This window comes from Desulforhopalus singaporensis (genome assembly GCF_900104445.1).
GTDB classification, from domain to species: Bacteria; Desulfobacterota; Desulfobulbia; order Desulfobulbales; family Desulfocapsaceae; genus Desulforhopalus_A; species Desulforhopalus_A singaporensis.
The window spans coordinates 1-57,671 of sequence record NZ_FNJI01000023.1; the positions used below are offsets into that span (position 1 = coordinate 1).

Consider the following 57,671-nt stretch of genomic DNA (forward strand, 5'->3'; position numbering starts at 1 on the left):
CATGTCGTCGGTTGGCGGATGGGATCAAGCCATTACCCGGCTCGCGACCTTTGAGTTAAAACCGGATATTATCGCCTGGCACGGCATGACCGGCGCAAACGCCTTCTGGTCCACCAAGACCGCGGCCCTGGTCTGGGCGGTAGTGCTGGGGTTCGTCTGGTCGGCCGTGGTCGCGGTGAGCCCGTGGCAGGCGAGCCGGTACCTGATGGCGAAAAATGAACACGTGACCCTGCGGGCCGCCCTGATAGCACCGACCTGTGTTCTGCTGCTCTATGTTGTACTCCATTTTTCCGCCGCGGCCATCAACCTGATCAAACCCGATATCGCTCCTTCCGAGAAAGCCTACATCTGGGCAGCGTTCAACGTACTGCCGACCTGGATGGGGGTCATCATGCTGGGCGGCATCATGGCGGCAGCCCTCTCTTCGTGTTCCACCTTCCTCTCCCTCGTCGGCTTTTCCGTGTCCCGGGACCTGATTCATGAGAGCGGAGACAGTGAGAAGGTGCTGCGGGTCAGCCGAATCACCATGGCTTTTGTCGGGTTGGCTACCTTGGGCATAACCTATTTCCAGCCGCCGGCGGTTATGTGGATCGGCTATTTTGCGGCAACCCTGTTCGCAGCGTCCTGGGGACCGGTAGCATTTGCCAGTGTCTGGTCCAAGCGAATTACCGCCACAGGGGCCCTGTGGGGCATAATAGGCGGCTTTATTGCCGTGGCACTCGGCGAAACGTTGAAGAAATATGGCGGCGTTGATTTCCCCGTCTATCTGCGTCCGCCAATCATCGGCGCGGGCTTCAGCGTCCTCTGTATCATAGTCGGATCAGCCCTTACCCAGGTGAGCGATGCCGAACGGCAGTTCCGGGAAAAGCTCCATATCCGGCCGGCAGGTGAGAGCAGCGCGGTTGAGGTCAGCCGTACCATGACCCTTGCCAAAGTCATCGCGGGACTCGGCATACTGACCATTATCGGGGTCTACTATCTCTATTCGGTGCCTTACAACGCCGCATTGCAATAAGCTGTTTCCCATGTTGTGGTCCCATGTTGCGCATGGTCGCATCGAGATGACGTCGATTGCACCCTTGCGGAACATGGGATAGTCCACCCCTTCCCCATAACCAAGCGCTTTTTCCCGGTAAAATAGCCATACACCTGGGCATCATACTGTGCCGGACCACCACCAGATTCCGCCGACGCCGGGGAAAACTACCCGCTGAAGATTTGCGCACAGTGCAAATCTTCAGCAACGCAACGCGCCTGATTCTATCTTAGCCCGGCTACAGTCAGTTCCTTTCGCAATATCACTGCAGCTCCATCTGCGTTTTTCATGGTCGAGAGAGACCCCGATGTGTACCGGTCGGGAAATCGTGTCATGGCAACTTGGCATGACTGATTTTTTTATAAAAAACTTCTGCTGATAGTAAACGAGGCATAATATACAAAAAATTAATTCTCAGTAATCTAAACAGATACACTGCGACAAGAGGTGCAATGACGCCGGCCAAGGTACCCACGACAACATGTACCGAAAAGTTTCTTATCTTAAACAAATTGCAGAGTACGATCCTGGCCCCGGAATACGAGAGAACGTGCATAAGATAAATAGTCATTGAGTTTGACCCAATCAGCAAAATTATTTTCGATGGTTTCCGGCAGATCAGTGACGAAAAGCTTATTATAAAGAGGATAGATATAACCGATAGCACCAGCAGTGGGATTCCGATATCAGTGTATGTCAGATGCAGAATATTATGATAAATATATTGATAGGAAAGAAAAAACACAAAAGACAAAATCGTCCACCTGTACAGGTGGGCCTCGATAATATTTCTGAACTCCTTACAAAATACACCTAACGCAAAGAAAACAAAATAGCTGAAAATGTATTTCAGAAAAATTGTCTTCGGCAGATAATCCTGATGAACAAAAACGACGCAGGCTATAGACAATACAATAAAACAATAGGGCTTACTTCTTTTTCGATAGAGCAATATCGCAAGAAAAAAAATAAAAAACAGTGCATATAAAAACCAGAGATGAGTCTTGGTCCCCCATAACATGGATGAAAAAACGTCAGAAAATGTCACAGGGTGATGTGTGAGCTTAGAAAAAACAACTTCCACGCTTCCCTGCAGAATCGACCAGACCAGATAGGGATAAATAATGGCGTCAATCTTATTGACCAACAGTCCTACAGAACCATATTTTTCTAGAGACCTAAAAAAATACAGACCTGACAAAAAGAAGAACAGAGGAATATGAAAAGCATAAATGACACTGTCGATCAGCAGATAGCTCTTCATGTCTACCGGCAAACCTGCCTTGCAGATCCCATGCGCCACATGTCCATAAACGACTAAAACTATGCCAATCGCTTTACTGTAATCGACCCACAAGTCTCTATTGTTCATGAGAAAATCCTTTGTTGTTACAGCCCGGTACTGTGCAAATGAGCGATCGAGTAACCGGGGTTGTTCCTAAGCCCCTCGCAGAGTCCGTAAATGAGACTGCCGCCCCCTCATACCGCTCTTTGTGCCAAACACATAAAAACACCACTGCCTCAATGCGGCAATAACAAAGCCGCTTTGGCAAATCGAGTGAACCGGGGACCCTGGCTCACTTCAATCTCCCTTTGAATCCTCTGTACTGCAGGCACGTCCAAAAAACAATTCCGGAGTCAATATATACCAGAACTATTTTGAAATCTCTGGCTTAATATTTCTCGTAAATACTTCACATCTACCAACGAACTACCCACCCTTTTTTATCAGGGCTTTTAGACTGTACCTCAATGCTCTTCGGAGGTTACTGACCGGAGGTTGACGCTGTCATCGATTGAGCTATTATTGTGCGTATCCTGTCCCTGTCTTTAGTATCTGCTTACATAGGTTCCATATTTTCAACACGTTATGGAACAATACAAAAAAGTCTGGCAAATTTTACGCCTGAACAATCCATCTGTGCCATGATCCTGATATGACCTCCGCAGAACATCAAGCCGCGTATATAGAGTTAAAAGTGACAATGAATTCAGGGGAAAATATCGGTCACGAGATATAAACGGAACAAGACCTATCGAAAAAAGCCGCCGGACATACGCGTAAACAAGAAAAGCCGGGGTTATTTCACACTCAATTTAAGAATGGTTTTGTCTGTCATTCTCGTTTTGCCAATATCTCTGACGTCAACCGTGCACCACGGTCTGTGACAATTGTTGCTGTTCCGAGGGTTCTTGCTTTTCATGAATCCTTGGAAATCTTCACCAGCTTCACTGGCTGGGGGAACAAACTCTTTCTGATGAGCTTTTTCTCCGGAACCTGTAGAGATTTCTCTTCAGGCTCCTGATAAAGTCGTCCGTATCTTGACCTTCAACACCCTGGATTTTCCCGCCTCTACTCACAGCAACAATCATAGATTCCGGTATTTTTTATTATTAAACATTGAAAAATCAACCTGATGCATTATCAATAGAGGCAGGGCTTTGCAACAATCACAAGATCGTCACCTGGCCATCGCCCTGTCGACCGCAATAGTCTTCTAAATAATTCAAAATAAGTAAATGCAGTGATAGTTGTTACCAAAACCATAAAGCTTACCGACTCAGAATATACCTTTACCCCCATCCGCGCCCAGGGAGCAGGAGGACAGAATGTAAATAAGGTTTCCTCGGCCGTTCAGCTACGCTTTGATATCGGCAACTCCAGTCTTCCCCAACGCTATAAAACCAGCCTGCTTCACCTCTCCGATCAAAGAATTACCAATGACGGGGTAATCGTCATCAAGGCCCAGAAATACCGCACACTCGAAAAAAACAAGGAAGATGCAATCCAACGACTCAAAGATATCATCAACAAGGCAGGGTATACCAGAAAATCTCGCAAACCAACCAAGCCAACCTTTGGTTCCCGCCAACGCAGAGTGGACAGTAAAGTGAAGCGTGGAAAAATAAAGTCACTCCGGGGGAAAATAAAATCGGAGATCTGATGCGGCCACAAGTCGTTTGATGACCTGGTGCAGTTATACATTGCATTATGTCATAAACGCTGGTAAGGATGCGGCTCCAGCGCCGTGTTGTCTGGCCAGAACATGAAAATTCCTTGAATTTGCAGCAAAAAACCAGGCTGACACGCTGTTGATCTACCACAATGGTGCCGACACATCCTGACAAAACAGGCTCTGTGTACAGATCTTCTCTTGAAGCAAACAACCCTCAACGGATACTTTTATGTCTTTTGTTACTGCTCTTCCAGACAACTCGTTCATCCATTCGGGGCGGCCAACCACCTCCCTTTGTACTCCTGAAAGCAACCGTTTGAGATAAGGACCAATGCTGCGCCACACCTTTTGCCATATACCAGGGATCGGCTTTGCCACCGAAAAAAAATTATGGAACTGCGGGGTCACCGATTGGCACAAATGGAAGGATCCTGTGCCGGTAAAAGTCCCCGCCAGTACCAGGCACGATGCCGCCATAATCCTCGACCAGTCGTTGACAGCCCTTGACCGCAACAACCCGTCATTCTTCACTTCCCGGCTTGCAAGCTCGGAAAGCTGGCGGATCTTCTCTTTATTTCGCAACAGCACCGCCTACCTCGATATAGAGACAACCGGACTCGACGAAGCTGCAGAGATAACGACTATCGCCCTCTATGACGGTAACACGGTCTTCACCTACGTAAACGGCATCAACCTTGACCGGTTCGTCGACGATATCTATAACTATTCAGTTATCGTCAGCTATAACGGGAAAAGTTTCGACATTCCATTTATTGAAAATTATTTCCGAATCAGCCTGGATCATGCCCAGATCGACCTGCGGTATGTTCTGGCCAAGCTGGGGTTTAAAGGCGGCCTTAAGGGATGTGAAAAAATGGTCGGGATGAACAGGGGCAATCTTGCCGGGGTTGACGGCTATTTTGCGGTACTGCTGTGGCGCGAATATCTGAGGAATAATGACCGGAGGGTGCTCGACACGCTTTTGGCCTACAACATCGAGGACACCGTGAACCTTGAGCGGCTTGCGGTTGAAGCGTACAACAGAAACGTTCAGATGACGCCGTTTGGTGCAGATCTTGCCCTTACCTGTCCGCCATCCCCGCCAAATCCATACGTTGCCGACAATGACATTATCGCCCTGCTCAAACGTACCTCGGCGCAAAACCGTGGGTGGTAACTCCGCTGCAGGATATTCTTTCCAGTCCCGGTTATTGTTCAGCAGATTATCCGGTCAACAGTTGCGCCGGCGTGATGATAATGGCATTTTCCGGGCAAAATTTTTCACAGAGAAAACAACTGGTACAGAGGTAGGGATCTACCATCAGTTTCTTTTTGTGTTCATCTTTCACCAGCCTTACCGCCCCGGTGGGGCACATGCCGGTGCAGCGCGGGCAAAGTGTACACCACTTCTCTACTGTTATGGTCGGTAAACATTTTGCCGTCAGCTCCTTCTTCTTTTCGACGGCTGCCGACAAAAGAGCGTCCCGCAGTAACCTGGTTTTAGCCGGCAGCCGCCTTCCTTCGTCATGGTTCCGGCAGGTGGTATGGCGCTCTTTTTTCATCAAACGGACCACATCACGACCAAGACTTCGTAGAAAGGACCTCCTGCCTCTTGCTATCTCATCAGACAGCTGTTTTTCATCTGTTATCACCGTAAATCGGGCACCTATGTGCGGGCCGAGAAGTTTTGCGGTATTTTCCAGGGCCCGGAAAAAACGTGTAACCGGTCGCTGATTTATGCAGCAGGAACATCCGGTAAAATCATAAGAGATGAGAGCTCCTTTTTTCAGGAAAAGGAACACAACCGCTTCCGGTGAAAGTGCACCAAGACACGGGAGACCGGTTTCGTCCACGCCGTACCTTCCGCCAGGTCTATTGCCGCAGTAACAGGAAACAAGCGGATTTTCATCCACGCTCCAGTCAAGCAGTTGCTGCTCGATATCACACCCGGCAAAGGTAAAAACTCCTGCTGGACAAATTGCTGCACATCTGCCGCAAAGCGTGCACTCGCCACAGTCTAACTCAACCCCGCCCGTCACCACCGACAGCGCCCGAAAAAGACACCCATCTACGCACAGGCGGCAGTCACAGCTGTTCAGACGTCTCCTGAGACAATGCGCAAGGTTGGGTACGATTTTTCGCCACTGGCCGTCCACCAGATTTTCGTCAGATTCCATGCGCCGTGTCAGTTGCATAGAATTTGCAACAGCCATCGTAGAAGTTGCTCGTGCATTTCGCCAGCTCCCGGTAATAGTCGGTGGCAGCTCCTGCCTGGAGCCTGGCGGTAAACTCAGGAATCCACGGCATGGCGCTGTTGAAAAAGTTTGACTGCAGCTGACGAAGACAGGTGGTTTTCCCGGTCAAGTCTTCAGCGCGGGCGGTGATCTCTTTGGCTAAGAGAAAGTACATAAACTCAAATTCAATTGCGATATGGTCAGGCGGCTCCTTCATTTCAACCGTAAGTCCCGCGTCCTGGTAATAGCGCTTCACCATCTGGGTCGAGTCTCCCATCACCCTGCGATTTTGTTCAAGATAGACCGAACCGTAGGGGGGGGCGATGAGCGCAAACGGACCGACAAACAGTGCCGCATAATCGACCCTGAGCCGCTGTTGCGTTTCACGCTCCAGCTCAGCTTCCATCTTCTCTGCGCAGGCCGCCGCTTCCGGACAGACGTCTCGAAGCTGAGATGCCAGGTTGGCGCATACCCGTTCTTCAATAAAGATCTCTTTATCCGGTTCATAAAAACATGCACCCAACAGTTTGAAACTGTTGCTGCGGCAGACCACTTCTCTTGAGGATTCCATATGACCAGGTTGGTTGGCGTCAACAGGGAAACATGCGGCACACCAGGGAGACCGGGCGCGCCGCACCATGATACTGCTTCTTATCTTGCCGAGTAATTCCTTATATAGTGTACGTTAGGCTTGGTTCCCTTCTCTTTTTTCAGGACAAAGCCACCATGTTTTTGCAAAAGCATGGCCGCTTCACTTTTACCATCGTCAAGATCTCCAAAGATACGGGCGCCGGAGGGGCATGCCTCGACACAGGCCGGCAGCTCGCCGACTTTGAGCCGGTGGTCGCAAAGAATGCATTTTTCGACAATATTGTCCCGCCGTACATTTTTATAATCTGGATGCTGATAGTCGGTTCTGTGGGGAGGAACGGCTCCGGCCAAAGAACAAAGCTCGGCTGGCGATCCGGAACATCTTTTTATCAGCTCGGTCTTGTCACTGAAAAACGGATGTGCGGGCTCCCCCTCGTCGTTGTAACTGATAACACTATATTCCCGCGATGCGCCGTCTGTTGATACGTCATCCATACTGTACGGGCAAGCATCCTGACATGCTCGGCACCCTATACACCGGTCATCGTTATGCATGGTTATACCGTCGGCGGTTTTGTACATCGCCTTGGGCTCCACGGGACATGCGGCCACACACGGCGCGTTGCTGCAATGATTACACAGCACCGGAAGAGTGCGGAACTTGGTATCGGGAAAGGTTCCAGTGGTTTCATGAATGAAATCCGCCCAGTTGTGGGTCTGGCCGTTTCTCCTCAAGGCAGTATTGTTTTCGGTTTTGCATGCGAGCGCACAGGCGCCGCAGCCAACACACTTACGCAGATCGATTATCATTCCATATTGCGTCATTTTTCCTCCTCCTCATCGCTAGATCTTCTCGATACGTACCGCTGCATGGCCGCCGTTTCGAGCATTTGAGCCGGAAAGTCTTTCCAGTTCCCATGGAATGATTGTATTGTTGTTTACGCCCCGGGTAGCACTGCGGCCAAAATCTGCAGTTGCCGTGCGCCCATAGGCCCAGTGTCCCTGTCCGTAGGCTTTGCTCACCGTACCGGGCCGGACTCCTTCCCACACCCTGGCAATACATTCCCCGCTTGCCGCCACCGATGTCACCCACACTCTGTCTCCGTCTTTGATGCCGATTTTGTTTGCGTCCACCGGATTGATGCGCAGGGTGTCCTGCCCACCCACATCTCCCGGATCGACATGCTTGAACTCGTAATACCAGGGACAATTCTGGCTGCGCCCCTCGCGATTGAGGCGAGATTTGTAGTCAATGAAGACAAACGGGAATTCGCTTTCAGCGCCATGGCGCATGGGCGGTTCATGGTGGGGGACGAAGGCGAGTTCACCCCGGGCGGTATAGTTGACCGCTGTCATCACCTCATCCACCGACACGTGGTGACGCTTGGCATGCTTGTGCAGCGCTTTTTTCAGCGTTTCACTGTAGAACTCAAATTTAGCGGTTTCAGTCTTGAACTTTCCCCAGTGAGATTTGTATTCATAGGGAGCAGAGTTCCACATGCCCCGTGCGACCATCTCCGCCCAGCCGTTGATCTTGTCCCCATGGGTATCCTTTTTGCCGTCCCAGAGCGGTTTTGTGTAATACTTCAGGGCATAGAGCGAAAGTTCCTTGGAGTTTTTCGCTTTTGCCCCGGTTTCCGGATCACAGAACATCTCGACCAGACAGTCATACATATTGGCAAACCCCCGATCCTTCAACTTTTCGGCCAGTAGATAGGGAAACTCCGTCTCATCCTGGATAACATCCCAGACCGGCTCGATCACCGGCTGCACCAGCGTACATGCGGCGTAGCGGTTGGCCTTGGTTTTGACAAAGCCCCACTTTTCGTACTTGGTCACCGCGCAGGGGATGACAATGTCGGCGAACATGGTGAATTCTGAAGCGTTGGTGGTCAGATGTACAGTGAAGGGAACCTTGCCGAGAGCCTTTTCCCACTTGTCGGTTCCGTTGCATGAGAATGGGAAATTGTTCATATACCCGATCAGGACCTTTATTTCGTACGGGTCGTTGTTCAGCATCCCTGTCACCGCATTGTTGGTGGCCACCCCACCCCCTGATTTGCCGCTTTTAAGCGCCGGCAGCTCAAGCCTGCCCCGCTGGTCGATTTTTTCCATGTGACTATGCTTTTTGGCCAGCTCATCCTGATATTTCTTGAGAATATCGCCGTTGAGCTTGTTCACCGGAATCTTTGCACTCTGCAGGGAGCCTCCTTCATTGTCGACCGCGCCGAGAAGACCTGCCAGGGCATGAACCGCCATGGCGGAGTACCCGCCGCGCGCCTGCATTGCTGCCCCTGGCCCCATCCAGACCGCAACGTGGGGTGCAGCCGCTGCCAGCCCCCGGGCCACCCGCACAATCTGCTCCGCCGGTACGCCGCTGACAGATGCGGCTTTTGATGCGCTCATATCGGCTACGGCTATGTTCCACCATTTGACAACCCCGTAGGTGTGGACTTCCTCGAATTCTTCCTCCGTCACCTTTCGCCCGGGAACGAACCGGTTGACGCCATCCTTGAAATCCCCGACAAACTCGCGATTCCACAACCCTTCCGTAAGAATTGTGTGGGCTATACCCAGAGCGACCGCCCCATCGGTTCCGGGGATAAGGGGGAGCCACTCGTGGCCCTTGGCACCGCTGGTTGTAAGTCTTGGATCCACCACGGCCACAGTCGCCCGGTCAAGGGCCTCGCCCAGCCGCTTGATGGTCGCGGGCACCATCCGATTGCTGGCCACCGGGTCACACCCCCAGATAAGAATGTACCTGGAATTGTCGAGATCGTAATCCCGATAATCCCAGTACCCCTCGGTAAAAAACGATCCGAATTTCTCACCTTCAGCGCAGGTGGAACTGTGAGATATGTTATTGGGAGACCCGAACGTTTTGGGCACCACGTCGTAAATCAGGTCGCGCATGTAGGTGTAACGTCCGCGCATAAGACAGAACTTCTCCGGCTCCTTATCATGGCGTAATGCCATCATTTTGTCGGCGATGGTGCTAAGAGCCTCATCCCAGCTGATCGGCACGAATCCCGGATCTTGGCCCTTTCCCTTATTGGGGTTAGTGCGCTTCATCGGCACCTTGAGCCGGTCTGGATCGTACACCTGCTGCAAAGACAGATGACCTCTGGGGCAGACCTTGCCGTCATTCTGCTTTGAATATCTGTTTCCTTTAACTTTTACCGCCCTGCCGTCCTGCACAAATACTTCCGTCGGACACCAGGTGGTACACCCCTGACATGTGGTCGCCTTCCACTCGCCAGGTGCTTCCCCGATTACAACATTACTCTTTTTGGTCGCAGAAAGCGCGTTCAGTTCAACAGCCGAACGAGCGCATCCGCCAACGGCTGCAGTCGCTCCGGCAATTGCCGACAGTTTAAGAAAATCCCTCCGCTTGATTTTCATACCCCCCTCCCAATACCTTTTCACCAGCATTATCGCCAAAAGACCAGGCCACTTCACAAAGTACCACCGGACGACGAAAAACATGGTCCCGCACCGCTCTAACTATTTTGTGAAGGCTGTCATCCAATTTCTGGCATCGTCCTGCATCTATCCTGGCGGATGGCCAAGCCATGTGAAAGATATCAAGAGGCGATATCAGTTAACTGTGTCTTGGCCACACCGCCATATATACAGAGTAGTATAGAGGGGATCTTTGTGACAAGTCAAGGGAAGGGGGATTTACCGTACGGTGTGCTCCACCAAGGGGGTGAAAATCGGCTACAAATTTTTGCAGAATTCTACGGTATCGCGGTAACAAAGGAGGGTTCCGCCGAATATATCAAGCGCACTGCCGACGGTAAAATCTATTTTTCCTTCACCCTTGTCCCGGATCAGCTCGAGATCGTCAAAACCGCTTATCCCGCCCGCATAGGTAGCGGGAACGGGGCTTGACTCTCCGAGCAGTGCAACGATGTCGGCTTCTATACCACTGCACTTGCCCTCAACGTCCGCTGCATGAATGAGAAATTCCGCGCAGAACTTGCCGAGACTCCTAAGGATTTCAGGGGTAATCCTGACCTTGGTGAACTTCTGCCACCGGTCGGTGACTATATAATAACTGTCGCCTTTTTTCCGACAGCTCAGGTCGAGCACCAACCGCTCGCTGCCAACAGACCTGACCAGCTCGGCCAGGCGATCCATATCCACCTTCCCGTCGCGAAACACATAGGACGTCACGATAACATGGGAAGCACCGTTGTCGATCCAGTAGGCTGCGTTTTCAGCCGTTACTCCGCCGCCGAGCTGCATACCGCCGGGCCATGCACCCAGGGCCTCTAGGGCCGCCCGGTCGTTGCCGACACCAAGCTTTATGATATGGCCGCCGGTGAGATTGTCATCCCTGTAGAGACCTGCAAACCATGCCGGGGGCTTTTCGGCGATAAAATTGGTGGTAATTCTCTGCGGGACGCTATCGCTCAAGGTGGAACCGACAATCTGCTTCACCACACCGTCATGAAGATCGATACAGGGTCTGAATTTCATAGTTTTTTCTATCTGGCAAGAACCAATAACAAAAAAAAGCGGAATGCTCTGTCAGCATCCCGCTTTCCCGTTGCAATGGTATCAACCGGTCTGTTGGTTGCCTGTCAAGGACACACTTATCCTTTTCTGATCAGCATCGTCGACGGATCGAGCATGAGCGTCGAACCGGGATCGATTGAACAGGTATCGCACTTGACGATATTGAGTTTCATCGCGTCTTCTTCAGGGCTAATGAGGAGTACGGTCTCAAACAGGCTGTCTACTTCGTGGCAGGGCGCGGGCACCCCGTCAACGCTTTTGCGGTCGTCTCCCCGATGGCTTACCGCGGAGAACCAGATCATCTTCAAGCCCCGCTCGTGCATGAAGTTTCTGAACTCCTCAAGGGATTCCTTGGTATTTTTTTCAAAGTCGTAGCCATCGATGATAAGGCACTCCGGACGATAAATGTTCTGCTGAACAAGATCGTCAAGCCGCTCTTCCAGAAGAGCCTTGGAAAAGGAGCTCTCCTTGAAAGTCATGATCATCCGGTTCTGCATGGCACCCGGAATATCATCCATTCGTTCTCCTGCCGTCAGCAGCGCGAGAATATCATCATACCAGGTGCGGGTTTTGTCTATGCCCTCGCCGATGGACACATGAAGCACCTTGTTGCCAAGCAGCATGCAGTCCAGGGCAAATTGAACAAGTATGGCGGTTTTACCGAGTCCGGCCCGAGCCATCACCAGTCCCATCGTGGGTTGCGCCCCATCACCTGCCTTTTCGTCCAGGCCAAGCGCCCGGAGTGGATTATTCACAACCATATCGTTTTCCATGGCAGTTCACCTCTTTTATATTGCTTGTTTGACCATCTGTTCGACGATCATCCCCCGTGAAGAGGAATTTTCTTCTGCGTAGTTTTAGCCTTTGTCGAGCTTAATATCAACCTTTCTTCCTTTCGTCCTGATATGCTTTGACAAGCTCTTCGCTCACACCTTTGGGAACCGCTTTGAAAGTTGCAAATTCCATGGTGAATTCGGCCTTGCCCTGGGTCAGCGACCGCAGGGTCGTGGAGTATCCGAACATCTCTGAAAGCGGTACCTCTGCCTCGATCACCGAGTAACTTCCTTCTTCGGTACTACCAATGATCATGCCGCGGCGCTGGTTGATCGATCCCATTATCGCACCCTGGAATTCAGACGGCCCCTCTACAGCAACCTTCATAATCGGTTCCATAATTATCGGTTTCGCCTTGAGGTACCCTTCCTTGAACGCACCGATAGCCGCCAACTGGAAGGCAACGTCAGAGGAGTCGACTGCATGGTACGCACCATCGTTGATGACGCACCGAACACCGGTAATCGGCGAGCCGCACAGCGATCCCTTCTCCAGAGACTTTTGAAAACCTTTGTCGCAGGAGCTGATGAACTCCCTGGGAATTACGCCGCCCACGATATTGTCGACAAATTCGTAATCGCCTTCCTCGATCGGCTCCAGATATCCGGCAACCCGACCGAACTGCCCGGAACCACCGGTCTGTTTCTTGTGGGTGTAGTTAAAGTCGGCGCGTTGAGAAATGGTCTCCCGGTAGGCGACCTGGGGCGCTCCGACTTCCACCAGCGCGTTATATTCACGCTTCATGCGTTCGATATAAACCTCAAGATGCAGCTCGCCCATCCCGGAAATGATCGTCTCACCGGTTTCATGGTCGACAAATGTCTTGAAGGTCGGGTCTTCCTTGGTGAAGCGGTTCAGAGCCTTGGACATGTTCACCTGAGCCTTGTTGTCGGCAGGAATTACCGCAAGGGAGATAACCGGCGCCGGAACATGCATTGAAGTCATGGAACAGGAGATCCCTTCGGAAGTGAATGTGTCGCCGGAAGCGCAGTCGATGCCGAACAGGGCGACGATATCACCCGATCCGCACGACTCGATCTCCTCCATTTCATTACTGTGCATCCGGCAGAGCCGGCCGATCTTCACTTTCTTACCGGTACGGCTGTTGTAGACCGTGTCTCCTTTTGCCAGCCGACCCTGGTAGGTACGGATGTAGGTCAGCTGACCGTAACGTCCATCCTCAAGTTTAAAAGCGAGCATAATCAGCGGATCATCCGGGTTGTTGCTCACCTCAAATTCCTTTTCATCATTGCTGAGATCAAGGGCCATGTTGGTTACGTCCGTTGGACAGGGCAGGTACTGGTTTACCGCGTCAAGAAGCAGCTGCACCCCCTTATTCTTGTAGGCTGACCCCATAAACACCGGAGTAAACTCAAGCGCCAGGGTTCCTTTGCGTACCGCATCGTAGACAAGACCGTTATCGATATCTCCCCCTTCCAGCAGGGCTTCCATCAGCTCATCGGAGAACATGGAAATTTCCTCGAGCAGCGCTTCCCGCTTTTCGGTTGCCTCTTCAAGAAGGGCAGCGGGGATCTCCTCTTCACGGATGATGTCTCCTGCTTCCCCATCGAAGTAGATGGCTTTCATGGTTACCAGGTCGACCATTCCGGCGAGGTCATTTTCAAGGCCGATCGGCATCTGCATCATGTGGGCGTTGAGATCGAGCTTATCCCGAAGCTGCTGGGTCACCTTGGCAGGGTTGGCACCGGTCCGGTCGCACTTATTGATGAATGCCAGGCGTGGAACATTGTAGCGGGTCATCTGCCTGTTGACCGTAATGGACTGGGACTGTACCCCTCCTACCGAACAGAGAACCAGAACTGCACCATCGAGAACCCTCAGGGCACGCTCTACCTCAACGGTGAAGTCAACGTGACCGGGAGTGTCGATGATGTTGATATCGTTGCCTTTCCAGTTGCAGTAGGTCGCCGCCGACTGAATGGTGATGCCACGTTCTTTTTCGAGCTCCATGGAGTCCATTTTTGCACCAACACCGTCTTTGCCACGAACCTCATGAATAGCGTGAATCCTCTTTGTGTAAAAAAGGATACGCTCCGTCAAAGTCGTCTTTCCCGAATCGATATGGGCACTTATACCTATATTTCTTACTTTCGATAAATCCTTATTCATGGCTGCTGTCCTCTACAACTTTGCCAACCGGCTTCATTCCGGCCTAACTTTATCACCTGCGGTGAAAATAAAAAAGTAAGGAGCTACAGCCTTCTGTAACTCCTTACTCAACTGACTTTCATGATGGTAAAGACTTGGGAAAAGCGGGTCGTTTTCCTGCCAAGTGCAATACCGCAGCCTGTGCGTCGGGGAGCCCGACAGGCCTCATACATTTATGATAACCTCTTTTATTACATCCAATAAACGTTTTTGTCCAGAATTAATTTTACCCATGGTTGTTTTTTATACTTCGCCCGGTTTTACTCTTTTCTACCGCTCTTCACCGGTATAACCTTAATCTGAGCAGCAGACGATCCAGCACGCCCTGTATCAACATGGTGCGGTTCGACAAAAAACATTTGACAGGATGTCACGGTTATTGTAAATAGGAACCATTATTGGGTGACAATATTTATCGCTCTCAGCAAACGAGTCAAGTAACGATATCCACACAACAATACACACACAACAACACAACAAGGAGGAACAGATGAGCAAAACAATGGAAAACCTCAAGGCTGCATTTGCCGGTGAGTCCCAGGCACGCAACATGTATACTTTCTTTGCCAAGGTGGCACGCAGCGAAGGTTACCACTATATTGCCAAACTGTTTGAGGAAACCGCCGAAAACGAGCAGCGTCACGCCAACGATCATTTCAAGATGATGGGTGCGTTAGGCGACACCGTAGCCAACCTCAAAGAAGCAATAAACGGCGAGAACTACGAAACCACCTCGATGTACCCGACCTTTGCCAAAGAAGCGGAGGAAGAGGGAAACATGGACGCGGCGATGCTGTTCACCCAGATTGCCAAGATCGAAGCGGCCCATCGCGACAGATATCAAAAGCTGCTTGAGATGGTGCAAAATGGAACCGTTTTCACCAGAGAAGAACCGATAAAGTGGAAATGTTCCCTGTGCGGCTACACCCACACCGGCACTGAGCCGCCGCCCAAGTGCCCCAGCTGCAAACACCCCAAGGAATATTACGAGCCCGCGAATATGGATATCTAATCCGACCGATGCCGGCGCCTGGTGCGCCGGCACCGCCGACAGCCATTCGCTTCTTGCCTTTTTTCCCGCGGAACATGTAGGCAATCTTTTTTTATACTATCACGACCCCTTCCCCTGACCCGCACACCTCACCTCTCCACCGGGATCCACAGCCGGGATGAAAAATCGATCCTGCCGCTGCAATCAAAAACAATCCCTTCACCCATCAGGAGGTGTCGCTGATCCTGATCACCATCGCCGCAGCGCCTGGCAGAAACACGTCCCTGCCTGTTCACCACCCTGTGCCAGGGGAGATTATACTTATCCGCGCACGCATGGAGAATGCGCCCCACCTGCCTGGCCCCATTGCGGTTTCCGGCACAGCAGGCAATATCACCGTAGGTGGCGACCATTCCATACGGGATTCTGCCTACTATATCCACCACCTTCATCACAAACGAATCCTTTAACACCAGGCTCCTCAACCACTCAATAGAGAATTGAACTCACCCCAACCACCGATGCCCTCAAGAGACAACATATAGCCAAAGACAACTCTTTACAACCGCCGGAACACTCTACAGAAAGTCTTTGACAGCTGCCGGATCGCTCCCCCCCAACACTATCTTTGTTATCGTGACCGCTTGAACGACGGTGGCGCTTCGGCCCAAGCTATGCTAAGGTATCCTCTCTGTACAGAGGTATTCTCCATACAGCAACTCCTGTTTCGTCATCCCGCAACCGTTCAAAACCCACATTTGAGGGGGCAGCCATGAACAGCATTGAAATGTTACGCGAATTTTTAAAAGACACGATCAGGCTGAAAATAGATTTTCGCACAAGCGACCAGAGCCGAGGCGTGCCGATGCCGCCCATGGAGCAACCAACACGTTCTGACCAGGTTCGCATAGCTCTTGCCGACCCGCTATCTTTTCTACCTCTTGGAGCAAAAACCCCGGTGAGCGAGGCTATAGCCAGGCGCAGATCAAGACGTAATTTCAGCGAGACCCCTCTGACCCTCGAACAACTCTCCTTTCTGCTCTGGGCAACCCAGGGACAGCGACAGCCGGAGAAGAAAACACCGCATTTCAGGACGGTTCCATCGGCAGGCGCACGCCACAGCTTCGAGACCTTCCTGTTTATAAACCGGGTCAACAGTGTGACGCCGGGTCTCTACAGATTCCTTCCCCTTTCCAATGAACTGGCTCTGCACTACAAGACCGACGAGACCATAGAGAGCACCTTGTCAGCTGCGGTTTTAGGCCAGAGTTTCGTTGCCAGGGCGGCGGCCGTATTCGTCTGGACCACCATCCCCTACCGGATGGAATGGCGATACCGGGAGGCTGCGCACCGAGTGATACTCATCGATGCCGGTCACGTGTGCCAGAACCTCTACCTGGCGGCCGAATCAATCGGGGTCGGAACATGTGCCATCGCCGCCTACGACCAGCAGGCCATGGACAGGCTGCTGGGCGTTGACGGCGAGGACCAGTTCACCGTATATCTCGCCCCCGTTGGCAAAACCGTAAACAATGAAGAACACAACCAATCATAAAACAACTTTATCAGGAGCGCCCCATGCTGAGTATTAATCCCGAATTATGCAACAAAGACAGCTTGTGTGTCGATGAGTGTCCGGCATCAATCATAACAATGACAGAGGACACCGGTCTTCCCGAGATAAAAGATGAAGCCCGGGACTGTTGCATCCACTGCGGCCATTGCGTGGCGGTCTGCCCCAGGGGAGCCCTCGACCACGAGACCGTCTCCCTCAAGAACTGCCCGCCAATCGCAAAGGAAAAGGTTATTGACAGCGAACAGGCCGTCCAGTTTCTACGCTCGCGAAGATCAGTCAGAAAATTCAAAAACAGGCCGGTAGCCCCGGACGTTATCGAGAACCTGATACAAGTTGCAGCCTACGCCCCCAGCGGCTCCAATATGCAGCCGGTTGAATGGGCGGTCTTCAGCGACCGCCACCAATTAAGAGAACTCTCGGAACTTACCGTCGACTGGATGCGCCACCTCGTCAGGGAATCCCCCGAAAACACTCCGCCTTACATGCCAAGACTTATCAAAGGATGGGAAAACGGCCAGGACAGCGTTCTCAGGGACGCCCCGGTGGTGATTGTTGCCATGGCGGACAAGAGCGCGAGAATCGGTCAGATAGACACCACCATAAGCCTCACATATCTCGACCTGGTGGCCCCAGCTTTCGGCCTTGGAACCTGCTGGGCAGGGATTCTCCAGGGCGCCATGCTCAACTGGCCCGCCGTCAAGCAGGCTATGGGAATTTCTGAAGACTACCCTTTTCACTATCCGCTGATGGTCGGCTACAACAAGCACCGTTACTATCGGCTTCCCGAGAGAAAACCACCGGTCATCACCTGGAAATAGCGAATTGAAGCGAACCTCGATCGGGACAATAGCGCCAAGACACCACAAATACTGTTGCACCAAAACGCAACCACCAGTCAAGCGGCGGTTTTATCCGCTTTCGCCGTTAATCTCTACGCAGCAGATCAACCACAAGAGAGACAGCGTGCGCATGACCGACCTCCTCACCGGGGTTCAGGGTTCACCAGCACGTTGTCGAGTCCGGAACCGTTTTCCACCAGCGGTTCCGGGCGCCGCAGCCGCGCTGTCGCCAAATGGTCGCCACCGCCGGGCCCCGGCTATTTTTTCTGCTGCTCCAGCAACCTTGACAATCCATGTTTTTTCACCCTGCGCATCACCGCCGACTGACTCATGTTGAGCGCTGAAGCCACCATCCTTGTGGACTTGTGTTTCTTGATGGCGTCGGAAAGCAATCTTATCTCAAACAGAGCCACCTGCTCCTCAAAATCGTACTCACTTTCATCGGTGACACCCTGCATGTTGTTATCCGGGCGCGGTGCGGTCTGTAATTCGTGAACAATCATTTCATCGAGCAAATCATCTTCACTGAGAACGACCACCTTATTGACAAGATTTCTCAATTCCCTGACATTTCCCGGAAAATCATAATGCTGAAGAATCTTGTACCCTTTTGACGATATTTTCCGGTTGAGACCGTACTGTTTATTGTACCTCGTCAGGAAATGATTTATCAGCGGGAGTATATCTTCAGGCCTCTCCTTGAGTGAAGGAAGTTTTATCGGGAAGGTATTAAGCCGGAAGAACAGATCCCGGCGAAACCTCTTCTTCTCGATCAGATCATGAAGAACGGCGTTTGTAGCGGCCACCACCATACATTCTATCCTGATCGGCCGCACGCCCCCCAGGTGCATTATCTCTTTTTCATCAAGACATTTGAGCAGCTTGGCCTGGACGGTAACCGGCATCTCACCGATCTCATCAAGAAACATGGTTCCCCCCTGGGCAAGCTCAAACAGTCCCGCCTTGCCTTCATCCTTGGCACCCGTGAACGCGCCCTTTTCATAGCCGAACAACTCGGCCTCAAGCAGACTTTCAGGCAACGCGGCACAGTTGATCTGGACAAAAGGCCTATTACTGCCGCCGCTTATTTCATGAATAAATTTGGCGATGCGGCTTTTCCCCGTGCCCGAATCACCGGTTATCAGGATATTGGAAACATTTCTTCTCGAGAGCTTTATTGCGGTGAGAAGCAGCTGCTCCATCTCCGGACTGTGGGCGACAAAATTCCTCCCCTTGGTCTTCAGAAGGTTCAACTCGGTAAGCTCGGCCCTCATCCGTTTGCTCAGCGAAAGCGATTCGTTCAGCGCCTCTGTCTTGTTCCTTACCTGGGCTTCAAGCTTTCTGTTTGCCTCCAGCAGCGCCTCTTCCATCTTGCGCATTTCTGTTATGTCGAGGTGGGTACCGACAACCCGTACAAACTTATTATTCTCGTCCCTGTTGACCACTACCGCGCGAGACAGAATCCACCGGTAATCACCGCTTTTGGTCCGAAGCCTGTAGGTAGAGCGATAACTGTCTTTGCGTTTTTCAACCACGTCGCGGAAACTCTGGACCGCCTTTTTCCTGTCGTCGGGGTGCAGCAGCTGCACCCAGCTCGCCTGGGTCCCGGAAAATGCGTTATCCCTATATCCGAGCATTTTGAAATATCGCGGGCTGAGATACCCTTCGTCCTTGAAATAATCAAAATCCCACAATCCTTCGTCCGAAGCGTTTAACGCATAGTTGAGCCGCTCTTCATTCTTTCTCACCTTATCTTCCGCACGCTTATGCTTATCGATATTCTGCATTATGGAACAGATGGCATAAATCCTGCCGTGTTCGTCCTTTATCGGCGAGGTGGAAACCAGCACCCACAATTCGGTACCGTCCCGCCTTCGCAGAAGCAACTCAACATTTCTTGAGATTTTCACCTGCGCCGAAGAGCGAAAGGAAGGCAGATCATTGAGCAGCCACAGATGGTTATCGTCCTGATAACACGCCCAGCCCTTATCGCTGCCGTAAAGATTAAAATAATTCTGACCAACAAGCTGTTCCGCTGAAAGCCCGATTATCTTTTCCATCTCCAGGTTGGCCTTGAGGATTTCTCCGCTGACACTCCCCCAGATCAGAACCCCAATGGGCAACTGCTCAAGTGTCAGCTTAGCAAGGGCCGGCTTGGATCCGGAGATTTCAAGGCGCAGTTTCAGTTTTCCAAGCTCGTCGCGCAGCACCTTGTTGTCGGCCACCAGGCTTTTCACTTTCTGTTTCAGCACCATATTCGTGTCTATATGATTTTCCCGCAATGACACGCCCATCATTCACCCATTCTGTTGATATTATTATAGAGAGCACCGCAACCCGGAACAAACCGAAATCGACTCAAAACCAACCACAAGACACTGTTTATACTAGACAAAAACAACAAGCCATCGGCGAATCGACTCCGACTCTCATTATCTTATTGTTCTATCATGTCTTTAAAAAAAAATCATCACTTTCGACTCAAGACAGTCCGATATTGCAAAGTTGCCACCAGCCCCATGGCAACACAACCTGTTATGCCGCGAATCGCAGACTCACCCTGGCACATATTCTGCAAAGATCCATCTGTGCCGCCCCCTGCACAATCTCATGCAAAAAACAGGAGGATAACAAAACGCAAAAGAGTTCTGCCGGCAATGGCTGCAATTCTCACCCCCCCTCTATCAAGCCGAACACAACCGCATCGCCGCCACCCAACAACACAGACCCTGTCTGTTGAGTCGATATCACCTCGCCACAACAGCTATACTGCTGTTTTAATGCATTTTTCAAAAACAAACAACAAGAGTCGATATCGCCTCTCTGCAACTATTCGATTTTTTGCACTTTTTATATTTTTCGGGTCGTTTTCGACTCGTAAATTCTTTTCCAACAACGGGCAACAGATTTCCACACAACAGCAACCTCCCGTTTCGACTTCAATTATTTTCATTTCTTTTATCTGGCACAATTATTGATTACTAAAAGGCAAACAAGCTTCACCAGTTGAAATGCAGTTAAACCAAAAACCACATTAAAACGGGGAGGAAACAGTGCAGGAAATGAAAGACACAGAAAATTTGTCTGGTCTCAAGAAAATCCTTGGCGACTATGACGAAAAAATTCTCTATCCGGTAATCGGATTGCTGGCGATCATTCTTACATCTATCCTGGTCGACTCCAAAGGTACCCAGAAAATCTTTGACTCGATCAACCAATGGCTGATTTTCAACTTCAGCTCCGGATTTCTCATTGGCGTAACCGCAGTTCTCTTTTTTGCGCTATGGGTCGGAATGAGCAAGTACGGAGACATGAGGCTGGGCAAGGACGACGATCGTCCGGAGTTCAGCTTTATCGCCTGGGTAGCAATGATGTTCAGTGCAGGATTCGGACTCTCTACCCTTACCTGGTGTGCGGCAGAACCTCTTTACCACCTTTTTCAATCTTCATACACCGTCGATGCCGGAACGGCAGGCACCCCTGCGGGTATTCCCAAGGCAATGCTCTTAACCGTATTTGACTGGGGCATCCACGGCTGGGCCCTTTTTGCCGTGGGCGGTCTTGCCATCGCGTTCCCTGCCTACCGACTTGGTAAACCGATGAATCTGGGCATCGGGTTGTACGGAATCTTAAAGGACAAGTCCCAGACCGGATTCTGGGGCAAACTGACCGACGTGCTTGGGGTTATCTCCACCCTGGGCGGCAACGGTGCTTCCCTTGGCTTTGGTATACTATCCATTGCATACGGAATTAAGCATATTACCGGGGTCGAACTCGGTTCCGCGGGTACCTTCGTCGCCATGCTGATGATCATCGCCGCATTTACGTTGTCGGCAGTGAGTGGTGTCAAAAGAGGAATACGGATACTGAGCCTTATCAACATCTACCTTGGCCTGGGAATGCTTATCTGGCTGCTGCTGACCGGCCCCACCACCTACCTGCTCAGCCTTTTCACCCAGACTCTCGGGGAATACATCAGCAGTATCGTGAGCATGTCGTTCTGGTCAGACGCCGGCAATTTTGCCGACGGCCAGTACCAGCAACGCAGCTGGCTCAACTGGTGGGTTATTTTCTACTGGCTCTGGTGGGTAAGCTACATTCCGTTCTGCAGCGGCTTCATCGCCAGGATCTCCAAAGGGCGCACCATCCGCGAATACATCCTCGGAACCACCCTGGTCCCGGTTCTTATGACCATGGCCCTGTTCGTTATCTGGGGCGGAAACTCCGCGTATCTTGAGGTTACCAAGGCAGCACCGATGTGGGACAACGTTCAGCAGAACCTGGGCAGCGCCCTTTACGTCCTGCTCGAGCAATTTCCCATGGGCGGCCTGCTCGGCGTACTGGTGTTCTTCAGCGTGGTAGTGTTCGGGGTAACCACTAGCGACTCCGCATCCTACTTTATCTCCATGCAGGTCTCCAAAGGGAACCCGGACCCCAAAATTTCCATGAGGATACTCTGGGGCTGCCTCCTTGGTGGAGCCGCGATGCTCCTGCTTGCAACCGGCAAGCTCAACGCGCTCAAAGCCATGGCGATAGTTGCCGGCGCTCCATTCTTCTTTGTGGTGATCGCCTATATGATATCGATTGTTAAAATGCTGCGAATGGCAGCAAGGGACGAACTCTGACCGGAGTTCCTTCAACAGGTGGCCGCACCCCCCAAAGGCTCTGCTTGCTAAAGCAGCGCAGGGTAACAAGGCCACCTGATAATATTTTTACGCATAGTTAGAAGTTTTTGGAGAAGACAATGGCAAGAAGGCATTTAAGAGCGGGTTTCAATGAATTTACCGGAGTCGGGTTACAGCTTTTTACCGATCAGGAGCTTGAGGCAATCCACACGGCAACCCTGCAGGTGTTGCGGCGTACCGGAGTCAAGATAGAGTCGGAGGAAGCTCTGGAACTTTTTGACGGAGCAGGAGCCCAGGTCACCAGGTACAACGGTTACGGAATTGTCAAGATTCCAGATTACCTGACCGAAGATGCAATCCGCTCCGCCCCGAGAACGGGAATCTACTACGGCAGACGCCCCGAAGACGACTACATGACCGACGGCAACCGCACCTCATTTACCGCCGGTTTCGGTGAACATGTTAAAATCATTGACCTTGAGACCAGACAGATAAGACCGACCACCAAACAGGACCTGGCAGACATCACCAGGATCCAGGACAGCATGGACGTGATCTCCATTGTTGAACGGGCGGCATGTTCGGGGGACCAGCTCCCCGAATCCCAGTCGGTTCACAACTATGAGGCAATGGTCAACAACACCAGCAAACACTGTTTTCTCGGATTCAACGGCGGCAGGAACGCCAGAAAGATAATCGAGATTGCAAAGGTTGCCGCAGGCGGGGAAAAAGAGTTCCAGAACCGTCCGATCGTAACAGGCTTCGTCTGCCCGAGCAGTCCGCTGACCATGGTCAGGGAGTGTTGCGAATCGATCATTGAATCTGCCCGCGGCGGGGTTGGCATCGCCTCGATCCCCATGTCGCTTTCAGGTGCATCTTCACCAGCCTCACTGGCCGGTGTCGTTGTGCAGCACAATGCCGAAGTGCTCAGCTCCCTTATCCTTTCCCAACTGGCAAGAAAGGGGACGCCATTTACCTACTGCGGATGTTCTACCATCATGGACCTGCGCCTTTCCACCTCTCCTGTCGGGATACCGGAAATGGCCATCCTGAGTGCAGCGTGGGCCAAGATTGCCCAATATTACCAGCTACCCTGCCTGGTCGGGGGATGTGCGTCAGACAGTAAGCTAGCCGACGCTCAGATGGCTTACGATTTCTCCCTCACCGCAACAACAGCGGCCCTTGCGGGCGCCAACATGATCTTCGGCCTTGGCGCCATCGATTCTGTTATCACCTTCGACTACGCCGCCATGATAACCGGTGCCGAGCAGGGGGAAAGGATCCTCAAGACCATGGAAGGGATCAGCCTGTCGGACGACGACATGGTGCTTGACCTCATCCATGAGGCGGGCCCCGGCGGAGAATACATGACCAAGAAACACACATTTGAGCGGTGCCGCTCTATGTCGCAGGCGAAACTGTTCGATAGGCGCAACCGTGACAACTGGCTCAAGACTACCGGCGGCAAGGATCTCAGTGAGAGGGCTTACGAAAAAGCCAAGGAGCTTATAGCCAAGCACGAGGTATTTGCCTTGGAGGAAACCAGAGCCAGCGAGATTCGTCGAATTGTCGACGACTACGATCGCGAGCTCAAGGGCTAACACACCCGGGAGCCTGCTGCAGCTGCTTCTTTTTGCTTTTTTGTCGGCGGGCTCCTACACTAAAATAAGAGAAACGGATCAAAGAAAATAATCATAAAAAAGAATTTACTGCCGGATTTGGGCTGCGACCAAAAAAGCGATACGAAAATGACACTCCCCCACCCGTGACACCAACAGTATCGCTTTCTGAGTCGTCGGGAAGGTTTGTTTTTCCCGGGCGCCGGGTATCTCCCGTTCTCCGTTGATACCTGGCGTTTCCCCCCCAAAAAACGGCAACCGAAAAGATAATTATTTTTTTAAGCTGCGCAATTTTAAAATTATTTAAGCAGACCAGCTGCAACCTACACCGACAGATAACAAGTTTTAAAGGCTGCACCATGGCAGCCTGATGAAAATTACCGGACACAATCATCGATCAAATTACACCACTCAGGAGTTGAAGATGGGATTACCACTTGAGAACGTACGGGTCATCGACTTCGGACAATATGTAGCGGGACCTGCTGCCGCAATGATCCTTGCAGACCAGGGTGCAGAGGTCATCAGGATAGATCCTCCCGGAGGAGTCCGGTGGAAATCCCCGGCGATGGACACCCTGAACCGACGCAAAAAAAGTATCATCCTCGACCTCAAGAACGATGGAGACAAGCAGGTTGCCGTTGACCTGATACGCACAGCCGATATCCTGATAGAGAACTTTCGCCCCGGGGTCATGGCAAGACTCGGTCTCGGTGCCGAGCAGATGCACAAGGTCAACCCGAGACTGATCTACGCATCGATCCCAGGGTTCGCAGCAGAGGACAAGGAGCGGGCTCACCTTGCGGCCTGGGAAGGAATTATTGCCGCCGCCTCCGGCCAGTTTACCGACATGGGGCTGAACCGGGTGCTGATGGGTGTCAACCCGTCCTTTTCTCCTTTAACCCTTGCATCGGGCTACGCCGCGCTGCTTGCCGCCACCGGGATTTCTTCCGCCCTTTATGCCCGTGAAGAGACCGGCCAGGGCGAGCAGATAGAGATCCCCATAGCCGCAGCGCTCATGGAAGGGCTCGTATACAACTCGATGTATATTGAAGACTGTCCCGACCGCTACCTCTCGCTTCGGGAGCTGGAGATTGCCAGACGAAAAAAAGAGGGACAGGCCCTGAATATGAGCTACGACGAGATCCAGGAATACATGGATCCGTTCTACCGCAGTTACTTCTGCAAGGACGGAAGGCCCATGTACGTGGTCTGCACCTGTCATATCGACCATTGCCACAAGGCACTCAAGGTCATGGGGCTGTATGACCAGGTAAGAGAAGCCGGCCTTTCCGACCTCGACGATTGGTATCTGTCCACCAGCGAATGGCCGGAAGGACTCGATTGCGCCCTGGGGCTTTACCCGCTGACCAAAAAATGGGCCGACCTTGTCTCGGAAATGATGAAGAAACGGTTTCTGGAAAAAACCAGCAGCGAATGGCAGGCCCTTTTCGATGAGGGCAACGTCCCCATCGTGCGCCATCATTATGCCCGGGAGTGGCTCAACCACGAACACCCCCTGGCCGCCGGCCTGGTCCACGAAATCGACCACCCGACATACGGGAAAAGGCGTCAGGCAGGCCCGGTCGCCTGGCTGAAAAGTTCCGCGGAACTGGCATCAGCAGGCACCCCTCCGCCTGCGCCGGACCAGCACCGCCAGGAGATCCTCGACCTCATCGAAACCCACAGGACAGACGTATCCGGCCCCGCCCCGACAACCCGCGACAGGGGGTGGCTTGCCGGCATTAAGATACTCGACCTGACCAATGTCATAGCCGGGCCGACGGTGGCCAACACCCTTGCACGGTTCGGGGCCGAAACCATCAAGATCTATCCGGTAAAACCAACCTTCGACCCCTGGAACACCGTCCTGATCGGGCTGCAGGTACAGCGGGGGAAAAAATCCATTCTGCTCAATATCAAAACAGGAGAAGGCAAAGAGGCTTTCAAGAAACTGATCGGCTGGGCGGACGTGGTAACCTTCAACGGTCCTGACCGACAGCTCAAACCGCTGGGCCTTGACCCGGAATCCCTTGCCAAAGTAAACCCTCGCGCCATTCTTTTTCAGCTCGATGCCTGGGGCGGGCCTAAAACAGGCCCCAGGAGCAACTGCCTCGGTTACGATGACCTGGTCCAGGCTTCTACCGGCATCATGGCAAGGTTCGGAGGCTCGATAAAAACACCGGAAGAACACGCCCACCTGGGCACCATAGACGTACTCACCGGATTTTCAGGTGCTTTTGCTGTAGCAACGGCGCTTTACAAACAAAGGGTTACCGGCGAAACAGACGTCGCCCGCACCTCGTTGTGCGCCTGTGGACAGCTACTTGCAATCCCGTTCATGTACGACTATGAAGGCCGTGCTCCCTTCGATGAGCCAAGCGGCCCGCAGGTGGTCGGCGAGGGCCCCCTCTACCGCTGCTACCTTGCCAGTGACCAGTGGTTCTTCCTTGCCGCTGGCACCAAGAGCTGCGGCGACCTGGAAAACATAACAGAACTCAAGGGCGCTGCGGAACTTGTGGGCGCAGAACTTGAGCATTTTCTCTCCGAGCGATTCAGGACTGAAACTGCCGGTTACTGGATCGACCAACTGGTAAAACTCGATTTCGGCGCGACCACCTTGGGCAGCCTCTCTTCTCTGAGGGAAAAATATCTCAGCGACCAAGAAGCGGGTCGCAATGGGAGCGGGCCGACCTTTCAGTTCACCAGTTACAAGGATCACCCCAGCGGCAGGAGAGTCGACATCATCGCTCCGGTTTCGATACGGCCGCGATACAGTCCGCTCACCATCCCTGCACCAGCGGAAAAATATGGCAGGGACACCAGGGAAATACTTACATCTCTTGGCTACAACGCGGCACAGGTGGACGAAATGATAGAACAAAAGGTCGCCTCGGAGAGCTGGAGCAAACAGTACCTCCCCGACTGATCGAAACGACACGAAAAAGTCGAATCGTATGACAACATGCATAGTTCTAATTCACGGATAAGCATATGAAAAACTTTGATATTCTGTTTGAGCCACATAATATCGGCCAGGTTGAGATAAAAAACCGTATCGTCATGGCGCCCATGGGCGTTGAGTACATGACTGACGCCAACGGCACCCTCAACCGAAGGGTTGTCGACTACTATCTCGAACGTGCCCGCTACGGCGTCGGAATGGTGATCTGCTCGGTGTTCAAGGTTGAAAACAAGATTGAGCATCTGGAGAAATCCACCCCGATGATTCTTGAGGAGTCGATGAATTACCTCTGCGAGCTCTGCGATGCCGCGCACAGCTTCGGCGCCCGGGTTTTTGTCCAGCTGACGGCAGGCTTTGGCCGGGTAACCTTTCCGAGCATCCTCAGAGGTCCATGCGTTTCCGCATCGGATAACACCAATTTCTGGGACCCGACAATCAAATGCAAGGCACTGTCCGTTGACGAGATCCAGACCATCGTCGAGGCGATGGGCAATACCGCAAAGCTGTTAGCGCTGGCAGGGGTCGACGGCATCGAGCTGCACGGCCATGAAGGATATCTTTTTGATGAATTCACCACGCCTTTATGGAACCGCCGCACCGATCAGTACGGAGGCTCCTTTGAAAACAGAATGCGTTTTGCCACCGAATGCTTGAACGAAATACGTGCAAAGGTGGGCAACCGGCTTGCCGTCACCTACCGTTTCGGCCTGAAGCATTACCTCAAGACGCCGCAACACGGTGCGCTTCCAGGAGAAACTTTCGAAGAGGTCGGCCGCGATGTTGAAGAAGGAATACGGATGGCCCGGTACTTTGAACAGGCAGGGTTTGACGCCCTTCATGTGGATGCCGGCTGCTACGAAAGCCACTACTGGCCGCATCCGCCAATATACCAGAAACACGGCTGCATGGCCGACATGGCGGCTCTTGCCAAAAAAGCGGTATCCATCCCGGTAATAGGCGTTGGTCGCCTTGACAAGCCTGAAGTCGCAGCAGAGGCCGTAGCCTGCGGCAGCATGGACTTTACCGCCATAGGCAGGGGGCTTTTGGCCGACCCCGAGTGGGCAGACAAACTGAGATACCAGGACAGCGCCGAGATCAGACCATGCGTCGGCTGCTATGACGGCTGCTTTGAGGCCTACAACCAGTTTCGCAATATCTCCTGTGCCATCAACCCGTCGTCAGGCCGTGAAGCGGCCTACCGGCTGACACCCGCACTTGCACCGAAAAAGGTGTTGGTTGCCGGTGCAGGAATCGCCGGCATGGAGGCTGCAAGGGTCCTGGCTAAACGAGGTCACCAAGTTTTTCTCCATGAAAAATCGGACTCCCTGGGAGGACTAGTGCAGCAGGCTGCGGTGCCGGACTTCAAGAAAGATCTCCGGCGGTTGCTTGACTGGTATGAGCGGCAGATAAGCCGGAGCGACATATCCCTGACACTCAACAGCAGCGTCACCGTGGAGCTGGTCGACAAGATCGACCCGGATGCAATCATCGTTGCCACCGGCGCTCATCCTCTTCTACCGCCGATCAAGGGAATTGACAACGATCGGGTGACCACCGCCGTCGATCTCCTCAAGGGAGTGACCAAGGCCGGACAAAACTGTGTCGTTGTCGGCGGCGGTCTGGCAGGCTGCGAGGTGGCCATATGGCTTGCGGCCAAGGGCTGCAAGGTGACCGTGGTCGAGCTGATGCCAAAACTGATGTGTGCTGGTGCTTCGGTTCCGAGCCAGGTGAAGATGATGACCACCGATTTGATGGCATACCACGGAGTCGTCTCCAGGACCGGATGCCGGCTGACCGAGGTGACCGCCGACGGCGTATTGCTCGATGACGGCAACCACAATGCATCCTTTGTCGAGGCGGACACTGTCGTTATGGCGGTGGGCATGAAATCCGACACCAGTCTTGCTGATGTTGTTCGCAAAAGCCCCTGTCCGGTTTACAGGATCGGCGATTGCCGCAAGCCGAAAAATGTCATGCAGGCGGTATGGGATGGGTACGAGATAGCAAGATTTATCTAGGGGGCATTCAAGGAGAACAACGGCTGGTGCAGGCGAAAAACAAAACCGGCCCGCTACAGACGAATAGTGAGTCAAGACATCGTATAACCTGTAGCTCAAAGAGCTTCAGGTATATAATGAAAAAACGGTGTCGGATTTTTTTTAATGGGCACGAGCAATCGCATGAGCGATGCGCGTCCCGGAATTGTGGTGCTGCATGACCGCCAAAGGCACATGCACGCATCCCATAAGGTAAGGCATATCAGCTTTACAGCTGTATTAAGAGAAGTATCAACTTTGTCTAGTGGAGGTAGTATGAGAAGAAACAGTCGTCCCAGGATGCTTGGGAGTGGAGGATTCGGGTTTTCTCCATTTACCCAGGACGAATATGACGCAATCCATGAAGCCACGATGGAAATATTGTGGGATCATGGGATTTACGTCGGTCATGAAGAAGCCCTGGAGCTCTTCTACAGCGCCGGGGCCACCGTCGATAAAAAGAGCGGCATGGTGCGAATCCCCAGTTGGCTGCTGAACGATCTAATCAAGGCGGCTCCAGACAATTTCGTTCTGCACGCGCGAAATCCGGAGAACGATTACGTCATAGGAGGCAACAGGGTCGGATTTATCAATTTTGGCGAAGCGGTCAAGTATCGCGATCCGTACACTGGTGAGCTTCGAGAACCGACCAAAAAAGATCTTGGTGATGTGGTAAGGGTTACCGATTACCTGGAACAGATCGATTTTCACCACAGGGCCATGGTGTCAGGCGACAAGCCGCCCCTTGCAAGCTCCCTGCATAACTGGGACGCGATTGCATCCAACACCGACAAGCATTTTTTTCTTGGTCCGGTAAGCAGTTACCATATCAAGCGAATGGTTGAAATGGGCATTGCGGTATCGGGAAGCGAGGAGGAATTCAGGAAAAGACCGTTTTTCATGGTCGGAACCTGTCCGGTAAGTCCACTGAGACTCACCGAAGAGTTCTGCGACATGATCATGGAGGGAGCCCGCCAGGACCTGCCGCTGATGATCCTGTCAATGGCCCTTAGCGGCGGTTCAAGCTCGGTGCACCTTGCCGGAACCCTGGTGAGCCACAACGTAGAGGTACTATCAGGCATTGCTCTGGCCCAGCTGGTTAAAAAAGGTGCCAGATGTTTTTACGGAAGCTCAACCACGGCCATGGATCTGCGGTTCGGATCCGCAGCCGTAGGCTCTCCTGAGGCGGCACTGATTGGTGCCGGTACCGCAGGGCTTGCCAAGTACTACAACCTGCCGAGCTACATCTCCGGTGGATAGAGCGATTCAAAACTTTTAGATGCTCAGTCGGGCCATGAGACAACCCTTACTGCACTCTTACCGGCGATGGCAGGTGCCAACGTCATATATGGTTTGGGTCTGCAGGAAGGTGGAATGACCATGGATGCCGCTCAGCTCGTTTTCGACAACGAAGTAGCCAGGATGGTTCGGTTCATCATCGGTGGTATTCCGGTAAATGATGAAACTCTTTCAGTTGATGCGATCAAGGAGGTCGGATCATTCAAAGATTTTCTCATGCACCCGTCCACTCTGAAATATGTCCGTTCACAATCCAGGACAGAGGTTATTTGCCGCAAGAACCGGTCGAAATGGGAAAATGACGGTTCGAAAGACACCGCTGCAAAAGCCAATGAAAAGGCACGGTGGATTATCGAGAATCACGAAATAAAAACACCGATTTCCAAGGAAGCACGAAGCGAAATCGACAGAATTCTCAAAAGTTCCGAGAAGGATCTCGGTTACTAAGAGAAAAGAGCAGTGACATTTCCAGTCTGGCCCGGGTTTCGAGGAGTTACCCGGGCCAGACTGTTTTAACACCTGCAAGCAACCGGAAAAAAGCAGAGCTCTTTCTTTTTTGTGTTATGATTTCGTGAAAGAAGCACAACCGCTGACGGCGGCAAGTGACAGGGTGCAAAGATGTTCCCGCCAGGGTGAAGCGCTCTGCCGGAACAGGATATGTGGCGTCTGATCAGACTCAGAGAATGGACGTGCCAAGCAGGACCAAAGAGGAGAGTGGCGTTCTTGTCGGTGCAACGGACAAACCAGGCCCACCCTGTTTAATTCAAGGGTGGGTGGATGAGGAGGAAGATACAGCCCTGTGGTCCGCTGTTACGGCAGGGGGCTACAGTTTAGCTCCAGTACCGGCAGTTGACCGAGGCGCCGCCCATCTGCATGGGATTGCCCTCTCCCTGCATGCGGTCCTCAACCCAATGCCTATACTCTTCAGCAGTCGCCGTTTCCATCCCGATAAACTGCAGCACGTTTTTGATACTGTCCACTGTTCTTCTCGATTCCTCAATATCCAGGCTGGAGTTTGCCACCCCGGCCAGTCCGCGTCCAGGGGGCACGATCGAGGTGACCACGTTGGCACCTGCAAGCAGTCTTTTTTGCAGGCCGTTCAGGCCATCGATATCAAGAGAGGCGGGAATGAGCGTATCGGGAAGTACCAGCCGCATCACGCTGATAACATTGAGTTCGCGATTACTGGTTACCGCACCGTACGATTCCAGCGGAGCTCCTTTTTGAGGAACAAAGGTCATGGCCCTGACCTGATCGGCTTTCATTTCCTTCATCGCCAATATCGAGTCGGCAATGTCGTCGAGGGTTTCACCTACGCCGGTCAGGATGCCCTCTTCGATAAGCATTCCGTTGCTTTTGGCCTCAACCTTGGTCGCGTACCGCTCTTTATAAGACTGACCGATGCGCAGCTTGTCAAAAAGCGATTCGGTATGCGTTTCCTGATAACAGGCGTACCATTCGGCACCAGCCTTGGCAAACTCGCTGATTGCCGCCTCGGGTGCCGCACCAGGTGAGAGCATAACCGGCAGACCGGTCTCAGAGCGGATCTTTCCGGTGAGCCGCACCAACCTCTTTAAGCCGAAATCCGGATGAAACATCTCCGGGTCCTCACCCATGGTCAGGTCGATGAGGTGAACACCGGAATCCCTCAGGTTCCTCGCTGCTTCGACAACTTCGCTCTCGTTTTTACGGTAGCGCGCCACCTCCCGGTTGTCCCGGCGATAGTGACAAAACGTACAATTGTTCTTGCAATAGGTAGAAAAGTATACAAAACCATACAGGAATACTTTCTGGCCGAAATGTTTGGTACGAACCAGGCGGGCCACCCGCTGCAGCAACTCGACTTCGCTCTTTTTTTCAAGACCAAGCAGGTATTTTATCTCATCTCGGACAAGCGGCGTACCTTCCACCGGCTTACAGAGTATTGCGGGCAAAGAAAATCTATCTGTGTTCATACTGTTTACTCCTCACCAGACTGCTGATTATTTGCTGGGCACAACCTCGCCGATGACAATCCATCACTTCAGGACCGCGTCATCTTCGGTTTCATCAGGCGACGGATACCTTACGATTTTGACAACTCCCAGGCGACCCGCTACGCTTTCAACTCTATAATGCACATTTTATACCATTTAACCAAAGCATTCGTTTTTTGCGAGATTTCAGAGAGTTATTCCAGAACATTGCTTATGGGACAACCATCAATAATGAGGCAAAACTGATTCACGAAAGGGTCGCAAATAAATATTGCATGTGATTCCGGCAAGCTAGAAACGAACCGATATCAACTCGTAAATATTTTTTTGGTAACAGTCCAATTTTATGCATTTTTAAAGAGAAGTTGATGCAAATATAACTCAAATCGCCACGGAAGCTGCGGGTGTTCTGCTCGGTCAATCCTGGCGTCTATCCGGACAGTGGCGCCCAGATCCGGACAACTTTTCTGGAAGGATCTTCCAGCAACATAAAATCACTGGAAAAAGAACACTAAGGTGGCCGGGGACAAAAAGCGAAAAAACCGGTTTTCTCCCCGGTACTTGACAATGCTGCAACCTCCGCCGAAGACTCTGGCAAAAGAGATACTGCTGTTACAACAATATTACACTTGTGTCAGGACAATTCGTTACAGTTCAGGCAGCGGAACGATGAAAACCGGTTTTCTCGATCGCCTGAGAACACGCTTTGCCACGCTGCCGAGAAAGGTATGGGCAAATCCCTTCTCATGGGTGCCCATGACAATGACATCGACGTCGTACTTATCAGCCTTACTGAGAATCTGCTCTTCAGGATACCCTTGACAGATATCGATCTTCACCTTGCTAAAACATGCTTCCGCGTCATCGGGAAGCTCTTCACGGCAATACGACTCCAGCCGCTGTTCCATTGCTGCAGTTGCTTCAGTTTTTTTTGTTTTACTCATCTGCTTCTGAGTATCTCCATCAATACACGCCTCGTAGAAGGCAAGCCTAGCCTCATGGGAAACTGTCTCGACCACGTGAAGAAGAGTTACCTTGGCGTCGAACTTTTCACCCAGCAGCATGGCATAGCGAAGCGCGAGGGCAGCACTTTGCGACAGATCGGTTGCATAGAGGATTTTGTCAATTTTGGGCATCATGTGATTTCTCCTTGTTTTTCAACAAACATCTTTTGCAATATGATTTGAATTGTTAAAATTCCCCTCCCTTAGTCTGATTATACCTTAAAATCACTGCATAATCCAAACTGTTGGATACTATCACCGATGTTTTTTTCCATTTTTCGTAACATCAACTGTCTTATCAAAGAGGACAACCCTTCTTTTTTCTTTTGCCCGTATCACACGAAACCTCTGCCATGCGATGACAACGCAGTAGAGTCCCAGTCCTACCGGGAACAGGTAATATTTCAGCGACGGATCCAGGTTGATCATCGATGCCAGGCCGCCGGGATGAAACAGGATAAAAGCGGCACCCAGAAAAAACGGAACCTCATACAACTTATTCCTGGTAAAACACCACCCCTGCGCAAAATTTTCAAATGCCGACATTCCAATAAGGGCCATGGAAAAAATCAGGAGCGCATGGGGCACCGAACTGATCTCATGCAGAATGAGATCGGGGTTGAAAACAAACATGAAGGCTATGACCGATGTTCTTATATCGTACAAGAACCCTTGTATGCCCGTGGGAATCGGCTCTGACTCAGCGATGGCTGAAGCGGCATAGGCGGCAAGCCCCACAGGGGGAGTATCATCCGCCAGGATTCCAAAATAAAAACAGAACAGATGAGCGGCCATTATCGAGATCGCCAAACCGTAAGCCGTGCCGACCTGAACAATTATGGGAGCAGTCAGGGAAGCCATGACAATATAAGTGGCCGTAGTCGGCAACCCCATCCCAAGCAGCAGACTCGCGGTTGCGGTGATTATAAGCAGCAGATAAATATTGCCGCGGGCCAGTCCCTCGACAATCTGGGTTATCATCCCGCCGATCCCCATATTGACAATCCCGACGATGATGCCGGCGGCGGCACATGCAAGAGCCACCGACATCATGTTTTTCGAGCCCTGGATAAAAGCCGCTCCGATAATTTTAAGACCTGCTGCAATTCCAGACAACAGCCCCCTGCGCTGTTGTCTCGCTCTTACTGCTTCCCGCACCACTATTATCAGGAGCAGCAGGAGTATCGACCTGAAAGCCGCAAGCTCTGGGGAATGACGCAGCCAGACCAGTTCATAGAGCAGCATCGCCAGCGGAATAAAAAAATGCACCCCCCCGCGCAGCGTTTTCAAAAAGCCTGGGATATCTTCCTTGGCAAGACCTTCTATACCGTGTTTGCTCGCTTCCAGATGCGTTATGCAAAACAGTCCGAAATAGGACACAAATGCAGGAATTGCAGCTGCCTTGACCACGGCAATGTAAGGGACGTTTACGTACTCGGCGATGATAAAAGCGGCCGCCCCCATGATCGGCGGCATCAACTGCCCATCGGTGGATGCCGCGACTTCGGTGGCCGCGGCCTTTTTCGGCGGATACCCTACCTGCTTCATCAACGGAATGGTAAAAGGACCGGTGGTCACAATATTGGCGATACTCGATCCTGAAACCAGCCCGGTGGCACCGCTTGACACCACAGCCGCCTTGGCCGGTCCGCCTTTATATCTGCCGAGCAGTGACAGCGCAAGATTGGTGAAAAACATTCCGGCGCCGGCCCGGTCCAGCAGTGCCCCGAGCAGGACAAAAAGGTAGACGATCGAAGAAGATACTCCCAGGGGAATACCGTAGATACCTTCGGTTGAAAGCGAGATGTTGCTTACATATTTGGTAACGGATACCCCCTTGAAGGCGAACAGGTACGGCAGGTACGGACCGGAAAAAGCATACGCGGTAAAAACAATCGCTATAATCGGCAGCGCCGGCCCGATGACCCTCCTGGCGGATTCAAGCAGCAGCAGCACCAGTATCACCCCGATGACAAGATCACGGGGAATCGGCGCACCCGCACGCAGGGCCAGCCCGTTGTAATCAAAAACAATATACAGAGCGCACAGGGCTCCTGCCGACGCCAGCAGGTAATCGATGACCGGGATCCTGTCGGTTACCGATAAAAAATTAAAAAATTTCACCTGCTTTTTCAGACATGGGTCCAACAGGAACAACAGCGCCATCGCAAAAGCCAGGTGAATCGCCCGGACCTTGGTGCTGTCAAGGACCAGAAATCCCGCAAGAGCCAATTGAAAAAGAGCCCAAAGGACCGCAATCGCCCCGGTGACCAAGGCTTCATATCTGCCAAGCGTTCTGACGTCACCGGTTTCCTTTTTCAGAAAATCGTCGGTAATTTTCGGTTCACTGCTTCCTTTTGGCATAGTGATAAGTCAAGCCATGTACCTGAACAACAAACCAAAAGCGTTTTCAGCTCACTGGTCGGCACGGGTTCACGCTCTAGCGCGACTGACCGGCCCTTCGCAGACTTGAGCATCTTCTGCCAAGAGCCGGCAGTCTTCCTGGGTTAGTCAAGCAACGCAGGGGGAATCAACTCCAGCAGCCCGGCCTCCTTATAATATTTCAAGGCACCCTTGTGAATTGGCGCGGACAACCCCTGCAACATGTTTTCCCTGGTCAAGACAGAGTATGCGGGATGCAGCGTCTTGAACTCCTCAAGATTATCGAAGACTTCCTTGGTCACCGCATAGGCGATCCTTTCATCCAGATCGCTTGAAGCGACAAAGGTCGCCTTTACCCCGACACTTTCTATATCACCGCCTCCCCCGAGGGCGTTTGGATAAAATTTTCCGGGAATTATCGCTTTTGCGTAGTAGGAGAATTTTTTGACCATGGCGTCGGCCCCCTCCCCGCTGATGGGAATAATCCGCACCTTGATCCGTCCCGATGTCGCCTCCTTGATATTGCCATTGGGATGTCCTACCGTATAGAAAAACGCATCTACCTTTTCATCCTGAACAAGACCCGGCGCTTCAACCGCTTTTACCTGTTCCGCCACAATGGAATCAAGATTTACGCCGAAAGCGGCCAGCACATCCTTTGAATTCTGCAGCTGCCCCGAACCCGGGTTGCCGATATTTACTCTTTTCCCTTGTAAATCGGCAACGGACATGGCACCGCACTGCTCCGATGCTACCAGGGTGATGGTCTCCGGATGAATAGAGAAAAGAGCCCGCAGCTTTTTCTGAGGCCCCGCCTCCTTCCACTCAGCCAGCCCGTTGTACGCCTGATACTGTCTGTCCGACTGAGCGACCCCAAACTCGAGATCGCCGCTTAATACTGCATTTATATTGTACACCGACCCCCCGGTTGACTCAACCGTGGCCTTGATCCCATATTCATCGAATTTTTTATTCAGCATCCTGCTGATTGCCCCTCCTGTTGGATAGTAAACTCCTGTCACCCCGCCGGTGCCGATGGTGACAAAGTCGCGCGCAGAAACAGTCAGAGCGAGCCCAAAAACAATAACCCCCAGTGAAACAAGCGTTACAAGCTTCTTCATGATCTTCCTCCCGCAATTGTAAATGTTCGTATTCAACAGCCACGTAAAAAGGCACTTGTTCAATTCTATCAAACATCATCATCAATGTCATTTACCCATCGGTTTTTTTTCACAAACTCCATTGCACTACAATCTTTTTCAATGCGATTTCATCAGATTACCCGGGAAACTACCCGACAACTCCCCATGCACATTAAGCGGTAGTTTTTTGCATCGGGCCCGGTTGACGGCAGTGACCGAAACGGCAAGGGATGCTATTTCTTGCCAGGCAGAAAAAATGCCATCGTTACCCTGGGCAATCACTATTTTCTGCAATGAGGGTTTGCATTTTTTCTATCCAGCAATCGCAGGAGGCGTCGACGACTATCACATGGGGTATTTCATCATCTTCCAGCGGAGTCTGTTTTTTTAACTGATCGCACAGAACATCGAGCCCTGCCTCCGAAGCATCCCCTCCCAACGCCATCCGGCGTGCCACTCTGGTTCGCAGCTCGGATTCCGGCAGTTGAAAGTCGAGTATTATAAACACACAATCTCTATGGCGGGCGAGATCGTAAAACGGCTGGCGTTGACTGCGGCAAAGAAAAGTGGCGTCGACTATGACCGTGTATCCACTATCAACAAGGAGTGTGGCAAGAGACAGCAACCGGTTGTAGGTAGCGGCGGAAAACGTTGCTGTATAGATGTTCTGCCCTGGAAGCGAGCCGCTTTTCTCGTCGGCACCCAGCCCGGCAAGTCGTTTTCTCTCGACATCTGATCGAAGCCAAACAGCGGAGAAACAGCATACAACCCTGGAAGAGACAGTGCTTTTTCCCGACCCTGAAACACCATGAGTAAGAACCAGGGTCGGCCGCACTGTTTGTGTATAGGACTGAGCCAAAACAAGATAGGTGGAAAACTCTTTTAAAACATTTTCCTTTTCACCGCTTTCATCCAGCTGTCCTGCCCGTATCGCCGCCACCTTGGCCCGTACCATCGCCCGGTAGACCTGGTAAAACCGCAACAGCGCAAGTCCCTGGAAATCGCCGGTTATTTCCAGATAGCTGTTGAGGGTCCTGGCGCCAAGTTCGGGGTAGCCTTTCTCATCGAGATCCATCAACAGAAATGCAAGCTCGCTCATGGTATCTATCCAGCGCAGGTCGGGGTTGAACTCGATGCCGTCAAAAATTACCGGCTCGTTGTCGATGAGCGTGATATTGCCAAGATGTAAATCTCCGTGGCATTCCCTGACAAACCCCTCGCGTCTTCTTTTGGCAAAGAGCTCCGTATGCTTCTGATACTGTTGCCTGGTCCACCGCTCGAGGCGGTCGATACGCCGTAGACAGTCCTGGTCCTCGATCAGTTTGCGGATATGAGAAAAATTATCCCACATCGGCTGGCCAAGCCGCTCACGGGTTCCGAAACCGGAAGAAACATCAGCGGCCGCAGCTTTTCCGTGAAACAGGGCGATACGACGGGCGATTGTATCAACTACCCCCTCGGTCAGCCGGTCGGTACAGCTTGAGAGCAGCCCCGCCTGATCAAAACGGTGCATGCGTACACAGTAGTCGACAACCTCACCAGAACCGCCCAGGACAGGCCGCTCCACCGAGCCGGTAATCGCCACGACATCGATATAGATCCCCGGAGCCAGCCGTCTGTTGAGCCTCACCTCCTCCCCGCAGTAGAAGCGACGTTTTTCAAGAGAGGAAAAATCAAGAAAACCAAGAGACAGGGGTTTCTTGATCTTATATGCCCGGTCGCCCGCAAGGATAACGCTTGAGATATGGGTCTCAATGACCTTGACCGATCCGGCCCCCTGTTGAGTAAGGTCTCTGCTCAAACGCTCTATCAGCCGGCCGTGTCCGGCCATCTCTTCTGTCATCGCCCACTCCCCAGGTCTTTTGAGGTTTGTTGCCATAGCCCCTCAATCTTTTTTTATTGTACGATCACCGGAGGTTAATGTGCAAGGAGTAACGGTCCACCTGTCCCCTGGCCACAGCTGCCGCCTGCTGCAATATGTGCAACATCTTTGCGGAAGAGCTGGTGCAGCTCAGGACTCAATATCCGCGGTCAGGGTCCACGATGCCGAGCAAGGTCCTGCCGTCTATCAGCCGGCGATAGTTCGCGATAAAGACAGGGGCCACATCTTCGGGCAGACTCTTTGCGGCGGTATGGGAAGTGATGAAGGTGTTGGGCGTCTTCCAGAGGGGGTGGGAGCGGGCCAGGGGTTCGCTGCAGAAGACATCGAGAACTGCCCCGGCTATTTCCCCTGTTTCCAGTGCCTCTACCAGAGACGCTTCATCAATGGCATTACCTCTGCCGACGTTGACTATAAGCGCAGTATCGCGCATTATCCTGAATATGGCCCGGTCGATCAGGTTGCTGGTGCCAGGCGTATCCGGCAGAACACACACCAGGTAATCCAGCTCTTTGACAAAATCTGCAAGTTGGTGGGGTAAGAAATGTCGGTCAACTTCCGGTGGCCTGGTCCCCCCCCTTGAGAACCCGAAGACATTCATGCGAAAAAATTTTGCCGTCCGGGCGATAGCCCCTCCAATCGACCCGAGCCCCATTATACCGATGTTTTTGCCGTCAAGGGTGCCCGGAGTCGATTCATCCCATTGCGCTTGCTGCTGCTTGCAGAACCGGCCGATGACATTGCGTTCGCAGACCAGTAGATAACAGATGACGTACTCGGCTATTGCATGTCCGAAGACGGATTTTACTCCGGTAACAACAAACTGTTTTCCCCGGCTGGGAGCTATAAGAGGGGTCACCCCGGCCCACATCGACTGCACCCACTGCAGCCGTCCGGTTGTGTAAGAAAGGGCCTTGGCGACAAGGTCTGGTGTGCCGAAAAGAATATCACACTCCCCGAGAGTCTTTTCAGCCCCCTCAACCCGGCACGCCGTAACAATAGACAACCCTGGCAGAGACTCCTTTTCCAGGAGCTGCCGATAGCGGTTAGCATCCTCTGACAGGATAACAAGCTGATATCTGTTCATTGCACCCCATCCTCCAACAGCTGACAGAGAACCGGTCAAGGTCCTGCTGAGTAAACAGGCGATCAAAGCCTTCGGGCCCAGACAATCGGGTGACGCTGTTAACCGCCGAATTTTCTGTTGCGTATTTTCCTTGCGATGACACTTTTTATATACGACAGATACCGGTCATCGTTGCACATCTGCTTGCCCGGAGAATCTGATATCTTGGCCACCGACTGTCCCTGGCATTTTATCATCTTCATGACGATCTGCACCGGCTCATTGACCACATCGTTGGTAAGGTTGGTACCGATGCCGAAGGCGGTGTTGATACGGCCTTTAAAGTGTCTTGCAATTTCGATAGCCCGGGTAAAAGACAATCCATCGCTGAAAACAGCCTGTTTCCATCGCGAGTCGATTTTCAGCGATTTATAGTGGGCGACCAGGCGCTCACCCCACTCTATGGGATCGCCGCTGTCGTGGCGGCATCCGTCAAAAAGCTTGGAGAAAAACATATCGAAATCGCTCAGGAATGCCTCAAACCCCAGGGTATCGGACAAAGCAATTCCGAGATCACCACGATATTCCTGGGCCCAGTGTTCCAGGGCGTAGCGCTGACTGTCGGCCAATCTCGGCCCCAGGGCCTGGCATGCCATTATCCATTCATGGGCCATGGTGCCGATGGGAAGGATATTATATTTCTTGGCCAGCATGACGTTGCTGGTGCCGAAAAAATTAACCGGCAGGTTCTGTTTAAGCTCAAGGATGATCTCTTCCTGCCACTCCCGTGAGAACCTCCTCCTGGTGCCGAAATCGGAGAACATAAACCCCAGCTGTTCCTTGTTGGTCTCCTTTACCAGCGCTATTTTCTCTTCCAGTTTTTCCCGGCCCACTTCATAGTCCGGTCTTGGCGCGATATGCTTGAAGTAGAGTTCGTTAACCAGCGCGAGCACCGGAACTTCAAACAGGATGGTGTGCAACCAGGGACCTTTTATGTGTATATCCAGGTTTTCACCCGATGCATCGACATAGATATAGTCGCGCTGAAAGTGGAAAAGGCGCAGAAACTGGATGAAATCCCTTTTCATAAAGCGAAGGCTGCTCAAAAAATCCAGTTCTTTGGTGGAGAAACGAAGGGTGCACAGATCATCGAGTTCCCGGTTCAGGGTATCCGCAATTGGCCGCAGATCCACCTGCTGATCCCGGCACTTGAATTCGTATTCAACCTCCGCCCACGGGAACTGGTGCAGCACTCCCTGCATCATGGTGATTTTATAAAGGTCCGTGTCAAGGAGGGATGTGATTATCATAACGACGCCCTGAGAAATTGAATAAAACGCAACAATTGATTGTTTATGTCTAACATTATCTTACAACAACTCGGCACCACAAACAAAAAACCACTCAGATAAAACTGCTGAGTGGCTGATATGGTTGGCAACCTGTAAATACTTCCGCGCCAGGCTCCAAAAAAACTATCCTGCAGGATCTTTTTTTCCCGGACGCACCAGCGGATTTTTGATCAGGAACGATGTATTCTCAACACGATACCTGTAATTTTCGGTAACGATAAACCAAAGTGTACCTGATTTACCATCATTTACGATTGTTTACCAGAAATTTTATGTAAAAAATCCCGGTTTGACGGAAAAGATCCTCTTCTCCCCCTCGCTCATCCCCCCTTTACTTTGAGGTCGGGGGGCAGAGCGACCATCGCCCCTTTTCCGCTACAGACAGCGGCGGCCACCTTGTTTGCATGTTCGTTTATCTCCTCAAGACTGTTGCCTTGCAGAAGACCGATCACGGTTGCCGCGGTAAAGGCATCGCCGGCGCCTATGGTATCGGCGGTATCAGCCGCGACCCCGGGATGGGCGGATAATTCCGATGGAGAAACCAGCAGGGAACCGTGCGCACCCCGGGTAAGGACCGCCAGCTGGAGATCATATCTGGCAACCAGCCGGGTGAGCTTGTAAGTATCTGTTCCCCTTATATTTTCCATATCCCCGAGAATCAGGAGCTCGTCGCTGTTCAACTTCACCACATTTGCCAGACACAAAGAATTCTGCAATATTTCCCTGGAGTAAAAGTGCTGCCGCAAATTGACATCAAACACTTTCAGGGTTTCGGGCCGCACACCCCCGAGGAAGGAGAGTATAACATTTCGCGAGTGGACCGACCGCTGGCACAGGGAGCCAAAGCAGACGGCGTCGACTGTTTCGGCAAGGGCCATGGTGGCCGGTTTCAGGGTAAGATGATCCCAGGCCACATTATCGGGAAATCTGTAGGAAGCAACGCCATCGTCATCGATTTCAGCGACCACGTAACCTGTCACACCCTGCCTGACAACAGTAATATGCTCGGTTGACATCCCCTGCTTTGCAAGCACATCAAGGGCTGACTGCCCTCGGCGGTCATCGGCCACTGTCGAGATGGCAACCGCCCTGCACCCAAGACTGTTGGCGTGGTAGCAGAAGTTTACCGGCGCACCGCCCAGCTGTTCGTCAGCCCCGAAAACATCCCAGAGGATCTCACCAATGCCGGCCACAATCTGTTCTTTCATATTTTCTCCGCCTGTAGTCCGCCGTTACCTGCCGGTCAACCAGTAGAACCGATATGGGGGCACTACCAGGTCATCCTTGAACATTGCCGGTTTTTCCCCGGAATAGAGGTCGCGGATGGTACCGTTGGGGAGATACGCCTTCAACCCCGTTTCCGCCAGATTAAAGTGTTGCGGTTCAGTATCGAAATTTCCTGCGACAATAACCCTGCTTACCGGCTGAGTGTGTTCAAACCGGGCAAACACAAAAAGATGCGGGTTCCCGACGTCCAGCAGTTCACGGTTGTTGAAATCGGCAAACGCCTGAATCTCCTTGCGGATCGCGATCATTTTCTTAAGGGCAAAAAACAGCTTGTGCTCCACCGTTCCCGGCCTGTTTCGCCGCTCCGCCTTTGCCCAGTCGATACGTGGTCGGTGGGCCCAGCGGGTGTCGTTGGCCTTGGCGGGATCATCGAGATAACTGCAGTCGTTCAGGGTACCGATCTCGTCACCATAATAGAACAGCGGAACCCCGCCAAACGAACAGATCATCCCATGCAGCAGCAGGATGATCTGTATCGTCTCGTCAATGGCGACGGGGTCGCCGGCCTCTAGGGCCGCCTCCAGCCCAACCAGGGAAGCAAGCGAGCCTGAAATTCTGGTATCTCCCGTTTTGCTGTTATGGCCAAACGGCAATCCGCGGGAATTGGAATCGCCATATTTCCCGGTATAGTAATCGACAAGAAACTGGCGATGAGCATACGGGTCGTAACCTACGGCCCGGATATCACTATCGTCATATCCCAGCCCGATATCGTCGTGGCAACGCACATAGTTGAGCCAGGTAGCACGCTCAAGCTTGTCCGGAAGACTCTTGATTCCCTGATTGAGAAGTTTGGCGTTTTTGGTCGCCACTGCGTCCCATAACAGCGCCATAAAGCTTGCATTATAGGCGATTTCACACTCCTTGGCGTTTATCGCATCCTCGCCGAAATACTTTATAATCTCAACAGGCGCGACAATCGCCTCGGCGATAAACAGCACCCCCGGCGCCGTCACCTGGCAACAATCCTTCATCAGCTGCAGCAGCAGATGCGCTTCACGTTCGTTTTGGCAGATGCTGCCGATCTTCTTCCACAAAAACGCAACCGCGTCAAGCCGCAGGATATCCGCACCCAGATTGGCCCAGTACAGCAGGATATCGACCATTTCAATGAATACCGAAGGGTTGCTGTAATTGAGGTCCCACTGGTAGTCGTTGAATACGGTCATCACCCATTTCTCCATGTCCTGGTCCCAGGTAAAATTCCCCGACGAGGTTTCCGGAAAGATCTCCGGCATGGTCATCTCAAACATGTCAGGCACTTCGCGGTCGTCAAAGACATAATAATACTCCTGATAGTCCTTTTCTCCACTGCGCGCCTTTTGTGCCCATTCATGCTCGTTGGAGGTGTGGTTGACCACTACGTCAAGGGTCAGGAGAATCTCATGCCTGCGAAACTCCGCAGCCAGCGCCTTAAGATCGTCAAGCGTGCCGAACCGCCTGTTTATCTGACGGAAATCACTAACCGCATACCCTCCGTCGCTTTCTCCTTCCGGGCAGACCAGCATAGGCATGAGATGCACCATGTTAATGCCGAGCTCAAGAAAATAATGCACCCGCTGCTGCAGCTGGGCAAGGTTTTCCGCGTAGCCGTCCGGATACTGTCCCATTCCTACCCATTTTTGACTGAGAAACCAGGTATGGTCATTCTCCCGGTCGATATCAACCTGTCGGAGGTAATCGGGACGATGAATATACTTTTCAGCCATCGTCTCGACCAGCTTCTGCATCTGTTGCTGAAAATCCTCACGATCTCCGTACAGCGTGGTAAACAGTGAATGGATCGAATAAAAATTAGCTCCCAGCCGCGTATAGAAGTGCCGCAGATCCTCTTCATGGATCTCAGGTTTTAAGTCGGTAAGTATCTTGTTGAGAAGAGAGTGGGATACCTGTTCATACATTTACAACTCCAAAAGTGCGTTGATTTCTTGGTGAAAAAAGCAGACTCCCTCAAGAATGCCCGCTGCGTAATTACCGTTCATTCCCCGAAATCCCCCTGTGGCCAGATAGAGGCTGTCGGTCGTATTGTTCCGGGCAGCGTTTTTTCGTGCTTCTGCTTTTACTTCATTGCTTGCATTGTTGACGACCACCGAGGCGACGGGACCGGCGAACACCGGCAGGTCATTGCCGCTGTCTCCGCAGAAAATTGTAGAGTCAAGGCCATATCCGTTACTGGCCATGACGAATTCTACAGCGTTCTTTTTACCGGCCCTTGCCGGCAGGATATCAAGCAGCCCCACGCCTGCCGGTTCATCAATGCTCCATACCAGGTCGACCTTGATGTTGTGCCTTGCGAAAACGGCCTCTATTTCACGAAGAAGCTCTCTGGGTTGAGTGTCCAGCGGCGCGTAGTAGCTTAATTTAAACGTTCCCTGTTTGTTTTTTTCCTGGAGTTCTATAGTGGAAATTCCGTCGAGCAGTACGGCCAGATCTCTGCCGGAAAGTCCCTTCCAGTCAGGTGCAATATGTTGCTGCCATGCCCGCCACTGTTGCCAGGATCCCTCTCTGGCAACATAAATCGACGCCCCGACGTCCGCCAGGACAAAATCCGGCACCGGCAGCCGGTACTCTTTGATGGCGCCGGTAACCAAGGCCAGATCCCTTCCGGTAACATAGGCGAGCGCGATCCCCGGAATTTTCACAAGCCTTCCGAACCATTTCCGGGCGTCCGGCGATTCAGGGGCGGCGCCGTTTGGTATCAGGGTCCGATCAAGATCGGTACAAACCAGAAGTTTCATCGTCAGCTTTCCTGGACTTCACAGGTATCAAAAAAATCGTAGAATTCTATTGCCTCTACAATGCCTCCGGCATAGGGCCGTGTAGAAAAGAAAATTTCCTCGGCGTGAACCAGTTCGGAAAGCTCTTCATGGTGCCTGTTGCCGACAACGACAGCCAGCATATTCCCCCTCATCATATCTTCATCGGCCCCGGAACCGCCTGCGGCAAGAATCCGGTCCAGGGGGATATCATGGTTTTCCGCTACCCACCGAAGCGCAAGTCCCTTGGAGGCGCGAACCGGTATCACGTCGAGAAACTGTCCGAACGACAGGACCACATTGGCGGCCTGACCTTCCTTATGCAGCAGCCTGTTGATTTCCGAGACGTCGGGAGAAATTTCCGGATTGATGTAATAGCTTATCTTAAACCGGCCCTGCTCCGTTTTTGCCTGTAGTTCCAAGCCCGGCAACCCTTTCAGGACACGGCGTATTATTCGCGGGTTCCACAGATAATCGATATGCAGCTCCCAGGAGACATCTTTGACAAGGTCGGGATTGTAATGGATTTCGGTACCGAGTCCGGTTATCAGCACATTGGGCATGGGGATCCGGTGTTTTTTCATTGCCTGTATCGCGGAATCGAGCCTTCTCCCGGTGGCGATGCCAAACAATACGCATTTCCGGTTTGCCTGCAGTATCTTTACAAATTTTTCAAGAGCCGCGGCGTCACCCAGAAGATTCTGGTCGAGATCGGAAAACATCGCCCGGTCATGGTGCAGCTGTTTTCTCCTCTTTCCCTGGAAAGCAGGAGCGGCTTCAGCACCGGTTACAACCGGTTGCAGAATCTCCAGGAATTTCTCGGCATGGGCCTGCCAGGAGTAGTTCTTTCTCACCCCGTCAAGGCCATTATCAGCGAATTCCAGCCATTTTTTCCGGTCGGTTATCGCGCTGATCAGCTTCTGGGCAATATCTTCACTGTCCAGCGGGTCGATAAGATAGCCGTTGCTGCAGTTATCGATTATGTCCTTTGGTCCCCCGTCTTCAGTTGCCACAATAGGCAAACCGCATGCCGCAGCCTCAATGAGGGTCAGCCCGAAAGGTTCAGTCAGGGCGGGATTGACGAAAACACCGTTGCAGGCTGCCGCCAATCTGTAAATAACAGGCACTTCGGCCGGTTTATGATGTTTGGGATAGGCGACTTTGCCGTACAGATCGAACTGGTCTATGCACAGCAGAATATCCTGTAAAACGTTCTGCGCGTCCTCTTCCATTTCACTGATATCATCACGATTCCCGGCGATGATAACGAGGTTGGCCATCTCCCTGAGCTTGTCCGACTCGCCGTATGCGGTGATGAGCTTGAGGATGTTTTTCCGCGGGTCCGGCCTTGAGATTGCCAGAATAATCGGTTTTTCCGGGTCGTGGAGAAAGCGAAAGATCTCCTTTGCAATATCGCCTTTAGTTTCCATCCCGTCGGGAGGGAAAAACTGGTGCAGATCCGTACCCGGCGGAACCACCCGCATCCGTTCAGGCTGGTATTGATCATACGCGGAATACTGTTCAAGAATCTCCTGCCAGGTACTGGTGATAACACGGTCGGCGACCCCCAGCACCGTCTCTTCCGCCTCAATCCGGGTCGTCATATTATAGCGCGCCTCTATGGTTTGCGATTTAAAACCGGCGGCAAAAAGTTGACGTCGCTTGCTGCGTCCAAGGGAGTGTCCGGTATGGACAAGAGGTATTCCAAGCAGGTGGGCGAGACGGGTGCCGACATACCCGGCATCGGCATAGTGGCTGTGAATCACGGCCGGCAGGTCCGGTTGGTGCCGCAGATGTTCAAGGGTAGAGTCGGCGAAATTATCCAGGCAGTCCCACAACTGTTCCTTGGGAATATAGGCATTTTCCCCACAGTCAATCCTGACGATACGCGCCTTGGACGAGAGCTTCTCATAATGCTGAGCGTAATCATCACTCACCGAGTCATCCACCAGGCGTCTTGTTATGAGATCAACTTTATCAACCAGGTCATGTTCGCCAAGGGCACGGGCGAGTTCAACCACATACTTGGTCTGCCCCCCGGTGTCGGCATCACGGCCCAGTTCAAGATTGCGGCCGCGTATCAACCCATGAACGCTGATGAGAACGATATAAAGTCCGGTGTTGTGTTTCTTCATAACCTGCTCAAACTGTTTTCGGGACCCTTCCCATTAAGCTGTCTGACAGTTGCCCCTGTTTACTGGTGCCAAAGAGCATCTCCTACAGATCCCTGTTTTCGTTTTTACCCGGTTTTTCTCCAACCCCTCCCACCCACTTGGCCAGGCAGCGGTAGAGACTGTTGATGTCTATGGGCTTTGGGATATGATCGTTCATCCCCGCTGCAAAACAATTTTCCCTGTCGCCGGTCATGGCATGGGCGGTCATGGCGATAATGGGCAACCTGCTCCACCGTCCGCCGAGTTGCCTTATCTCCCTGGTTGCCGCCAGACCGTCTTTAACAGGCATCTGGACATCCATCAGCACAAGATCAAATTCAGCCTCGCGGACAAGCCGCACCGCGTCTTCCCCGTTCTCAGCGGTGCTGACCACCGCGCCGGATTTTTCCAAAAGTTCTCCGGCAACCTGCTGGTTTACCAGGTTATCTTCCACTAGCAGAACCCGCGCCCCCCGGAGTCCGTCGCTATCGGCATCCCCCTCTTTGCTGCAGTCCGTTTTTTCCAGCCAAGATATCTTTTTTGCGGGACAATCCACAGTGGCCAAGCTCTCGACAACGGCATCATACAGCGAGGAAGGGTTCACCGGCTTGACAACCACCCCGATATGTTTTTTCCCTGCGGCCAAAGTCTCGGTTTTTTCAAGACGGGTGACCGGAGTGAGCACCACCGTGGGAATCGCGCCAAGCAGCCGGTCACTCAATACCGCTTCCGCCTCCCCGTATTCCACCAGCACAACACTGTATTTTTCAGATATTTCCTTCTTTTTCCGTACCCAGTCCAGAGCCCTGGCAACAGACGGTACAGGAGTCACACAGAGGGAGACCCCCTCCAGCATCTCCTTGACCCTGGCAGCAACATTTTCTTTGGCGGTTATCAAAAGAACGTTGTGTCCCTTCAGGTCACGGTACAGCACCTCGCCCTGTTCGCTACTGCGCTGGTCTTCACTGTAACCGCACCTGAAGGTAAAAGTGAATACGGTGCCTTCACCGGCTTCACTCTCCACCTCGATTTCGCCATCCATCATATGAACCAGTTCCCTGACAATGGCCAGCCCCAGTCCTGTACCGCCATATTTCCTTGAGGTCGAGCGATCCGCCTGGCTGAACCTCTCAAACAGCTTGGCTCTTTGCTCCGCAGTCATCCCGACACCGGTATCGGCGACGGTACACTCCAGAAGAAGATCTTTTTCCGTACGGTTTTTGACCCTGATAGTCAGTTCAATCTCACCTTCATCGGTGAACTTGACAGCGTTTCCCACCAGGTTGGTCAGGATCTGCCGCACCCTCACCGGATCACCGAGGAGGACCCCGGGTATATTCGGCGATAGGGAGTAGAAGAGTTCCAGGTCTTTTTGCAGGAGCGCCTCCATGGACATGGCAACCGCTTCCTTGACGATTTCCCTGAGGTTGAAACCGGTCTTTTCAAGGCTGAGTTTACCGGCTTCAATCTTAGAATAATCGAGGATATCGTTTATCAGCAGCGACAGCGACCGGCATGCCTGTTCCATTTTTTCCAGATACCCTCGCTGCCTGTTGCTCAGATCGGTATTGAGCACCAACTGGTTCATACCGACAATGCCGTTCATAACAGTCCGGATCTCATGGCTGGTGTTGGAGAGGAATTCACTTTTGGCCCAATTCTCATTTTCGGCCTTAACCTTTGCCTCCATGGCAAGCTGAGAGGTTCTCTGGTACTGTTTTGCTTTTTTTCTCAGCTCATGGTTCGCTCCCCGACCATTACGTTTTCTGCCACAGCTCCAGCCGACGACAAAACCCAAGACCACCAGGACCACAACAAGCGCCGCCCAGGGGGACCAGAACATGCTCCCCCCACCAACGACGCTTTGATCAGCCGGAACTGCAAGCTCTATCTCCTTACCAGCTGCGGCCCCCACCCTCTGCGGCAGGATAGCCATAAGAGAAAAAAGACATATCAGAGATACACGTATTGTTGCCATTCAGTGTTTTTTCATCCTGCCTTGCTGCTGCGGCACGTGGTCTTTTCCCCCACTCCGCATAAAAATCTCATTGCCGCCCTGATTGTCGCCTGGTGGCGCTCCCTGTAAAGATGCCCACTGGAGAAACTGCAAACACAGTATCATAATCTATTTTTGTTATTTAGACAAAAACAGCGGACCAGCTGCAATCCCGGACAGTGGGAACACTGCGTTCAGGTGAGAGCCATCTTGGGACAAGGGCTTATTTTTTTCAGGTGATCCCGGAAACCACACCGTGCAGCCATTGCAAGGGAGCAGCTTTTAACGGCTGCCCCTTGGATTACCCATCAAAACGTCTCATGGCGATAACCGCATTTGTTCCACCGAACCCGAACGAGTTGGAAAGAGCGGCTGCGACCTTCATTTCCCTGGCTTCATGGGGTACGTAGTCAAGGTCACACTCCTGATCGGGACAATCGAGATTTATTGTCGGCGGGACAACCTGGTCCCTAAGACTCAGGGCGGTAAAAACCGCCTCTATTCCGCCAGCTCCGCCAAGCATGTGGCCGGTCATTGATTTTGTCGAACTGATCGCCAGTCCATAGGCGTTATCGCCGAATACCCTTTTGACGGCCCTGGTCTCAACGACATCGTTGATAGGAGTGGACGTCCCGTGGGCGTTAATATAGTCTACGTCTTCGGGATTAAGTTTCGCATCCTCCAGAGCGCTGCGGATGGCATCTGCTGCTCCCTCCCCCGATTCCGGGGGCGCGGCAATGTGATGGGCATCACTGCTCAGGCCGTAACCCACTATTTCAGCAATTATCTTCGCGCCTCTTTTCACCGCGTGTTCATATTCCTCAAGCACCAGGATCCCCGCCCCTTCCGACATAACAAAACCGTCGCGATCACGGTCAAACGGCCGTGAAGCGCATTCCGGATTGTCCTGTTTTCTGGACAACGCCTTCATCGCGGCAAAACCGTTGAGACCAAAAGGACAGATAACCGCCTCGGTACCGCCGGCAACAATGATATCACTTGTACCGTACTGGATGTGGCGAAACGCTTCGCCGACGGCGTGGGTGCCGGCGGCACAGGCGGTGGAGAGGGTCAGGTTTGGTCCTTTGGAGCCGATATCCATGGAAATCTGGCCAGATGGGATATTGGGCAGGGCGGAGGTGACGAAAAAAGGCGATATTTTCCTGAAGCCTTTTATGAGCCCCAATTCATGCTGGGCGGCGATTGTCGGCAATCCGCCGATGCCGCAGCCGGTAATCACCCCGACCCTCTTTTCATTGGCTCCGGCTACCGTCACCCCTGCTTCGTCAAGTGCCATTCTTGCGGCGACAATCGCAAACTGGGTAAAAGGGTCAAGATGCTTGGCCCTCTTCTTATCAAAATAGTCTTCACTGTTGAAATCTGCTATCTCGCCGGCGAGCTTGACCGGGTAGTTCTCGGTATCGAACCGGGTAATGTACCCGATTCCACTTACGCCGTTGCAAATTTTCTCCCATCCCACCCTGGTCCCCAACCCCTGCGGAATGACAAGCCCTGTCCCCGTCACAACCACTCTTCTTTTCATCGCTATCTGTAATAATTGGTTTGAATATTGGCAACTTACTAAAATATATGCATTGCAAATAACCTTCAGTCAAGATAAATGGCAACATATTTATGTGCAATTGTTTATTACACCGCAGATCAGGCCAGAGCGGTTACGACAGAAACCTCGCACCCCTGTTACCTTGGCTTTACCAGCATCTGGGAACAGACCTCCCTTGCCGTTGCTGCTCTGTCCGGTTTTATTGTTCCGGTGCGATGTTACAGAACTTGCATTATACTAGACCGGCAGGGACTGTGACACGGTTTATTACCGCAAATCCACATCCATCTGAGGAGGAAAAAGTGCTCTACAGAAAAGTTCCCCAAAACGACGACAGGCTCTCAATACTCGGTTTCGGCTGTATGAGGCTACCTGTCAGAGATGACAACAGCATCGATGAAGAACGTGCCATCGCGCAGATCCGTAGCGGGATCGACAGCGGCATCAACTATCTCGACACCGCATGGCCTTATCATGACGGAAACGGCGAGGTGGTTCTCGGCAAGGCGCTGAAAAACGGCTATCGGCAAAAGGTGAAAATTGCCACCAAACTGCCCTCGTGGTTGATTAAGAACCGGGAGGACATGGATTTCTACCTGGCCAGGCAGCTTGAGAAACTGCAGTCGGATCACATCGATTACTACCTGCTGCATGCCCTGAACAAAAAATCGTGGAACTCTTTACTCTCGCTGGGGGTCACCGATTTTCTGCAACAGGCGATCGCTGACGGACGAATCATCAACCCGGGCTTTTCTTTCCACGGCCTCGCCGAAGATTTCACCATGATCGTCGACGCATTTCCGTGGATCTTCTGCCAGATCCAGTACAATTTTCTCGACAGGGAGAACCAGGCCGGCCTGGCAGGACTGCAATACGCAGCCGCCAAAGACCTGGCGGTAATCATCATGGAACCCCTGCGCGGGGGCAACCTCGGTCTGGCACAGGCACCACCCGCCATCCAGAAGCTGTGGGACAGTGGAGGTGGTGGTCGTACCCCCGCCGAATGGGCCCTGAGGTGGGTGTGGAATCACCCGGAGGTTACATCGGTATTGTCCGGCATGAACCTGGAAGATCATATAACGGAAAATCTGCGCGTCGCCGAGACCGGTTTTGCCAATTCACTTCGACTTGAAGAACTTGCGCTTGTTGACCGGGTAGCGGAGATGTACCAGGAGCTTATGAAGGTCGGTTGCACCGGCTGCGGCTATTGCATGCCATGTCCGGAGGGGGTTAAAATACCTAGTGTTTTTGAAGTGTATAATAAAATGCATATGTTCGGAGAAGAACAAAAGGCCAAAATAACCTACGCGCTTCGATTAAGCGGGACAATAACGGCAGAAACACCGGGGTTTGCGTCACAGTGCGTCAAGTGTGGCCAATGCGAGAAGAAGTGCCCCCAGCGGATAGAAATAATGAGTACCCTGGCTGAAGTCGCGGAGGTGATGGAGGATTCAGGACTTGAGCGCAGGATAGCCGTGGCCGCCAAAATTCTCAACGGTGGCTGAATGCCACAGATCAATTACCCGAACAGGAAAACAGACGACATGAACAGCGCACAAATGTCAAACCGGACACCCGAATCAGATGTCGACAACAGGATCTGGATTTTCGGTGGAGGTAAATTTGGGTCACAGGCCGCGAACACATTAATAACAAAAACGCCGGAAGCACACATCACCCTGGTGGACAAAAAGAGGCTCACCGCCCTGCCCGGTGATATCAATTTTGTCCGCTGTGATGCGCTCGACTGGCTCATAGAGCATGTCGCCACCGACACTGCCGGAGTAAAAATCATCCCCGCCGTCCCCATCCACCTGGCAGCCAGGTGGCTCTGCCGAAAATTTCTGCTGGACGGATTTCGCATAACCCCGCTAGAGATCCCCGTCGAACTGCTCATGCGTCTTCCCAATCCCTTCCAACTGGCTGAAAATTGCGTAGCTGTGTCCCATGCCGATTTCCTGTGCCCCCCCGACTGCACTGCGCCGGATAGAGTCTGTACCCATACCGGACTGCCACGGCCCGAGCCGTTATATGAGCTGCTGCACCACCGGAGCCGCAGTTACTTCACTCCGCTTATACTCACAAGCCTCCAGTTCGGCCGGGGAGTGGGCGGATATTATGCAGGTGACTTACAAAAAATCTATAAAACCGCCACCTCCCTGGCAACCAGACCTCTTCTTATCGGCACCGCCTGCAAATGCCACGGCGTCATCGACGGGCTGGTTCTTGAACCCGCCGTGTAATCGGCCTGGGCCACCGGCAAAACCGAGTCTGGCGCTCTCCACTTTTCAGCACCGCACCCGTGACAAATCCGGTACTGGTGCCGTGTTGATATGTTTTCCTTTTTTTTGGGCACAAACATTTCCGTTGTTGCCGTCAACGTTGGCATACTACAAATCCTGCAGGACAAGATAAAAAATTATTGACAAATGAAAGATGCTGGAGGATGATGAGATACCGTGACCGAGCGCTTGATCGGCCGCAAAAAATCAAGAATACACAACGACAGACAAAACGCAAGGATGTTCTGATTCGATTTGTATCGGCCTGTTCATGATCGATCGCTCGGTCGCAAACCAGTATCGCAGTGTAGCTATACCAATCAACCTTTGAAAGTTTCATATTGTCCATATGAAACTTGAAGTTTTCTCGTGGTGTCAAGTCTGTTTCCAGGTGGCGCGAAACAGATTTATAAAGTTCCTGTCCCGACTCAGCACCTTATAATCTCAGGTTATAAAACGTGTTGAGTGCAGCTGGAGGGCAGGTAATACTTACCAGAAAGAATTAAGAGGAGGCGTGTATGGCAGCAGGAGAATTAAAACCGAGATGGGGGCAACCGCTCACCGGGCTTGTTTCGTTTGGAACCTTTCTGGCTATTGCTTTACTGACCTGGTTCATTTTCAGTGATCACAGAGGACCGGTGGGATGGTTTCCATATCCTTTTGTGATGTACCTCGCCATGATGATTCTGGTGGGTATCTGGCAGCATATGTTTTTGGGAGATTGGCCTTTTCAGCACATACCGCAGCCCAAGCGCGGTATCATAATGACCCTGATGAACCTGGTAATCGTCTGGTTCGTCATAGATGTCCTTTTTTACCGCATTCTGGGGATCGGCTTCAACTTCCTGAGCTACTACGGACTTGAGACACTCGGCAAACCGGTAATTCTGGCCCAGGTCGCCGTTGTCTGTTTCGTTCTGATCGGTTTTTATACCTATCCGGTCTTTACCATTTTCTTCGGCAAGTGGCCCATTCAGCCCAGCAATTTACCGCAACCGGCGGCTGGATTCGCCGAACTTGGATGGGGTTCTTTTATCACCCTGTTTTGCTACGCGGTACTCATTGTTCCATTTTTCGGTAATATTTTTACGGGACCGGCACTGGGCACGGCCTGGTGGAGCACTATCGGGGGCACCTCCCACGTCCACTGGGTGTTCGGCTGGTGGGAGTGGGCTATCGTCATTCTTTTCATGACTCCCAACGTCTGGCGGATGAAGCCGTGGAGCGCTATCACCGTGGCGCAGCCGTGGAAAGGACTTATTTCTGTCATCATCTCCCTGGTCGGCGCATACATAATTGCCCTCATCTGTAAGGCTGCCGCCCCGCTGTGGGTACCGGCGGAGACGTTCCAGTCTCTCGAAGAGGCCAAGGGGATCGCCGAAGTTCAGCGTTTTCTCTGGCTGCACTCCGCAGAGATAGCGGGTTTTGCCCTTATTCCGTTTCTCATCTGGCACCACTACTTCGACGACAGCGCTTTCGGGCTCGACAAAGACGGCTGGTCAGCCTTTACCCTCCGCACTCTTGGTGTAGGGTTGCTGGCCGCGGGAAGCTACTGGGTATACTATTACGGAAACTTCGGCCACTGGGCACTGGGTAATCACCATATGACCGAGTTATCCCATCGATTCCCCCATGGAGAATCTCTGGTATGGAATTTCTGGTGGATAATTCCTCTTCTCTTTAACGAATGGTTTTTTCACAAATGGCCGTTTTATGTCCACCAGGAGTAGCCTGCATCCGGTAATCACCTGATCGTTGACTGCACGGTTTGAGGAGATTGGCATGAGGGATCGCCGCAAACCGTGCTTTTTCTTTCTTAATTCTGGTCAACAGCCCACACGATTCACGCCTCATGGCTTTTTCTTGAGCACAGGGCCTGCTGGCGCAAAAGCAGCATCCCCGCATAATCCCGACTCACCAGACGGCGGGCAGCCAAAGCTGCCGAACCGGGCCACCAATTTTATGCTTGCCATATATTGGTCCGGTGGCCATCATATAATCAGGGTGCTTTTCAACTTGTATACATTTTTTGGACTCGCAGAATGGTTCCCATGTCCGCCAGACGATTTTTATTGCCAAAACTTGACAGGTGGTTTGCGCTGCGCGTCACCGCCGTCGCCCTGACCTCCTATCTGGTATTCGGTTATGTTCTCATCCCCCTGCATATACGAGGGCGCAGCATGGAACCCACCTATCATGACAATTCCTTTAATTTCAGTTGGAGACAACGTTACCTCTTGGTAAAGCCGAAACGTTTCGCCGTGGTAACCGTACGATTTTCCGGGACCAGGGTCATGCTCTTGAAGAGGATTATCGCCTTTGCGGGAGAGACCGTCGAATATAGAAAAGGACAACTGTTTATTAACGGCAGAAAGGTTGACGAACCCTACGTCAAATACCAGTCAAACTGGAACCTCGAGCCCAGGACGGTTTCCCCCGACCATGTATACGTAATCGGGGATAACAGGAGCGGGCCAATGGATCGCCACCAGTTTGGTGAAGTTCACGTTCAACGGATTGCAGGAGGCGTGCTCTGGTGAAAAAGACAGCGCTGATTCTGATAGTGACAGTTGGTGCGGCACTGGTAGCGTGGCTGCTCTGGCGTCCCACCGATGAGAAGAAGATAGTCGCCAATCTTGACAAACTGGCAGCATACTGTTCCTCGCCCCAAAAACAGACCCCGATGGAGATCATCGCCAGCGCCGCCTCCATCGCCCGTCTTTGCAACGACCCAACCATGGTCACCATCCACTCCTTAAACATAAACAGACCGCTCGCCAGCAAGGAGATCAGTGACCACGTCCTGATGCTGAAACGACGGCTTCCCCCTGCCGGATGCAGCTTCCGTGACAGCCGTGTAGACGTGACAGGTCCGACCAGCGCCGAGGTGATAACAACCCTCTTTCTTGAAGGCAGGCAGCAGGGGAGTAAATTTACAGACGCATACGAGATGGATATTTCGCTTGAGAAAAACCAGGGAAAGTGGCTGTTTTCATCTTTTCGTATTGTCGAGTTCGTACAGAAGTAGCCACTCTCACTTTTCTCACAACCACTGACAAAACCGGGCGTCACCGGTTATTTTTGCGCGACGATCTCAACCGGAGCGATCACCCCGCGCTCTACCCCTTTCATCAGGTTGCTGACTTTAACACCGGTGTTCTTGCCGAAAATGGTGTGCAGCCCGAGGGGCGACGGTTTTTCTCTCGTCTTTGTTTTTTCGCGCATTCTGGCAAACAGTTCCAGTGCAAACGACCGGCGATTATTTTCCGATACAACGTGAAAGCCCGCGTCAGCCAGACAATCCCTGTACCGTTGGGGCGTTGCCAGATTATCACTGTTTTTGTCGGTTACCCAGGGAACAGGATAGTCCAGTTTCCCTTCCCCCACCAGCATCACGTCGTAAATCGCAAACAATGCCCGGGGCTGCAGCAGCCGGTATACCTCCCTGAACAACCCGGCCTTGTCGCCAATATTCATTCCAACATGCACCATCAGCGCCCCACTGAAAGTTTCATTGCCAAAAGGTGTCGCAAGTGCATTGCCATGGCAGAGCGAAACCTTGGACTGGAGTGCCAGCCATCGGCTCAGCACATTCCCCACCTCGATATACTCCTGGGTCATATCGATCCCGGTGACCTGGCTGCCACATTTTTCGGCAACATGGCGGGAGACTCCCCCCAGCCCGCACCCCACATCGAGGACATGGTTTTTTTCCGAGAAATCAAGCTGTTTAAGCAGATTGTCAGTAGCAATTCGTCCACCTACATGAAACTCGTCCACCGGGGCCAGTTCTTTTGCACTGATAGTGGTCTCGTTTTTGCCAAGTAGTCCCACCGCCCCCTCTACCGCTTTGAGCAGTTCTCCGTTGGTGTAATGGTCGACAACGCTTTGTTCCTTTGGTGTAATCATTTTTGCCCCCTGCTGTTTTTCCCTCTGCCACTCCTGGGCCGGATAATTCATTGCTGGCGTCAGTCAGCATATTACCAAACATCACGGCGCTGTTGTAAAGATCCTCAGGTTCGTGTATTGATACCAGAAGTCCGGCCCCTGTTTTTTCATAGCACCAGACGCAAACTGTCGCGCAATAAAAGGTACGAACAAGCCAAACCGATGAACAGCCTGCCCCAAATCATCAACGAAAAAGAGATCATCGAGCATTTCAGCAGCGGTATCATCGCCACCGACGCCGATGGGATTATCACCCACATCAACCGCAGATGCAAAGAAAAACTGAACATCGGCGGTAACGACTTAACCGGAAAGAGCATTTTCCAGGTTCTCCCGTTATTTCAACCCATTGTAAAAGCGTGCCTCAAACAGGGCGTATCCCTTACCAACCAGACCATTAAGACAAATCATGACCAATTGGTCATCCATGCAAACCCAATACGACACCGCCAGAGTATCATAGGGGTGGTGCTCAACTTTCAGATTGCCGAAACCCTGGAAATATTTGCCAGGAAATCCGCCTCATACAAAAAATTAAATCGCCAGCTGGAGACCATTATCGGCGCCTCTTCCGACGGCATATGGGTCT

At 52.2% G+C, this 57,671-nt stretch carries 40 protein-coding genes and 1 pseudogene (1 of these 41 running past the window's edge); 17 read left to right on the plus strand and 24 right to left on the minus strand.

Translation table 11 applies throughout. From position 1 onward, the window contains the following. Positions 1-1,015, plus strand: a 1,015-nt coding sequence (locus BLQ17_RS14845) for a sodium:solute symporter family transporter (protein WP_092224231.1), incomplete at its 5' end; no start/stop codon positions are given. A gap of 352 nt (positions 1,016-1,367) precedes the next feature. Here BLQ17_RS14845 and BLQ17_RS14850 read toward each other — a convergent pair. Beyond that, a complete protein-coding gene (locus tag BLQ17_RS14850; RefSeq protein WP_092224233.1) occupies positions 1,368-2,408 on the minus strand; it encodes an acyltransferase family protein in 1,041 nt (346 codons plus the stop codon). Positions 2,409-3,561: 1,153 nt separating this feature from the next. Here BLQ17_RS14850 and arfB point away from each other — a divergent pair. Both arfB and BLQ17_RS14860 read left to right on the plus strand, forming a co-directional pair. Further along, positions 3,562-3,981: an alternative ribosome rescue aminoacyl-tRNA hydrolase ArfB gene (arfB, locus tag BLQ17_RS14855; RefSeq protein WP_092224235.1), complete on the plus strand. Its 420-nt coding sequence runs from the start codon at positions 3,562-3,564 to the stop codon at positions 3,979-3,981. A gap of 343 nt (positions 3,982-4,324) precedes the next feature. Next, entirely contained in the window at positions 4,325-5,170 is an 846-nt protein-coding gene (locus BLQ17_RS14860; protein ID WP_092224237.1) for a ribonuclease H-like domain-containing protein, read from the plus strand. Between the two features lie 46 nt (positions 5,171-5,216). On the opposite strand, the gene BLQ17_RS14865 is transcribed toward BLQ17_RS14860, so the two are convergent. The 7 genes from BLQ17_RS14865 to fusA all read right to left on the minus strand — a co-directional run bounded on the left by BLQ17_RS14865 (position 5,217) and on the right by fusA (position 14,306). Further along, positions 5,217-6,170 (minus strand): NADH-quinone oxidoreductase subunit I, encoded by a 954-nt coding sequence (locus BLQ17_RS14865; protein WP_092224239.1) that lies wholly within the window; start codon positions 6,168-6,170, stop codon positions 5,217-5,219. Beyond that, a complete protein-coding gene (locus BLQ17_RS14870) occupies positions 6,160-6,798 on the minus strand; it encodes a TorD/DmsD family molecular chaperone (protein ID WP_176761254.1) in 639 nt (212 codons plus the stop codon). Before BLQ17_RS14870 ends, BLQ17_RS14865 begins: the two co-directional genes overlap by 11 nt. An 80-nt stretch (positions 6,799-6,878) precedes the next feature. Further along, entirely contained in the window at positions 6,879-7,643 is a 765-nt protein-coding gene (locus BLQ17_RS14875) for a 4Fe-4S dicluster domain-containing protein (protein ID WP_092224243.1), read from the minus strand. Between the two features lie 18 nt (positions 7,644-7,661). Beyond that, complete coding sequence (locus BLQ17_RS14880) at positions 7,662-10,220, minus strand: molybdopterin-dependent oxidoreductase (RefSeq protein WP_092224333.1); 2,559 nt, start codon at positions 10,218-10,220, stop codon at positions 7,662-7,664. 318 nt (positions 10,221-10,538) lie between these two features. Further along, positions 10,539-11,303, minus strand: a complete 765-nt coding sequence (gene hisA / locus BLQ17_RS14885) for a phosphoribosylformimino-5-aminoimidazole carboxamide ribotide isomerase (RefSeq protein WP_092224245.1) — start codon at positions 11,301-11,303, stop codon at positions 10,539-10,541. Between the two features lie 116 nt (positions 11,304-11,419). Continuing rightward, positions 11,420-12,115 (minus strand): hypothetical protein, encoded by a 696-nt coding sequence (locus BLQ17_RS14890; protein WP_092224247.1) that lies wholly within the window; start codon positions 12,113-12,115, stop codon positions 11,420-11,422. Positions 12,116-12,221: 106 nt separating this feature from the next. Beyond that, complete coding sequence (fusA, locus tag BLQ17_RS14895) at positions 12,222-14,306, minus strand: elongation factor G (RefSeq protein ID WP_092224249.1); 2,085 nt, start codon at positions 14,304-14,306, stop codon at positions 12,222-12,224. Positions 14,307-14,835: 529 nt separating this feature from the next. On the opposite strand from fusA, the gene rbr reads away from it, so the two are divergent. Then, entirely contained in the window at positions 14,836-15,357 is a 522-nt protein-coding gene (gene rbr / locus BLQ17_RS14900; protein ID WP_092224251.1) for a rubrerythrin, read from the plus strand. A gap of 128 nt (positions 15,358-15,485) precedes the next feature. Here the strand turns inward: rbr and BLQ17_RS14905 are convergent, their stop codons facing one another. Then, a complete protein-coding gene (locus BLQ17_RS14905; protein ID WP_218121811.1) occupies positions 15,486-15,809 on the minus strand; it encodes an MGMT family protein in 324 nt (107 codons plus the stop codon). Between the two features lie 299 nt (positions 15,810-16,108). Between BLQ17_RS14905 and BLQ17_RS14910 the strand changes: the two genes are divergently transcribed. Together BLQ17_RS14910 and BLQ17_RS14915 are read left to right on the plus strand one after the other, a co-directional pair. Then, the gene (locus BLQ17_RS14910; protein WP_218121812.1) at positions 16,109-16,891 is read left to right on the plus strand and encodes a SagB/ThcOx family dehydrogenase; all 783 of its coding nucleotides are present in this window, start codon (positions 16,109-16,111) and stop codon (positions 16,889-16,891) included. 23 nt (positions 16,892-16,914) lie between these two features. Next, the gene (locus BLQ17_RS14915) at positions 16,915-17,730 is read left to right on the plus strand and encodes a nitroreductase family protein (RefSeq protein WP_092224255.1); all 816 of its coding nucleotides are present in this window, start codon (positions 16,915-16,917) and stop codon (positions 17,728-17,730) included. Positions 17,731-18,008: 278 nt separating this feature from the next. Here the strand turns inward: BLQ17_RS14915 and BLQ17_RS14920 are convergent, their stop codons facing one another. Then, complete coding sequence (locus tag BLQ17_RS14920; RefSeq protein ID WP_176761255.1) at positions 18,009-20,006, minus strand: sigma 54-interacting transcriptional regulator; 1,998 nt, start codon at positions 20,004-20,006, stop codon at positions 18,009-18,011. Positions 20,007-20,813: 807 nt separating this feature from the next. Between BLQ17_RS14920 and BLQ17_RS14925 the strand changes: the two genes are divergently transcribed. The 5 genes and pseudogenes from BLQ17_RS14925 (at position 20,814) to mttB (BLQ17_RS23235) (ending at position 30,742) form a co-directional block, all read left to right on the plus strand. Next, the gene (locus tag BLQ17_RS14925) at positions 20,814-22,376 is read left to right on the plus strand and encodes a BCCT family transporter (protein WP_092224259.1); all 1,563 of its coding nucleotides are present in this window, start codon (positions 20,814-20,816) and stop codon (positions 22,374-22,376) included. Between the two features lie 119 nt (positions 22,377-22,495). After that, a complete protein-coding gene (gene mttB / locus BLQ17_RS14930) occupies positions 22,496-23,977 on the plus strand; it encodes a [trimethylamine--corrinoid protein] Co-methyltransferase (protein WP_092224261.1) in 1,482 nt (493 codons plus the stop codon). A 442-nt stretch (positions 23,978-24,419) separates the two neighbouring features. Further along, a complete protein-coding gene (locus BLQ17_RS14940; RefSeq protein ID WP_092224265.1) occupies positions 24,420-26,924 on the plus strand; it encodes a CoA transferase in 2,505 nt (834 codons plus the stop codon). 65 nt (positions 26,925-26,989) lie between these two features. Next, positions 26,990-28,978 carry an oxidoreductase gene (locus BLQ17_RS14945; RefSeq protein WP_092224267.1) on the plus strand — a complete coding sequence of 663 codons (1,989 nt, stop codon included), beginning with the start codon at positions 26,990-26,992 and terminating at the stop codon, positions 28,976-28,978. Between the two features lie 318 nt (positions 28,979-29,296). Beyond that, positions 29,297-30,742 (plus strand): annotated as a pseudogene (gene mttB / locus BLQ17_RS23235) ([trimethylamine--corrinoid protein] Co-methyltransferase). A 383-nt stretch (positions 30,743-31,125) separates the two neighbouring features. Here mttB (BLQ17_RS23235) and pylB read toward each other — a convergent pair. The 13 genes from pylB to fabF form a co-directional block, all read right to left on the minus strand. Continuing rightward, positions 31,126-32,250: a methylornithine synthase PylB gene (pylB, locus tag BLQ17_RS14960; RefSeq protein WP_092224272.1), complete on the minus strand. Its 1,125-nt coding sequence runs from the start codon at positions 32,248-32,250 to the stop codon at positions 31,126-31,128. A 668-nt stretch (positions 32,251-32,918) separates the two neighbouring features. After that, entirely contained in the window at positions 32,919-33,410 is a 492-nt protein-coding gene (locus tag BLQ17_RS14965) for a universal stress protein (RefSeq protein ID WP_092224274.1), read from the minus strand. A 120-nt stretch (positions 33,411-33,530) separates the two neighbouring features. Continuing rightward, entirely contained in the window at positions 33,531-35,639 is a 2,109-nt protein-coding gene (locus BLQ17_RS14970) for a TRAP transporter permease (protein WP_092224276.1), read from the minus strand. A 143-nt stretch (positions 35,640-35,782) separates the two neighbouring features. Continuing rightward, positions 35,783-36,778: a TAXI family TRAP transporter solute-binding subunit gene (locus BLQ17_RS14975; protein WP_092224277.1), complete on the minus strand. Its 996-nt coding sequence runs from the start codon at positions 36,776-36,778 to the stop codon at positions 35,783-35,785. 286 nt (positions 36,779-37,064) lie between these two features. Next, on the minus strand, positions 37,065-38,678 hold the full coding sequence (locus BLQ17_RS14980; protein ID WP_092224279.1) for a bifunctional aminoglycoside phosphotransferase/ATP-binding protein: 1,614 nt from the start codon (positions 38,676-38,678) through the stop codon (positions 37,065-37,067). A 139-nt stretch (positions 38,679-38,817) separates the two neighbouring features. After that, on the minus strand, positions 38,818-39,765 hold the full coding sequence (locus BLQ17_RS14985) for a D-2-hydroxyacid dehydrogenase (RefSeq protein ID WP_092224281.1): 948 nt from the start codon (positions 39,763-39,765) through the stop codon (positions 38,818-38,820). 98 nt (positions 39,766-39,863) lie between these two features. After that, on the minus strand, positions 39,864-41,054 hold the full coding sequence (gene pncB / locus BLQ17_RS14990) for a nicotinate phosphoribosyltransferase (RefSeq protein WP_092224282.1): 1,191 nt from the start codon (positions 41,052-41,054) through the stop codon (positions 39,864-39,866). A gap of 362 nt (positions 41,055-41,416) precedes the next feature. Further along, complete coding sequence (locus BLQ17_RS14995) at positions 41,417-42,304, minus strand: PfkB family carbohydrate kinase (RefSeq protein WP_092224284.1); 888 nt, start codon at positions 42,302-42,304, stop codon at positions 41,417-41,419. A gap of 24 nt (positions 42,305-42,328) precedes the next feature. Beyond that, positions 42,329-44,284, minus strand: coding sequence for an amylosucrase (locus BLQ17_RS15000; protein ID WP_092224286.1), 1,956 nt, complete (start codon positions 44,282-44,284; stop codon positions 42,329-42,331). Next, positions 44,285-45,121 (minus strand): HAD-IIB family hydrolase, encoded by an 837-nt coding sequence (locus BLQ17_RS15005; protein ID WP_218121813.1) that lies wholly within the window; start codon positions 45,119-45,121, stop codon positions 44,285-44,287. Positions 45,122-45,123: 2 nt separating this feature from the next. Continuing rightward, positions 45,124-47,274, minus strand: a complete 2,151-nt coding sequence (locus tag BLQ17_RS15010; protein WP_092224290.1) for an HAD-IIB family hydrolase — start codon at positions 47,272-47,274, stop codon at positions 45,124-45,126. A gap of 82 nt (positions 47,275-47,356) precedes the next feature. Then, complete coding sequence (locus tag BLQ17_RS15015; protein WP_092224292.1) at positions 47,357-49,270, minus strand: ATP-binding protein; 1,914 nt, start codon at positions 49,268-49,270, stop codon at positions 47,357-47,359. Positions 49,271-49,589: 319 nt separating this feature from the next. Continuing rightward, positions 49,590-50,831 carry a beta-ketoacyl-ACP synthase II gene (gene fabF, locus BLQ17_RS15020; RefSeq protein ID WP_092224294.1) on the minus strand — a complete coding sequence of 414 codons (1,242 nt, stop codon included), beginning with the start codon at positions 50,829-50,831 and terminating at the stop codon, positions 49,590-49,592. Positions 50,832-51,154: 323 nt separating this feature from the next. Between fabF and BLQ17_RS15025 the strand changes: the two genes are divergently transcribed. The 5 genes from BLQ17_RS15025 to BLQ17_RS15045 all read left to right on the plus strand — a co-directional run bounded on the left by BLQ17_RS15025 (position 51,155) and on the right by BLQ17_RS15045 (position 56,162). Next, on the plus strand, positions 51,155-52,357 hold the full coding sequence (locus BLQ17_RS15025; RefSeq protein ID WP_092224296.1) for an aldo/keto reductase: 1,203 nt from the start codon (positions 51,155-51,157) through the stop codon (positions 52,355-52,357). Continuing rightward, positions 52,358-53,095, plus strand: a complete 738-nt coding sequence (locus BLQ17_RS15030) for a hypothetical protein (protein ID WP_092224298.1) — start codon at positions 52,358-52,360, stop codon at positions 53,093-53,095. It abuts the gene before it with no gap. Positions 53,096-53,652: 557 nt separating this feature from the next. After that, the gene (locus tag BLQ17_RS15035) at positions 53,653-54,864 is read left to right on the plus strand and encodes a hypothetical protein (RefSeq protein WP_092224300.1); all 1,212 of its coding nucleotides are present in this window, start codon (positions 53,653-53,655) and stop codon (positions 54,862-54,864) included. A gap of 321 nt (positions 54,865-55,185) precedes the next feature. Then, complete coding sequence (gene lepB / locus BLQ17_RS15040; protein ID WP_245695168.1) at positions 55,186-55,674, plus strand: signal peptidase I; 489 nt, start codon at positions 55,186-55,188, stop codon at positions 55,672-55,674. Then, complete coding sequence (locus BLQ17_RS15045; protein ID WP_092224304.1) at positions 55,671-56,162, plus strand: hypothetical protein; 492 nt, start codon at positions 55,671-55,673, stop codon at positions 56,160-56,162. The genes lepB and BLQ17_RS15045 overlap by 4 nt, the downstream gene beginning before the upstream one ends. Before the next feature lie 47 nt (positions 56,163-56,209). On the opposite strand, the gene BLQ17_RS15050 is transcribed toward BLQ17_RS15045, so the two are convergent. After that, entirely contained in the window at positions 56,210-57,043 is an 834-nt protein-coding gene (locus BLQ17_RS15050) for a class I SAM-dependent methyltransferase (RefSeq protein ID WP_176761257.1), read from the minus strand. A 117-nt stretch (positions 57,044-57,160) separates the two neighbouring features. On the opposite strand from BLQ17_RS15050, the gene BLQ17_RS15055 reads away from it, so the two are divergent. Further along, on the plus strand, positions 57,161-57,671 hold the 5' portion of the coding sequence (locus tag BLQ17_RS15055) for a sigma 54-interacting transcriptional regulator (RefSeq protein ID WP_176761258.1). Its footprint extends 1,319 nt past the window's final position; the window shows 511 of its 1,830 coding nt (coding positions 1-511); it begins with the start codon at positions 57,161-57,163; the stop codon falls past the right edge of the window.

Excerpts from the sequence above, each read along its gene's own strand:
- BLQ17_RS15000 (WP_092224286.1), bottom strand. The coding sequence starts at position 44,284 with ATGTATGAACAGGTATCCCACTCTCTTCTCAACAAGATACTTACCGAC.
- BLQ17_RS15035 (WP_092224300.1), top strand. The coding sequence starts at position 53,653 with ATGGCAGCAGGAGAATTAAAACCGAGATGGGGGCAACCGCTCACCGGG.
- fabF (WP_092224294.1), bottom strand. The coding sequence starts at position 50,831 with ATGAAAAGAAGAGTGGTTGTGACGGGGACAGGGCTTGTCATTCCGCAG.
- BLQ17_RS14985 (WP_092224281.1), bottom strand. The coding sequence starts at position 39,765 with ATGAACAGATATCAGCTTGTTATCCTGTCAGAGGATGCTAACCGCTAT.
- BLQ17_RS14850 (WP_092224233.1), bottom strand. The coding sequence starts at position 2,408 with ATGAACAATAGAGACTTGTGGGTCGATTACAGTAAAGCGATTGGCATA.
- BLQ17_RS14925 (WP_092224259.1), top strand. The coding sequence starts at position 20,814 with ATGAAAGACACAGAAAATTTGTCTGGTCTCAAGAAAATCCTTGGCGAC.
- BLQ17_RS14870 (WP_176761254.1), bottom strand. The coding sequence starts at position 6,798 with ATGGAATCCTCAAGAGAAGTGGTCTGCCGCAGCAACAGTTTCAAACTG.
- pncB (WP_092224282.1), bottom strand. The coding sequence starts at position 41,054 with ATGATAATCACATCCCTCCTTGACACGGACCTTTATAAAATCACCATG.
- BLQ17_RS14970 (WP_092224276.1), bottom strand. The coding sequence starts at position 35,639 with ATGCCAAAAGGAAGCAGTGAACCGAAAATTACCGACGATTTTCTGAAA.
- hisA (WP_092224245.1), bottom strand. The coding sequence starts at position 11,303 with ATGAAATTCAGACCCTGTATCGATCTTCATGACGGTGTGGTGAAGCAG.
- BLQ17_RS14910 (WP_218121812.1), top strand. The coding sequence starts at position 16,109 with ATGAACAGCATTGAAATGTTACGCGAATTTTTAAAAGACACGATCAGG.
- BLQ17_RS14995 (WP_092224284.1), bottom strand. The coding sequence starts at position 42,304 with ATGAAAGAACAGATTGTGGCCGGCATTGGTGAGATCCTCTGGGATGTT.
- BLQ17_RS15005 (WP_218121813.1), bottom strand. The coding sequence starts at position 45,121 with ATGAAACTTCTGGTTTGTACCGATCTTGATCGGACCCTGATACCAAAC.
- BLQ17_RS14980 (WP_092224279.1), bottom strand. The coding sequence starts at position 38,678 with ATGGCAACAAACCTCAAAAGACCTGGGGAGTGGGCGATGACAGAAGAG.
- BLQ17_RS14880 (WP_092224333.1), bottom strand. The coding sequence starts at position 10,220 with ATGAAAATCAAGCGGAGGGATTTTCTTAAACTGTCGGCAATTGCCGGA.
- BLQ17_RS14975 (WP_092224277.1), bottom strand. The coding sequence starts at position 36,778 with ATGAAGAAGCTTGTAACGCTTGTTTCACTGGGGGTTATTGTTTTTGGG.
- mttB (WP_092224261.1), top strand. The coding sequence starts at position 22,496 with ATGGCAAGAAGGCATTTAAGAGCGGGTTTCAATGAATTTACCGGAGTC.
- BLQ17_RS15030 (WP_092224298.1), top strand. The coding sequence starts at position 52,358 with ATGCCACAGATCAATTACCCGAACAGGAAAACAGACGACATGAACAGC.
- BLQ17_RS15015 (WP_092224292.1), bottom strand. The coding sequence starts at position 49,270 with ATGGCAACAATACGTGTATCTCTGATATGTCTTTTTTCTCTTATGGCT.
- BLQ17_RS14965 (WP_092224274.1), bottom strand. The coding sequence starts at position 33,410 with ATGATGCCCAAAATTGACAAAATCCTCTATGCAACCGATCTGTCGCAA.
- fusA (WP_092224249.1), bottom strand. The coding sequence starts at position 14,306 with ATGAATAAGGATTTATCGAAAGTAAGAAATATAGGTATAAGTGCCCAT.
- pylB (WP_092224272.1), bottom strand. The coding sequence starts at position 32,250 with ATGAACACAGATAGATTTTCTTTGCCCGCAATACTCTGTAAGCCGGTG.
- BLQ17_RS14945 (WP_092224267.1), top strand. The coding sequence starts at position 26,990 with ATGAAAAACTTTGATATTCTGTTTGAGCCACATAATATCGGCCAGGTT.
- BLQ17_RS14865 (WP_092224239.1), bottom strand. The coding sequence starts at position 6,170 with ATGGAATCTGACGAAAATCTGGTGGACGGCCAGTGGCGAAAAATCGTA.
- BLQ17_RS14875 (WP_092224243.1), bottom strand. The coding sequence starts at position 7,643 with ATGACGCAATATGGAATGATAATCGATCTGCGTAAGTGTGTTGGCTGC.
- BLQ17_RS15010 (WP_092224290.1), bottom strand. The coding sequence starts at position 47,274 with ATGAAGAAACACAACACCGGACTTTATATCGTTCTCATCAGCGTTCAT.
- BLQ17_RS14915 (WP_092224255.1), top strand. The coding sequence starts at position 16,915 with ATGCTGAGTATTAATCCCGAATTATGCAACAAAGACAGCTTGTGTGTC.
- BLQ17_RS14860 (WP_092224237.1), top strand. The coding sequence starts at position 4,325 with ATGCTGCGCCACACCTTTTGCCATATACCAGGGATCGGCTTTGCCACC.
- rbr (WP_092224251.1), top strand. The coding sequence starts at position 14,836 with ATGAGCAAAACAATGGAAAACCTCAAGGCTGCATTTGCCGGTGAGTCC.
- BLQ17_RS14890 (WP_092224247.1), bottom strand. The coding sequence starts at position 12,115 with ATGGAAAACGATATGGTTGTGAATAATCCACTCCGGGCGCTTGGCCTG.
- BLQ17_RS14940 (WP_092224265.1), top strand. The coding sequence starts at position 24,420 with ATGGGATTACCACTTGAGAACGTACGGGTCATCGACTTCGGACAATAT.
- lepB (WP_245695168.1), top strand. The coding sequence starts at position 55,186 with ATGTCCGCCAGACGATTTTTATTGCCAAAACTTGACAGGTGGTTTGCG.
- BLQ17_RS15050 (WP_176761257.1), bottom strand. The coding sequence starts at position 57,043 with ATGATTACACCAAAGGAACAAAGCGTTGTCGACCATTACACCAACGGA.
- BLQ17_RS14920 (WP_176761255.1), bottom strand. The coding sequence starts at position 20,006 with ATGGTGCTGAAACAGAAAGTGAAAAGCCTGGTGGCCGACAACAAGGTG.